Source organism: Maritimibacter alkaliphilus HTCC2654 (genome assembly GCF_000152805.1).
Lineage (GTDB): Bacteria > Pseudomonadota > Alphaproteobacteria > Rhodobacterales > Rhodobacteraceae > Maritimibacter > Maritimibacter alkaliphilus.
Genome location: NZ_CH902578.1, coordinates 1,325,340 through 1,383,010 on the forward strand (window position 1 = coordinate 1,325,340; position 57,671 = coordinate 1,383,010).

Genomic DNA, 57,671 nt, shown 5'->3' on the forward strand with positions numbered 1-57,671 from the left:
GATGCAGATCGATCCCAGCGTGAACGTGGTCTACACGATCAACGAACCGGCCGCTGCCGGTGCCTATGAGGCGCTCAAATCCGCAGGTCTCGAAGATCAGGCCCTGATCGTTTCGGTCGACGGCGGCTGCCCCGGCGTGCGCGACGTGGCCGCTGGCGTGATCGGCGCGACTTCGATGCAGTTCCCGCTGCTCATGGCGTCCAAGGGTATCGAAGCGATCGCCGCCTTCGCCGCCGACGGCTCCAAGCCCGAGAACAGCGAAGGGCTGGATTTCTTCAACACGGGCGTCCAGCTCGTGACCGACCAGCCGGTGGACGGCATCGAGTCGATCACGTCCGAAGAGGCGCTGGAACTCTGCTGGGGCTAACCCACTGACACGGGGGGCGGCTGGATCGCCCCCCGACCTACATTCCCGAAATTACCACCTGTTTCACCGGTCCCCGTGTTACCATTCGGGACCGCAGGGAGGATACGCATGGCCGATGTTCAGAAGAGCACCCGGAACCGACAGGATTTCGAAAACACGTTGGACAGCAGCGACGCGAACGTCGCGTCCTTCGTGTACGAGCAAAAGGGCTTCGTCGCCAAGGCGCAGCATTTCCTGCACGGCAACCCCACGATGGTCCCCGTCATCGTGCTGGTCGCCAGCGTCATCATCTTCGGCCTGATCGCGGGCGAGCGGTTCTTTTCGCCCTTCAACCTGTCGCTGATCCTTCAGCAGGTGTCGATCATCGGCATCCTCGCCGCCGCGCAAAGCCTTGTCATCCTGACGGCGGGGATCGACCTGTCCGTGGCCGCGATCATGGTTCTGATGTCGGTCATCTCCGGCAAGTTGGCGGTCGAGCTTGGCGTGCCTGCGCCTCTCGCGCTGCTGATCGGTTTCGGCGGCGGGATCGGCGCCGGGTTGCTGAACGGGTTTCTCGTCACCAAGATCAAGCTACCGCCGTTCATCACGACGCTGGGGACGTGGAACATCTTCTACGCGCTGATGCTCTGGCTGTCCGGCGCCCAGTCGATCCGGGGCGAGGATATCGACAACACCGCGCCGCTTCTCAAAATTTTCGGTCAGGCTATTTCGGTCGGATCGGCCCGCATCACCTTCGGGTCGATCCTGATGGTGATCGTCTTCGCGGTGCTCTGGTATCTCTTGAACAAGACCGCCTGGGGCCGCCATGTCTATGCCATCGGTGACGACAAAGAGGCGGCGGAACTTGCCGGCATCCGCACCGACCGCACCCTGATTTCGGTTTACGCGCTGGCCGGACTTGTCGCCGCCATCGGGGCCTGGGCTTCCATCGGTCGGGTCGGATCGATCTCGCCCACATCGTTTTACGAGGGCAACCTGCAATCCATCACCGCCGTGGTGATCGGGGGCATCTCGCTCTTCGGTGGCCGGGGCTCGATCCTCGGGGCGCTGTTCGGCGCGCTGATCGTCGGCGTGTTCCAATCGGGCCTGCGCCTCGCACAGGTGGACGTGCTCTGGCAGGTCTTCGCCATCGGCTGGCTCATCATCATCGCGGTCGCCATCGACCAATGGATCAGAAAGGTTTCGAGCTGATGTCCGATACCACGCAAACCATCGAACCCATCGTCAAGGGACGCGGCATCGTCAAACGCTACGGGCGCGTGACCGCCATCGACCACTCCGATTTCGACCTGTACCCGGGCGAGATTCTGGCGGTCATCGGGGACAACGGCGCGGGCAAGTCGTCCATCGTCAAGGCGATCTGCGGGGCTGTGCAACCCGATGACGGCGAGATCGTCATCGACGGCGAAAAGGTCCACTTCTCGTCGCCCATCGAGGCGCGCGACAAGGGGATCGAGATCGTCTACCAGAACCTCGCCCTGTCGCCCGCCCTGTCCATCGCGGACAACATGTTCGTCGGGCGCGAGATCCGCAAACCAGGCATCATGGGCAGCTGGTTCAAGATGCTCGACAAGCCGGAGATGCAGCGCATCGCCCGTGAGAAGCTGACCGAATTGGGTCTTATGACGGTGCAGTCGATCAATCAGGCGGTCGAAACGCTTTCGGGCGGCCAGCGTCAGGGCGTCGCCGTGGCCCGCGCGGCGGCGTTTGCAAAGAAGTTCATCATCATGGACGAACCCACCGCCGCGCTGGGGGTCAAGGAAAGCCGCCGGGTGCTGGAACTGATCAAGGACGTACGCTCGCGCGGGATTCCCATCGTGCTCATCAGCCACAACATGCCGCATGTGTTCGAGGTGGCGGACCGTATCCACATCCACCGGCTCGGCAAACGGCACGCGGTGATCGACCCCGAGAACTACTCGATGTCCGACGCCGTGGCGATCATGACCGGAGCGATGGAGCCGCCGCCCATCGAGCAGCAGCAGTTGTCGCCAAAGTGATCCGCTGATCGGTGCGGTTGCCGAGCGACGTCGCTTCTTATGTGGTGCGGTAGGCTGGGTTGGACGGAAGGAACTGTCGGTAGAGCGGCATGGGCAGGGTCCGGCGAAGTGGAGCACGCGGAGCGCCAAGCCACGCAAGTAGCTTAGGGAATTCACCGCCACCGCTGGGGGGCGAGGCGCGGGCGCGTGGCAAGGCATTCGCCTTCGCTGATCAATAAGGCATCCGTAACTGCTGGCTTGTTCTAATGGAAGGTTCCCACAGATTGTGAGTTTCTTTCCAGTTTTAGCGACGCCATATCCAGAACCGGACTCATCACCCATTGCCACCTTACTGTTATGCAATCCAGCACAGCGAGGCGTCAGACTCAGCCTGCGTTTCGGGTATTCACCACAAGGACGAAACCCTGCACAGGACGGCGGCACATTCCCGGCGTCGCCACCCTACCCACCGCTACCCGCCCACCGTCCCTAAGCCGTTTTCCCCGTCAGCCCCGAAATTGCCTGAATCAGGCTGTCCTCGGTCACTTCCTCGGCGGTGAATTCGCGCATCACGCGGCCTGAGAACATCGCGACGATCCGGTCGGAGACGTGCAGCACCTCGGGCATTTCCGAGCTGATGACGATGACCGCGTAGCCCTGTGCGGCCAGTTCTCGGATCAGGTTGTGAATCTCGGATTTGGAGCCCACGTCGATGCCGCGTGTCGGCTCGTCCACGATCAGCACTTCGGGCCGCATGGAGAGCCATTTTCCGATCACGATCTTCTGCTGGTTTCCGCCGGACAGGTTGCCGACGAGCTGCCGCCAGCCCGGGGTGCGGATGTCGAGCTTGTCGCGGTATTGATCGAAGATCGCGACCTCGGCCCCGTCGCTGACGAAGGGGCCCGCGGTCAGGTCCGAGACCTGCGGCAAGGTCATGTTGTCGCGACAGTTCATCCCGAGGATCAGCCCCTGGCCCTTCCGATCCTCCGGCACCAACGAGATGCCCCGCTTGATCGCGTCCGCAGGCGAATGAATGCTGACCTCTTCCCCGGCGAGGTGGATCGTCCCGGCGGACGGTTCACGCAGTCCGAAAAGCGTCTCGGCGATTTCCGTGCGTCCGGCGCCGACGAGGCCGTAGAACCCGACGACCTCGCCCCGGCGGACCGAAAAGCTCACGTCCTCGAACAGGCCCCCGCAACTCAGCCCGCGCACTTCCAGCGCCACCTCGCCCAGTTCGTGCGTGCTTTCGTTGCGCGACAAGTCGAGCGTGCGCCCGATCATCAACTGCGTCACCTCTTCTTCATTCGTCTCGGCGGTGTTGAGCGTGCCGCGATACTGGCCGTCGCGCAGGACGCTGATCCGGTCGGTGATCTTGAAGATCTCCTCCATCCGGTGAGAGATGTAGATCACCCCCACGCCGCGCGATTGAAGGTCGGCGATCACCTCGAACAGCACGACCTTTTCGGCATCGGTGAGCGACGCGGTCGGTTCGTCGAAAATCACGGCACGGGGCTCGACGGTCAGGGCGCGCGCGATCTCGACCATCTGCTGGTTCGCGATGGAGAGGTCGCCAACACGGGTGCGGGCCGCGAACCCCACGTTCAAGGTTTTCAGGATCGCGTCCGTCTCGTCATAAAGCCGCTGCCAGTCCACACGCCCGAAGCTTTTCTTCGGGAGTTCGCCAAGGAAAATGTTCTCGGCCACCGTCAGTTCATCGGCGAGGCTGAGTTCCTGATGGATGAAGACCACGCCCTTGGCCTTGGCGTTCATCGGCGAGGACATGACCGTGGGCTGCTCTTCGATGAAGATCTGGCCCTCGTTCGGCGCGAGGATTCCGCCCAGCACCTTCATCAGCGTGGATTTGCCCGCGCCGTTCTCGCCCATCAATGCGTGGACCTCTCCGGGCATGACCGTCAAGGACACACCGTCAAGCGCGCGCACGCCGGGAAAGGTTTTGACGATACCCTCGAGGCGCAGGGCCGGCGTCTGGTCGGTCATGTTCTAAGCTCCTCTTTGCCCTTGCGATTGAGCTGGCGATCCAGAAACAGCACCGCGATCAGGATCAGACCGATGACGAGGTTCACCGTTTCGGTATCCGCCCCGATGTGGCCCAGACCCTTGCGCAGAAGCTGGATCGCTATGACGCCGCCGAGGGTCGAGATGATCGAGCCGTAGCCGCCCGACAGCTTGGTGCCGCCCAGCACGACGGCGGTGATCGCCCAGAGTTCGTAGAGCATCCCGTCGTTCGGGTTCACCGAGCCGCTTTCGGAGTAGAAGACGACGGCGGAAAGCGCGGCGAGGAAGCCGATCAGCATGAAATTCCACAGGAAATGCGGGCCCACGCGGATACCCGCGTTGACGGCTGCATCCCGGTTATTGCCGATGGCATAGGCGTTACGGCCATGCACCGTCCGCGTCATCAGGAGCCACAGCAGGATCGCCGCACCGAGCAGGAACCATGTCGCGGTGTGCAGGCCCAAGAACTGCGCCTCGGCGAAATCCACGAGCGTCCAGTTGAGATGGCTGGTCGGCTGCTCGCCGTTGTACATGAAGACGAGGCCACGGTAGCCCAGCATCGAACCGAGCGTAACGATGAAGGCGTCCACCCCGGTCTTCCACACGATCAGCCCGCTGATCGCACCAAGGACGACCCCGGTGGCGAGGGCGAAGAGCCAGGCGAGCGGGATGGCCCAGTTGCCCAGCGTCTGCATGAACGGCCATGTCATGCTGTCGAGCAACACGATGGCCGCGAGCGCGAAGGTCGCGCCGACGCTCAGGTCGATGTTGCCGTTGATCATGATGATCGTCATGCCGAGTGCGATGATCCCGATCGGCGCCGACTGCTTGAGCAGCAGGAGCATGTTGTCGAAATCCATGAAGGCCGTCTCGGTCACCGACAGGAACTCTCCCGCGATGGAGAAGAAGGCCAGCTCGACCAGGATGAAGGCCCAGATCGCGCCTTGCTTGATAAGGTTCGCTCGGGTTTCGTTTTTCATCGTCCCCTCCTCACGCGATCCGCGACCACAACCCGCCGCGCTTGGCTGCGATATCGAGCCAGACCGCGAGGATGATGATGATCCAGGTCACGATATATTGCGCGTAGAAGGCGAGGCCCAACAGCAACAGACCGTTCTGGATGAAGCCGAGGATGAGCACGCCGATCACCGTCTTGAAGATCGTGCCGGACCCGCCGAGGAGCGAGGCCCCGCCGAGGATCACGGCGGCGAGAACCTCAAGCTCCATGCCCTGCCCCACGGTGTTCTGGCTTCCCAGCGACCGGCTCGCCTGAATCAACCCGGCCGTCGCCACGCAGAAGGACGACATTAGATAGGTCATGAACACGACCCGCGCGCGCGGGATGCCCGAGAACGTGGCGGCGACCCCGTTGCCGCCCACCGCGTAGACCTTTCGCCCGAACGGCGTGCGCGACAGGATGATACTGAGCACGATCGCCAGCCCCGCGAAGATCAGGATCGGCATCGGCAACCCCGCCACACTCCCCTGTCCGAACACGCTGAACCACGTCCCCGACTTGTCGGCGATGTCCATGTTCTTGCCGCCGGAATAGGTCAGCGTAAGGCCGTGGATCGCGGACAGCATACCCAAGGTGACGATCAGGGAGTTGAGCTTGAGGTAGCCCACGAGAATGCCGATGAAAGCGCCGAGCGCCAGCGTCATCGCGAACATCGACGGAATCGCGAGCGTCGGCCCGATCTTGTCATGCAGGTCGAGCACCACGATGGTCGAGAACGACATCATCGACCCCACGGACAGGTCTAGGTTTCCGCCGATCACCACGAAGGTGACGCCCAGCGCCATGACGCCCAGAATGGCCGACGAACGGATCACCCCGAAGACGTTGTCGATGTCGATGAAACGCGGATTGGCGACCGCGAAGGCGATCATGAAGACCGCGAAGGCGACAAGAATGCCTTGCCGCGCCAGGAACCCCTGCAATCCCTTCCTCGTCAATTCAGCCATGTTGTCCTCCCTATGGCCGGCACGTCACACCAGTGTCATGCCACCGTCGATCATTACGATCTGTCCTGTCATGTAGTCGCTGTCGCGGGCTGCGAGGAACGAGGTCGTCCCGGTCACGTCCGCGGGCGTCGCGACACGCCCCTTGAGTATTTCGGCGGAAAATTCCTCCATCGCCTGACCGGGCCGCTCCGCCGCGCCGATGCTCATCAGATCCTGATCGACCTGCTCCCACATCTCGGTGGCGACGACGCCCGGCGCGAAGCCGGTCACCGTGATCCCGTGCTTGGCAAGGTCGCGGGCACCCGACTGGGTCAGCGACACCACCGCCCATTTGCTTGCACAGTAGGGCGCCACATTGTCGAAGCCCTGCCTGCTGGCGACGGAGGCGGTGTTGATGATCTTGCCGGCCATGCCGTCGTCGTCCCGTCCCTGTGCGATCATCTGGCGCGCGGCCTCCTGCATTCCGATCATGCAACCCAACCCGTTGACGCCCATGACGAAATTCCAGTTGTCCTCGGTCACGTCAAGAAAGTTCATCGGCTTGTTGACGCCCGCGTTGTTGAACTTCACGTCGAGGCGTCCGAACAGCGACACCGTGTGATCGATCATGGCCCGGACCTGTTCCCGGTCCGTCACGTCGACCGCGGCGTGGGTCACCCGGGCCCCGGTCTGCGCGGCCCGTTCGGCGTTCGCCTCGGCCACGGCCCCGACCTTGTCCCCATTGATATCGGCGAAACAAACATTGGCCCCTTCGTCCAGAAGCGCCTCCCCGATGGCTCTCCCGATTCCCTGGGCTGCGCCCGTCACGATACAGGACCGTCCAGCGACACGTGCCATGTGCGCCCCTTTCGAATTCACTACGTGGAAAAAACAAAACTGGATGCGCGAGGCGCCGGGGCACCCCGCGCATCCGGGGAGGAGATCAGAAGACGGGCTTGGTGAACTCGTCCATGTTGTCCTGCGTGATCTTCGGCGTGTCGAAGTAGTTCAGGAACGGCACGTCCTTACCGTCGAGCACGTCGATCGCGGTCTGAAGCGCGGCTTCCGCGTCGTCCACCGGCGACTGGTAGATCGAGCCCCAGTATTCGCCCGCGGCCATCGCTTCGTAGCCGACCGCGAAGTTCGTGGCGCCGACGAAGGTGATGTCGCCCGCGCGTCCGGCGGCCTTGGCGGCGTTCAGTGCGCCGACACCCATGTTGTCGTCACCGGCATAGACGCCGTCGATGTCGTCGTATTTGACGAGAAAGGCTTCCATGACCTGTTGCGACTTTTCGCGGTTCCAGTCGCCCGGCTGCGTTTCCACCAGCGTCACGTCCGGGCAGACTTCCGGAAGGCGATCCTCGAAGCCCTTGGCGCGTTCGATGGCCGTGGTGTAACCGGGCTGGCCCGAGATCTGCACGATCTGTGCTTCACCTTCGATGCCCTGCGCCTTGAACCGGTCGCACATGATTTCCGCCGAACGGGCGCCTTGCGTGATGTTGTCCGGGCCCGAGAACGAGGCGACGAAGTCGAAGCCTTGCTCGGCGATGTTGGAGTTGGTGACGATCACTGGAATGTCCGCCTGGCTCGCCTTGCGCACCGCCGGGATCACCGCCTCGCCGTTCGTCGGCCAGATGATGATCGCGTCCACTTCCTGCTGGATGAGATCTTCCATCTGCGCGATCTGCCGCGCCACGTCGCCACCGGCGTCGAGCACGACGACCTCGACGGCGTCGTTTTCCTCGGCCGCCGCGATGAAGGCCTGTTCGTATGTGGTCTGGTAGCTGTCCACGCCCACGTTGTTCTGCGTGATGCCGATAGTGTAGCTCGAGTGCGCCTCGCCAAAGGCGGCGGTGCCCAGCATCGCGGTCGAACAAACGAGCGCAAACTTGGTCGAGATCTTCATGTGATTGGTCCTCCCAAACTTATGTTGTCACGATTGCGGCTGTCCTCCCAGCCCGGGACATGACGCCCCTTGCAACCTGTTTTCCATCGAGCGCGATTTTGTCGCGGGTTGGACGCCCCCTTTTTGTTCAATCTGAAAAGCATGGTATCCATTTTGGATAAAATGGCGATACGCGAACCCTCCCATTTTGGACAACTTCGGAAGGACGGACATGACACACAAACGTCGACCGACCCGCAACACGCAAAAGACGGACCCAATGCATCACGACCCCGTGAAACTTGTTCATTCTGGACAGAATGGCCCGGTCAGCGCCAAAGCCGTTGCGGCGATGGTCGACAGTCCGGATGTTTTGCGGGTCGTCACGCTGCTTCAGGGCATTTCGACCGAGATCGACAACGGGATCGAGCCGAGCACGGCGAATCCGCATCTCAACATGCTCTTGCACCTCCTCCATAGCCATTTCGAGGGCCGCGTCGTGTCGCCCTCAGCGATGGTCTCGGCCTCGGGCGTGCCCTATGCCACCGGCACCCGGAAGCTGAGCGAGCTGATGGACGCGGGTTTCATCGAACAGCGCCCGCGCACCAAATCGGGCAAGAGCGTTTCGCTTCACCCCAGCGCACACCTGTTCGAGGTCTTCAGCCAGGTCGCGGACCGGATCGACCGAATCGCGCAAGACGCCTATGGCGGCGCGCGGCGAACCGATGGCGCCCGAGACTACTATTTCGGCGGCTCCTACCAGCCGGGGCAGACGATGATCGCGCCGCCCCGCGCCCTGCCTCAGTCGCTCAAGCTCGCGGGCGGCCTGCGGATTCTCGTCCACGGTGACCCGACCTTCATGGTCATGGAGAACCTGAAGCGCCAGTTCGAGCAGATCGTCGGCACCGACATCCACCAACGCGCGTTTTCCATCGACAGGCTGCGCGAGGAGGCGTTGCGCAATGCCACCCGAAGCCGAAGCCGCTATGACCTTATCGCGGTCGATCTGCCGTGGCTCGGCGAGTTCGTGAAAAAGGGTGTGATCCGCCCCCTGCCCGACGTGATGGACGTGGCGCGGCTGGAGCCCAGCGATTTCCACACCGCCGGCTGGCGCGCGACCCATTGGGACGAAGTGCCCTATGGCGTGCCGAGCCAGACGACGCCCGAGCTCATGTTCTATCGCAAGGACTGGTTCGCCGAGGCCGGGCTGGAGCCACCGCATACCATCGAACGTGTCATCGAAGCGGCGCGGCATTTCAACAATCCCCGTCGGGGGCGCTATGGCGTGGCATGGAACGCGGCCCGCGGCACGGCGCTCGGCCATACCTTCATGATGACCTGCGCCGCTTTCGGTCAGCCGATCATCGACCTGCCCGAGATCGCGGGCGGCTACGACGCCGATCACCTCGAACGCGAAGATTTCCGGCCGATGCTCGATTCGCCGCGCGCCCGTGAAGCCGCGGAATATCTGATGGAGCTCATGCAGTTCTCGCCGCCCGATATCCTGTCGATGTCGTGGTATGAGCGCGTGCGCCCCTATGCCGCCGGATCGGTCGCGATGGCCTATGGCTACACCCTGCTCGCGCCCTATTTCGAACTCGACAAATCCTGCGCGGCGCATGGCAACACCGGCTACCTGCCGCATCCGCACGGCCCCGAAGGCGCGCCCATCGCGCCCGTGGGCGGCTATGCGCTCTGCATCCCCGCCAATCTCGCCGAGGAGCGCATCCCGGACGCGGTGGAGGCGCTGATCGCCTTCACCTCGCCCGCCGCGCAGAAGCTCTACGCACAGGAAGGCAGCCGCACCGCGCCCCGGTACTCGGTCGGCGCGGACCCGGAGGTGCGGCGGCTGTCACCGATCTTCGAACTCGTCGACCAGATGTCCTGGCGCGACGAGCTTCAGTTCTGGCCGCGCCCGCCCGTGCCCCAGATCTCCGACATCATCACCGTCTGCGGCAACGAGCTGCACGACATGCTGCGCGGGCTGGTCAGCCCGGCGGACGCGCTCGCCAGCGCGCAGGCCAAGGCCGAGGCCATTTTACGAACACCGGTCACCTAGGGAGGACACCATGGACCCACATCGCCTGAAGGGAAAAAACATCCTTATCACCGGCGCCGCCCGCGGCATGGGCGCGGCCAATGCCGAGGCCTTCGCGGCCCAGGGCGCGAACGTCTGCATCGGCGATCTGGACGGCGACGAGGCCAAGGTCGTCGCGGACAGGATCAACGCAGCCGGAGGCGGCAAGGCGATCTCGGTCAAAATGGACGTGACCAAGCGCGAAGACAACGCAGCCGCCGTCGCAGCCGTGGTCGACGCCTTCGGGTCGATCAACGTGGGTCTGTTCAACGCGGGCCTGAACAAGCCCCGGTTCTTCATGGATATCGATGAAGACAACTGGGACATGATCATGAACGTGAACACCAAGGCGATGTGGCTGGGGATGCAGGAAACCGCGCGCCAGATGATCGCGCAGGGTCCGATGGAGGATCATCCCTACAAGCTCATCAACGTGGGCAGCATCGCGTCCCGCAAGCCGCTGGTCGACGTGACCGTCTATTGCACATCGAAATACGGCTGCCTCGCACTCACGCATTGCGGTGCCATCGGGCTTGCCGAGCACAACATCACCGTCAACGGCTACGCCCCCGGTGTCGTGGTCACGCCGCTGTGGGAACAGCTCGACAAAGACCTCGTCGATATCGGGTTCAAGAAACGCGAGGGGCAGGCCTACGAGGACATCGTGCGCGACGCGCTTCAGATCAAGCGCGTGTCTTACCCGGAGGACATCACCGGAACCGCCTCGTTCCTCGCCAGTAACGACAGCGACTACATGACCGGCCAGATGATCCACATCGATGGCGGCTGGTGCATCCAGTAACGCACTGATTTCAAATTCAAAAAGACAAATGAGGGTCGCAGCGCGACCCCGGAGGAGACCCCAATGTCACGCGCCTTGCTGCCAAACATGCTCACCCCACAAGACCTCGAACCGAACTGGGAGTGGCGCGACCGCCTCCCCGCGTCCGGCCACATGTCGGTGGATTTCGAACGCAGGATCGACCACGACCGCCTGCGCCGCTACCGGCTCGCCCGGACCCGTCAGGCGCTTCAGGCCTCGAATGCGGGGACGCTCCTGCTCTTCGACGTGAACAACATCCGCTACGTCTCGGCCACCAAGATCGGCGAGTGGGAACGCGACAAGATGTGCCGTTTCTGCCTCCTGACCGGGGACGACAGCCCCTATGTCTGGGACTTCGGCTCGGCCGCGATGCACCACAAGCGCTATTCCGACTGGCTGGAGCCTGACCACTGCCTTGCCGGTGTCGTCGGGATGCGCGGGACGATCCCGCCCGAGTTCGGGCTCATGCGCAAATACGCGAAAGAGATCGCGCGCCTCATCAAGGAAGCCGGTATGGCGGACATGCCGGTGGGCGTCGATTACGCCGAAACCGCCATGTTCCACGCGTTACAGGAAGAGGGGCTGCATGTCGTCGACGGCCAGCAGATCATGCTCGCGGCGCGCGAGATCAAGAACTGGGACGAAATCCAACTTCTGACGCAGGCGGCCAGCATGGTCGATGGCGTCTACCACATGATCTACGAAGAGCTGAAACCGGGGGTGCGCGAGAACGACATCGTCGCGCTGTCCAACAAGATGCTCTACGAGATGGGGTCGGACGACGTCGAGGCGATCAACGCAATCTCCGGCGAACGCTGCAATCCGCATCCGCACAACTTCACCGACCGGCTGTTCCGCCCCGGCGACCAGGCGTTTTTCGACATTCTGCAAAGCTATCAGGGCTATCGCACCTGCTATTACCGGACGTTCAACATCGGACGCTCGACGCCCGCGCAGGTCGATGCCTACGTCAAGGCGCGCGAATGGATCGACGCCTCGATTCAGGCGATCAAGCCGGGGGTGACGACCGATCAGGTGGCGAAGCTCTGGCCCAAGGCCGAGGAATTCGGGTTCCCGAACGAAGACGCCGCCTTCGGGTTGCAATTCGGCCACGGCCTTGGCCTCGCGTTGCACGAACGGCCGATCATCAGCCGCGCGGTCAGCCTTGAGCACCCGATGGAGATCCAGACCGGCATGGTGTTCGCGCTGGAGACCTATTGCCCCGCCGCCGACGGATACTCTGCCGCACGGATCGAAGAGGAAGTCGTGGTGACCGAGACCGGGGTCGAAGTCATCAGCCTCTTCCCCGCCGAAGAACTGCCCATCGCGAACCGTTATTGATCGGTGGGTTCGCACCCACCCTACGGCCAAATCGTAGGGTGGGTGAACCCCACCTTCGGGAGGACACCATGGCGAAATCCAAGACCAATACCGAGGACTACCTGCGCATGTATCGCCAGATGGTGCGCATACGTACCTTCGAGGACAATGCGAACCAGCTTTACCTCTCCGCCAAGATGCCCGGCCTCACCCATATGTATTCGGGGGAAGAGGCCGTGGCGGTCGGTATCTGCGAGGCGCTGACGGACGACGACCGCATCACTTCGACCCACCGGGGTCACGGCCACTGTGTCGCCAAGGGTGCGGAATTCAAGGAAATGTTCTGCGAACTTCTCGGCAAGGAAGAGGGCTATTGCCGCGGCAAGGGCGGATCGATGCACATCGCCGACCAGAGCCACGGGAACCTCGGCGCAAACGCCATCGTCGGCGGATCGATGGGGATCGCCACCGGCTCGGCCCTGCGGGCGAAACTTCAGGGGTCGGACGACGTCACCGTCTGTTTCTTCGGGGACGGCGCGACCGCACAGGGGTTGATGTACGAGGTCATGAACATGGCCGCGCTCTGGAAGCTTCCCGTCATCTACGCCTGCGAGAACAACGGCTATTCCGAATATACCCGGACGGACGAGATCGCGGCAGGCTCCATCACGGCACGGGCCGAGGCTTTCGGGATCGAGGCGCACAAGGTCGACGGGCAGGATGTGCTCGCGGTGAACGAGCTGACCCAAAAGCTCGTCGCGCGCTGCCGCAAGGGTGAGGGTCCGTTCTTCGTGGAGCTGGAAACCTACCGCTACCACGGCCACCACGTCGGCGACATCAATCGCGAATACTACCGCTCCAAGGACGAAGAGAAGGACTGGCGCGAGAACCGCGATCCGATCATCCGGTTCCGCGCCTACCTCGTCGATCAGGGTATCGCGAGCGAGGAAGAGATCGAGGCGATGAACGCCGAGATCGAGAAAGATGCCACCGACGCCGTAGCCTATGCCGAGGCCGCGCCCTACCCGGACGCGTCCGAGGTCGACATGCACGTCTACGCGGACTGAGGAGAATGACCATGCGAGAAATCACCCTGTCCCAGGCCGTGAACGAAGCCCTGGCCGAGGAAATGCGGCGCGACGAGACCGTCTTCATTCTGGGTGAGGACGTGGCGGAGGCCGGCACGCCGTTCAAGGTGCTGTCCGGGCTTGTCGAGGAATTCGGCACCGACCGCGTCATCGACACGCCGATCTCGGAACCCGGTTTCGTGGGCCTCGCCGTGGGTGCCGCGATGACCGGCGCGCGGCCGGTCGTGGACCTGATGTTCGGCGATTTCCTTTACCTCGTGATGGATCAGCTTTGCAATCAGGCGGCCAAGCAGCACTACATGTCCGGCGGCAAGCTGTCTGTGCCGATGGTCCTGCGCACCAACCTCGGCGCGACCCGCCGCTCGGCGGCGCAGCACAGTCAGTCGCTTCAGGCGCTGGTCGCGCATATTCCGGGGCTGAAGGTCGCCCTGCCCTCATCGGCCTACGAGGCCAAGGGGCTGATGAAGACCGCGATCCGCGACAACAACCCGGTCGTCATCTTCGAAGACAAGCTGATGTATCAGGACAAGGCCCCGGTGCCGGAGGAGGAATACCTGATCCCCTTCGGCGAAGCGAACGTGAAACGCGAAGGCAAGGACATCACCCTGATCGCCACATCCTCGATGGTGCAGGTGGCCGAAAAGGCCGCCGAGATGCTCGCGAAGGAAGGGATCGAAGCCGAGGTCATCGACCCGCGCACCATCGTGCCGCTGGACGAGAAAACGCTGCTCGACAGCGTGAAGAAGACCAGCCGGGCGATCGTGATCGACGAGGGCCACCAGAGCTACGGCGTGACGGCCGAGATCGCGTCGCGTCTGAACGAAAAGGCGTTCTACCATCTCGACGCGCCAGTGTTGCGCATGGGCGCGATGGACGTGCCGGTGCCCTTCAGCCCCGCGCTCGAGGACATCACCGTGCCGACGCCGGAGCGTGTGGTGGAAAACGCGCGCAAGCTTTGCGCCGGGGAGCTTATCCATGCCGCATGACGTGACGATGCCACAACTGGGCATGGCACAGGACGCGGGCAAGATCGTGTCTTGGCTGAAGTCGCCCGGCGAGGCCGTGTCGAAGGGCGACGCGCTGTTCGAGGTCGAAACCGACAAGGCCACGATGGAAGTCGAGGCACAGGCGGACGGGTTCCTTACGGGTGTGACGGCGGGCGAAGGCGAGGATGTGCCGGTGGGCGCCGTCATCGCCCGCATCTCGGAGAGTGCCGAGGACGACACCCCCGCCCCGTCGCAGGCGTCGGCCGAAACTGGACCGGAGCAGGCCGCAGATGACCTGCCCGAAGGTCACGCCGTCACCATGCCGCAGCTTGGCATGGCGCAGGATTCCGGCCTGCTCGTGAGTTGGCACAAGTCACCGGGCGACGCGGTGTCCGCCGATGATGTGTTGTTCGAGGTGGAAACCGACAAAAGCACGATGGAGGTCGAGGCCGGGCGCGACGGCTACCTTGCGGCGACACTGGCCGAGGCCGGTGAAGAGGTGCCCGTGGGCACCGCCGTCGCCATCATCAGCGCCGAAAAGCCCGACAACGCCGTGGCCCGCAGCGCCAAGGCGACGCCTCCGCTCAAGGCGGAGCAGACGCCCGCCGCCGAGGCGACGCCGCCTGAAACGACAGAAAAACGCCCTGCGCCGAAACCCGCCGCCGCCACAGGCGACCGCATCCTTGCCTCGCCCAAGGCGCGCCGCCTCGCGATGGAACAGGGGCTGGACCTTGAACGTCTGGCCAAGGCGGGCCATCCGCAGCCCTACCATGTGGCCGACCTCGACACGCTGCGTGCCATGCCCGATGCGGCCCCTGCATCCGCTGCACCGACCGCATCGCGCCGGCTCGTGGCCGAGATCGCGCACGATGGCCTTCCAGCCTTCACCGACTGGATCGCCGCGGCGCATGGCCCGATCGATCCCGACGCGGTGATCGCCGGGCTCGCCGCAGCCTCTCTGCCCGCCGCCGCCCCGGTGGCTGTCGAACGGTTCGGCCAGTCGACCACCTATGCCCTGCCCGCCAGCCGGGCCCTGTCCGGCGTGAGCGAAACCGAAGACGCCCCGGCGCTGACCATCCGCGACCTGCGTGGCACATCGCTGACGGGGATAGATCTGGGTGGCGAGGATACGCCTGTTCTCACGCTCACCACGCAGGGTGCGGGGCTGACCCTCACGCTGGAATGCAAGGCCGCCGACATGGATGCGCGCGCGGCGATCCAGCTACTTTCCGACTTCGCAGGCCGGGTGGAGCAGCCGCTCCGCCACCTGCTCTGATCTGACCGGAGACCGAAATGGACTACACCGATCTCTACATCAACGGCGAATGGCGCAAGACCGACGACCGCTTCGACGTGATAAACCCCGCGACCGAAGAGGTGCTGGCCTCGGTGGCCTCGGCCGATATCGCCGATGCCGATGCCGCGCTGGACGCCGCCGAAAAGGCGATGGCCGACTGGGCCGCGCGCACGCCGCGCGAACGCTCCGACGTGCTGCGCAAGGCGTGGGAACTGATGACCGCGAAACTCGACCATTTCGCGCATCTTATCACGCTGGAAAACGGCAAGGCCGGGACGGACGCCAAGGGTGAGGCGACCTATGCCGCCGAATTTTTCCGCTGGTTTGCCGAGGAAGCGGTGCGCGCGGACGGGTTGATTACCCACGCTCCGTCCAGCGGTGCCCGCATCGTCGTGCAGCACAAGCCCGCGGGCCTCGCCGTGCTGGTCACGCCGTGGAACTACCCGGCTGCGATGGGCACCCGCAAGATCGCCCCGGCGTTGGCCGCGGGCTGTGGCGTCATCATCAAACCCGCCTCGGAAACGCCGCTGACCATGCTCGCGCTGATGCCGATCCTCGAAGAGGCCGGCGTGCCGCCGGGGCTGGTCAACGTGCTGCCGTCGCGCCGGACGGGCGCGCTGGTCGATCACATGCTGCATGACCCCCGCGTGCGCGTGGTCAGTTTCACCGGCTCCACCGGAGTTGGTCGAAAGCTGCTGAAAGGTGCCGCCGATCAGGTGCTAAAACCGGCGATGGAACTGGGTGGCAACGCGCCCGTAGTGATATTCGATGACGCCGACATGGACACCGCCATCGAAGGCACGATGCTCGCGAAGATGCGCAACTTGGGCGAAGCCTGCACCGCCGCCAACCGCATCTACGTGCACGCGGACATTGCAGAGGCGTTCACCAAGCGCCTTGCCGAGCGCATGAGCGCACTCAAGGTGGGGGACGGCACCGATCCGTCGGTGGACGTGGGACCATTGGTCAACGCCGATACCCGCGACAAGGTGGCCGCGTTCGTGGCCGATGCCGTCGCCAAGGGGGCCAAGGTGGAATGCGGCGGCGACATCCCACAGGGTAAGGGCTACTTCTACCCGCCCACGGTTCTGTCGAATGTCTCGGAAGACGCCGATTGCGTTCATGACGAGATTTTCGGCCCCGTCGCCGCGATCCAGACCTTCACCGACCAAGCGGACGTGATCCGCCGGGCGAACGACACCGAATATGGCCTTGTCGCCTATGTCTTCTCCGAAAACTTCAAACGGGCCTTACAGGTCTGCGAACGGCTGGATTACGGCATGGTCGGCCTGAACCGGGGTCTGGTCAGCGACCCGGCTGCGCCCTTTGGCGGGACCAAGCAATCCGGGCTGGGGCGTGAAGGCGGCCACGAAGGGATGCTCGAGTTCATGGAAACCCAATACATCTCCGCCGACTGGTAGGGGGCGAATATGTCTGACACGATTGCCAGCCCCTCCACCCGCCGTCTCGCCCGCGAACAGGGAGTCGACATCGACGCCCTCGCCCGAAAGCTCGGCCGAACGACCATCAGTGCCGAGGATATCTCCGGGAGTGCTCGTCCTGCGGCGAGTGCTGGGGATACCTCGTATTGGGATGTCGATCACAGCCAGTATGGGCCGGTCACCAAGGAACCCATGAGCCGCTTCGCGCAGGTGGCCTCGAAAAACCTCGCGGCGGCGCAGGCGCTCATACCGGCGGTGACCCATCACGAGCGCGCCGATGTCTCGGCCATCGAGGCGCTGCGAAAAAGCTGGAAGGCCGAGGCGCAGGCGCGCGGGGTCAAACTGACCGCGCTGGCCTTCCACGTGGCCGCCCTGTCCCGTGCGTTGCGGGCCTTCCCGCGTTTCAACGCCTCGCTGACGCCGGATGGGGAAGACCTCGTGCTGAAGGACTACGTTCATATCGGGATCGCCGTGGACACACCGCATGGCCTGATGGTTCCGGTGATCCGGGACGCGGACCGCAAGGGACTTTGGCAGATCGGAGCCGAGATCGCCGATCTTGCCGGTCGCGCCCAGGCCCGCAAGGTCCGGCAGGACGAAATGGGCGGCGCGTCGATGACCATCACCAATCTGGGCGGCATCGGCGGCACGGCATTCACCCCCATCGTCAACCCGCCCGAGGTGGCGATCCTCGGCATCACACGGACCGAGACGGTGACCCATTGGGATGGCGACACGCCGCGCCCGGTCCCGATGGTGCCGCTGGACCTGTCCTACGACCACCGCGTCATCAACGGTGCCGATGCGGCCCGGTTCATGACCCACTACGCGGGCCTGATCGCAGATCCCCGCAACATGCTGGTCTGAGGGGTGCCATGACTGACACCACCGATCTTCTCGTCATCGGCGCAGGTCCGGGCGGCTATGCCTGTGCCTTCCGCGCGGCCGATCTGGGGCTTTCCGTCACGCTCGTCGATGCGCGCGACCGGCTGGGCGGGGTCTGCCTGAACGAAGGCTGCATTCCGTCCAAGGCCCTTCTGCATGCCGCCGAAATCATCCGCGAAGCGCAACACATGGCCGATTGGGGCATCACCTTCGGCAAGCCGAAGCTCGACCTCGATGCCCTACGAGCGAAGAAGGACGAGATCGTGGGGCACCTAACCGGCGGGCTTACCGGGCTGGCGGGCCGCCGCAAGGTCACGACCCTGCAAGGCAAGGCCACTCTGACCGGACCCAACAGCGCCGAGATCGAGGGCACCCAAATCCGCTTCGACAAAGCGGTGATCGCCGTCGGCTCGGCCCCCGTGCAACTGCCCGGCTGGCCCGAGGACGACCGCATCTGGGACAGCACCTCGGCGCTGGAGCTAAGGGACGTGCCAAAGACCCTCGCCATCGTCGGCGGCGGCATCATCGGGCTGGAAATGGCCACGGTCTATTGCGCGCTTGGCGCAGAGGTCACCGTCGTCGAACTCGCGGACCAGATCGCACCCGGGGCCGACCCGCAGGCCGTTGCCATCCTGCGTGACGCACAGGAGGCCGAGGGCATCACCATACATACCGGCACGCAGGTGACCGAGGTCACCACGACCAAGGCCACCGTCACCCTGACCTGCACCGGCGCATTCGAGGGCCAGATCAAGGCCAAGGCTGTGATCCAGTCCGTCGGCCGCCGCGCCAATGGCGACAAGGTCGGGGCCGAGGCGGCCGGGCTGAGTGTTTCGGATCGTGGCGTGATCGAAGCCGATGCCACAGGTGCCACGGATGTGCCCAGCATCTTCGCCATCGGCGATGTCACGGGCAACCCGATGCTGGCCCACCGCGCCACGCATCAGGGCCACATCGCCGCCGAGGTCATCGCCGGCCACCGTGCCGCGCTCGAGACCACGCTCATCCCATCGGTCGCCTATACCAGCCCGGAACTCGCCTGGGTCGGCCTGACCGAGGCGCAGGCGAAGGCCGAGGGGCGCAATGTCAAGGCCACATCCTTTCCTTGGGCGGCCAGCGGGCGCAACCTCGCGTCGGGCGGCCGGGACGGGCTGACCAAACTGGTCTACGATCCGGCCACCAACCGCCTGCTCGGGGCCAGCATCGTGGGCCGTAACGCGGGGGAACTCCTCGCCGAGGTCACGCTGGCCATCGAAATGGGCGCACGTCTGGATGACATCGGCCTGACCATCCATGCCCACCCCACCCTGTCGGAAACCATCGCCTTCGCCGCCGAACGCGCACTGGGGACGTTGACTGACCTTTGACCGGGCTGGGCTGGTAGTCGGCGCCGGGTGGTGAGTTCGAACACGTCTTGGTCAACCGAAGCCCGTGAAGGTGCCTACAGAGGCACAACGCAGAAATCGCGCCAGCTCACGGCATTTCGACCGCCTCTCTGTCAGATGGCATAGCCCAAGTGCCCGGGAAAACGGCAGAAAACAGGGAAAGAAAGATTGCGCTGACAGAGATAGGACTTAATGGCGGAGGAGGTGGGATTCGAACCCACGGTACGCTTTCACGCACGCCGGTTTTCAAGACCGGTGCATTCGACCACTCTGCCACTCCTCCGACAGGGGCATCGGATAGACCGGGCGGGGCGATTCTGGAAGGTGTGCCGTGTCATTCTGCCGGGAGCGCGGTTGTGCGTTTCGTTTGCACGCGCTTCCTGACCGGCGCAAAGCCACGGGCGAGGAGCTGGCGCAGGGCGTCGATCGTGGCCCATGCGACGGCGGATCGGGCCTCCGCCCCGCGGCGAAGGTAATGCGCGGTGTCGATGGAACCGTCTGCGGAGTGGCGGACGATCTGTTGGGGGGCGATGTGCATGGCGTTTCCTTTCGTGATGTCCGACACGAGGATCGCAAGGGGCCGCGACCGGCGCTTGAAGATGACCTTGAGAAACCCTTGAGATCCGCTTGAGACACGCCAAGAGCGTTGCCCGAGCACCTTGTCTGGTGGTTTGGTGTGTCATGGCCCTCTGTTTCGGCACTTGCGAGATCGACACCGACGCACACGAATTCCGTCGCGACGGGTCGGTGATCGCGCTCGAGCCTCAAGTGTTCGACCTGCTGGTTCTGTTCGCCTCGAACCCCGGCCTCCTGATCGGTCGTGACCGGCTCATCGACGAGATTTGGAACGGCAGGATCGTGTCGGATGCGGCGATTTCATCCCGGATCAACGCGGTGCGCCGTGCGGTCGGTGATGACGGCGCGCGCCAGATGGTGCTTCAGACGGTGCCGAGGCGTGGGTTCCGGTTCGTCGCGCAGGTCGAAAACGCGCAACTCAAGGCGCGGGAAACCCAACCCGGCGAACGGCAGGCGATCCGCATCGCGACATCGCAGGACGGAACGCGGATCGCTTTCGCAACCAGCGGCGCGGGTCCGGTCCTCCTGCGCGCGGGGCATTTCCTGACGCATCTCGAACGGGACTGGGGCAGTCCGGTCTGGCGCCCGATGCTGGATCGGCTGGCGACCGGGCGGCGGCTGGTTCGCTACGACCAGCGGGGCACCGGCCTGTCGGACCAGCGTCCACCCACTCTCACGCTCGACGCGATGGTCGCGGACCTTACCGCCGTGGCGGATGCGGCGGGGGCGGATCGCGCCCCGATCTTCGCGGCCTCGCAGGGCGTTCCCGTCGCCATCGCGTTTGCCGCGGCCTGTCCCGACCGCGTCTCGCGGCTCGTGCTATACGGCGGCTTCTGCACCGGGCGGCGTGTCGGCGCGAACGAGGCGGAGCGGGCGCGTGCCGATGCCGTTCTGACACTTTTGCGCGAGGGCTGGGGGCAGCACGGCTCGGCCTTCGCGACGGCCTTCGCGACCCTCTACATGCCGGATGCGGATCAGGAGAAGATCGCCAGCATGACCGAGATGCAGCTCGCCTCGGCGAACCCCGACATGGCGGCGGCGCTTCGGATGGCGATCGACGGCTTCGATGTGCGTGAGTTGCTCTCACAGGTGCAGGCCCCGACGCTCGTGCTTCACATGCAAGACGATGCGGTCCAGCCCTGCGAACAGGCCCGGCAGATCGCCTCGGGCATTCCGGGGGCCGAGCTTCGGATCTTCGAAGGGCGCAATCACGTTCCCCTGCCCGGCCGTCCCGAGTGGGACGCGATCATGGACGCGACCGACGAATTTCTGGATCGAACGCTCTGACGCGCCGGAACTCGCGCATCGTGTCCGTCGGGCTTTTCTTGGCCCCGTCGAAAGGTTACACTCCCGCAAAACGCGCACCATAGGCGCGAGGCGGGCAGCGCGGCGGTCTGAAAGCATGACCCCGCAACAAGGGGCAAGACACGTGATGCATATGCGGACGACAGGGCGGCTGGTCATCGGACTGTGCGCCGCGCTCGTGCTGGCAGGATGTGAAGACGGGGCCGACCTCCCCGGCTTCCTGCAATCCAAACCCGACGGTGAAACGACGACCACCAGCCGGTCGACCCGGACGGTCGAGCGCGATGTCGAAGCCCCCGAGGTCTTTCAGGTCGCCGACAAGGGCCTGTGGGACGGTCGCCCGAGCCTGGGCGGCGTCTGGGTGGCGCATGAAGATGCCAAAGACCCGGAGCGCGTCATCATCCGCAACACCGCCAACTCCAAATTCGTGGTCGGCGTGCTCTACAGGCCCGAGCGTCAGCAACCGGGGCCGAAGATTCAGGTCTCGTCCGATGCGGCGGATGCCTTGGGCATGCTCGCGGGACAACCCGCCGACCTGAACGTGACAGCGCTGCGGCGCGAAGAAGTGCCCGAAAACCAACCCGAAGACGCGGGCGAAACCGACACGATCGAGACCGAGGTCGCCGAAGCGCCGACCGTCGAGACTAAGCCTCTCGACCCGCTCGCCGCAGCCGCCCGCGCGCTGGACGAGGCCGAGGGCAAGCCCGTCGCGCAGCCCACGACCACCTCGTCCACCGTCGCGGCCGCAACCACGGCCCCGCAACGCACCGCGCCTGCCTCGAATCTGTCGAAACCCTATATCCAGATCGGCATCTTCTCGGTCGAGCAGAACGCCAATAACACCTCCGAGAGCCTGCGCCGCGCGGGGATGGTGCCGACGATCAAGCCGGGTAAGATGAGCGGCAAGGATTTCTGGCGAGTCATCGTCGGTCCGGCCGGCACCAGCGCCGAACGCGCCCAGCTTCTGAAGAAGATCAAGGATCTGGGCTTCACCGACGCCTACTACGTCACCAACTGACCATCGCCCGGATCGCCGGGCCAGCCGAGGACAAAGAGATGCGACGCTGCCACGTCACGGCCCGCCTGCTCACCACGCTTTTGGCGGGCGTCATCGCCCTTCCCGCATTCGCATTCGAGACCAGCGCGCGCTCGGCCTATGTGGTCGATCTGACGACGAACACGGTGCTTTTGGAGAAAAACGCCCAAGTGCCGTTGCCGCCCGCGTCGATGTCGAAGCTGATGACGCTGAACATGCTGTTCGAAGCGCTCGAGGACGGTCGCGTGTCGCTCGACACCCAGTTCAACGTCAGCCAGCGCGCGATGGACATGGGCGGATCGACCATGTTCCTGACGACGCAGGATCGCCCCACGGTCGAAGAGCTTATCAAGGGGATCATCGTTCTGTCCGGCAACGACGCCTGTGTGGTGGTCGCCGAAGGGCTGGGCGGGACCGAAGATGCCTTCGCCTCGATGATGACCCAGCGGGCGCGCGCGTTGGGGATGGAGAATTCGACCTTCGGAAACGCCTCCGGCTGGCCGCATCCGGCGCAGCGCATGAGCACCGAAGACCTTGCCATTCTGGCCGAACGCCTGATCGAGGAATTCCCCCAGTATTACCATTACTTCGGGATCGAAGAATTCCCCTATGACGGGCGCGCACCGGACAACCGGTTTAACCGCAATCCGTTGTTCGACCTCGGCCTCGGGGCCGATGGGCTCAAGACCGGGCATACGCAGGAGGCCGGGTATGGCCTCGTCGGTTCGGCCATGCAGGGCAACCGGCGGGTGGTGCTGGTGGTCTCCGGTCTCGACAGCGAAGCCGCGCGCCGGTCGGAATCCGCGGCGATCATCAACTTCGCCTTCCGTCAGTTCGTGATGCGCACGGCGGTGGAAAGCGGTCAGGTGATCGCGGAAATCCCCGTGTGGCTCGGCGAGGCCCAGACCGTCGCACTGGCCGCGCCCGAAGACGTCGAACTTCTGATCCCGGTGACCGCGCATGAAGGCATCAAGGGCGAAGTGACATGGAGCGGGCCTGTCGAGGCTCCGATCTCCAAGGGTGACGAGATCGCGACCTTCACCATCGTGCGCGAGGGGATGAGCGATACGGTCATCCCGCTCGTCGCCGCTGATGACGTCGCCGCCGCCGGCTTCCTGCCGCGCTTCACCACGGCGGCAGGACAGGTGTTTTCGATGGCCCGCGATCTGGCGGGTATCGGCGCCGGGGCCGAAGACGCCGCCACCGAAGAACCAGCGGTGAACTGACCCCGATGACGGGCCATTTCATTACGTTCGAGGGGATCGACGGGTCCGGAAAGTCGACACAGGCGCGGCTGTTGGCCGAAGCGTTGAAGGCCGAGGGCCGTGACGTCGTCGCCACCCGCGAACCCGGCGGCTCGCCCGGGGCCGAGGAAATCCGGCGTCTCGTGCTCGAAGGCGACCCGGACCGTTGGTCCGCCGAAACCGAGATCCTGCTGTTTACCGCCGCACGGCGCGACCATCTGGAACGGCTGATCGACCCGTCGCTCGCGGCGGGCAAGATCGTGATATGCGACCGGTTCGCGGATTCCACCCGCATGTATCAGGGCCTGCGCGGCCCGGGTCTGCGCAAGGTCGTCGATGATCTGCACAGGCTGATGATCGGGCGCGAGCCCGACCTCACCTTCATCATCGACATGGACCCGACGACGGGACATGCCCGCGCCAAGGGCCGCAACGGAACCGAAGAACGGTTCGAGGATTTCGGGGCCGACCTACAGGTTCAGATGCGTGAGGGCTTCCTTGCACTCGCCAAGGCCGAGCCGGGGCGCTGCGTGGTCATCGACGGCGACGGGACGCCCGAGGCCGTGGCCGCCCGCGTGGCCGACGTCGCCCGCGACCGCCTCCCCGCCTGATCTCAGAACCTGTCGCGCGGCAGGTCGAACAGCGCCTGCCAGTGCTCGCGCGTCCGGTTCGCCTCCAACGCCCTTGCAAGGTCGTCGAAATGCGCCTGCGGTTTCAGCCCGTAGCGCAAGCTGACCCAGATCGTGCGGGTCATGACCGACCAGAGCCGCGCGGGCCGCGCCTTGTAGAGCACGTAAGCCTCGGCTTCGGGCGTCTTGGGCGCGATGTAATCCCGCGCGCCGACGTTGTTGGGCATCGGCACATAGGGGAAGCGGCGCGGCGCGCGGAACGGGCGCAGGAGCGGGTTCACTGTGCACAGAACGAAATCCCGCACCGACATCCAGACCATCGACGGGATCGAGGTATCGAGCGGTTCCAGCGTGCCTTCCTCGGTATCGGGCAGCGCGTCGGGCGCAAGCTCAGGGTAAGGCGCAAGCTGGTTCAACTGCGCCATCAGCGCCATGTGGCGGCTTTCGCTGTCCGCGCCCAGTGCCGTATCCAGCCCCGCCAGCACGTCCTGAATGGCCAGAATGTTCATGTCCGCCGCGCGGTAGCGATTCTGGAACATGAACACGACGACGAAGCCCAGCAGGTAGTAAGACGCCGGGCGCCAGACAAGCTGCGGATAAAGGCTCGCCACGAACAGGCGATTGCGCATGTCGTAATATGTCAGCCAGTCGCTCGTCTTGTGGTGGAAGCTTTCGTGCCAGACCGCGACACCGGGCAGGCAGATCGTCTCGACCCCGTTCGCGGCCATCCGACAGCCGTATTCGATGTCGTCGCCACGAATGAAGATCGGGGTGGGCAGACCCAGACGCTTGATGGTCGCGGTCGGGATCACGCAGAACCACCACGCGTTGTAGTCGATGCGCGGCGTGTCGTGGAACTGCGCCAGCCCTTCGGGCGTGGTCAGGTCGGAGTTTTCCCCGATCGACTGAACGAACCGCTCCGGGTCGAGCTTCGCGCCCAGCTCGCGCAGGATCGTCGGATCGTCGAGGTCGATCATCTGCCCGCCGACCGCCAGCTCGCCCTCGACATAGGCGAGGAATCCGAGCGCCCGGTTGACCACGCGCGGGTCGAGGATGATGTCGTCATCCATGAGCAGGTGGTGTGTCGCGGGCGTGGCGACCGATGTCGCCTCGACCATCGTGCGGGTGAAGCCGCCGCAGCCGCCAAGGTTCGTCTGTTCGAGGATCGAAACGGTGTCCCGCTTGTCGATTTCGCCGATTGTCGGATTCGTGAAAGTCTTGCCCTGATTTGCCACCCAGATATGCAGGATCGCCGGATTTTGTTCTTGCAATTGTGCAAGTGCCGCCAGCGTGACCGCGAATTGCTTTTCGCGGTTGAAGGTGCACAGACCCACCGAAAGCGTGGGCGCGTGCAGGGGCGGAACGTCCGTGACCCATCCCAGATCGGTCAGTCGGGTGTCCGCCTCAGCCTCCACCCGGAAACTCACCCGCCCGGTCTTGGGCAGATCGTCCAGCCAGACGACCCCCGACCCGTCGAGCGCGGTATCGGCCAATGTCGCGGAATGCGTGCCATGGGCCGTGACGACGACCCGGATCGGTCCTGTCGCCGCAACCTCAAGCCCGACGCGCCCGATCTTGGTGTGACGGTGCCAGACATCCGGAAAGAAGGCGTTGAAATAGCTGTCGAAATCGAAGATGTCGCCCGCCGCCATCGCCCAGGGCATCGGGCCATCGACCGCCTCGCCCGTCGCGCGGTAAAGCACGGCGGGGCGGCCGAAATCGGGGCCGATCACGTTTTGCAGTCTGTAAGCGGTCATCCCCTGCCCCCGGTCTCGTTCGCGACCGCAGGGCCGCCTGTCCTCAGAACGTGTTGGATAGGGATTTCATCAGATCCTGCAAGGGCCCTTCCCGGAGCCGCGAGAGGATTTCAGCCGTCGTGGTCAGCGAGTGACGAATCTGGTCCTCGGAATGCTCCGAGGTGATGAAGAACCTGAGCCGCGCCTGATTCATCGGCACGCCCGGAAAGGCGATGGGAAGGGCATTTATCCCCTCTTCCAACAGCACCTTGGATGCGGCGGCGGCCAGCGGCGAAGACCCCACCATGATCGGCGTGATCGAAGACCCGACCGATGCCCCCGTGTCCAGACCAAGCGATTTGGCGACGTCGAGGAAGAACGACCCCCGCGCATGAAGCCGCGCTACCCGTTCCGGCTCGGCATGCATGATCTGGATCGCTTCGTTCGCGGCGGCCGCCAGCACGGGCGCGAGCGCGACCGAATAGACCGATCCCGGCGCCTCGTATTTCATCGCGTCGATCATCGCCGCGCTGCCGGCCAGATATCCGCCGGTCGACCCGAGCGACTTGGACAGGGTTCCCATCCAGATGTCGACCTCGTCGCCGGACAGCCCATAGTATTCGCGCATTCCGCCGCCGGTCTTGCCGATGCAGCCAAGGCCATGCGCCTCGTCGACCAGCAGCCAGAACCCGAAGCGTTTCTTCAGGTCGAGCACGCGCGGAAGGTCGGGAATATCCCCGTCCATCGAATAATGCCCCTCGACCAGCACGAGCGTATAGCGATACCGCCCTGCCGTTTCGGCGAGGATGGTTTCGAGCGCGTCCATGTCGTTGTGCGGGAAACTGCGGCGGGTCGCACCCGACAGCGTGGCCCCGACCGAGGCGGAGTTGTGGATGTAGCTGTCGTAAATGACCAGATCGTCCTTGCCGACGACCGTCGCCACGGCGGACACGTTGGTCGCGTGGCCCGACACGAAGGTCAACGCATCTTCGACGCCGTAATGCGCCGCCAACCTGCCTTCGAGTTCGCGGTGGATCGGGCGTTCGCCCGCCGTCAGACGGCTGGCCGAAGCCGAAACGCCATAAGTATCGATGGCTGCTTTCGCGACTTCCGCAGGCCGCGGATCGGCGTTGAGGCCGATGTAGTCATAGGAGCCGAAGTTGATGACGTCGCGGCCCTCGATGCTCGAAATCGCGCCCGGATGCCCGTCATGCTGACGGAAGCTCGGGTCGCCCAGATCGTGCAGTTTGGAAATCTGGCGCAACGCCAGCCGTTCCTTGTAGCCCGCAAGCTGGTCGAACGAGGGGTTCGGCTTGTGGTCGATGATCGGGCCGCTCTTGTTCGACGGCTTTTTCTGTGCGGCGCGCGCGGCACTCAGCGCCCGCGCGCGCGCGTCACCCGACAGGGCATTCGAGCCAGAGGTCATTCCGCCGCCTCGCTCCGCGTGGAACCCATATGCTGCGTGGCGAGGGTCTTGACCGCCGATGCGGCTTCGTTCCCGCCCCCGTCCGCCGAAGCGCCGGATTGGATATGCGTCACGAAAATGCCCGCGATCTTGGTGATCGACAGATCGTCGCCCAGCGACGGCACCGGAAGATCGTCACCCAGCACCTTTTGCGCCGCCAGCGTCAGTTCCACGCCCATCAGGCTGTCCATACCGTATTCCGCCAGCGGACGGGTCGGCGACAGCGTGTTTTCCGGCACCCGCAGGATCGAAGCGATCTCGGTCTTGAGGTAAGCGGTCGCGCGTTTCACGGCCTTGTCGAACGGCAGCGCCTCGAGGTCCGCGCGCAGCGTGCCGAGGCTTTGCGACGATCCGCCCGCCTCGCCCATCCGGCGCAAGAGGCCGAAGGTCGGGCGGCGCAGGTTGCCGAGCGTGCCGATCGACGGGCCCCAGCCCATCGGCGTCACGGTCAGGACATTGCCGCGCACCTTCTGCGTCAGCGCGAATTCCTGTGCCCGCAGCGCCTGGTCGGCCGAGAATTTCACGTTGCCCGACATCTGGAGCAGCATGTTGCGCTTGGCCGTATCGCGACGCAGATAGCCCACATCGGTGATCGCGCCCCAGCCCATCGCGCGGGCATGGCGCCCGGTCGCGGCCCGCGCCTCGATCAGCGATTCCTGATAGGCGTTCGCGGCAACATAAGCCGCCTGACCGTGGTTGCCGATCAGGTTGGCAAGCGACGTGTAGGCCACGAAAACCTGAAGATCGTCGTCCCGCGTCGCCGCGTCGAGATTGGCGAGGCCCTTGGTCTTGACCGGCAGAACCTTGTCGAGCTGCGCCCGGTCGATGTCGCCCATCGCGCGGTCTTCCAGCACCATCGCCGTGTGGAACACCCCGTGGATCGGCGCGACCTTGCGCAGGTCGTCCAGAACCGCGTTCAGGCTGTCCAGATCGGTGATGTCGCAGGACACGACACGCAATTCATCTACGCTGCGCTCGATCTTGTCGACCAGCGCCTTGGTCTCGGCGTCCATCTCGGTCCGACGCCCGAGCAGCGCGACGTGGGTCAGATCCCCGCTCGCCAGCCATTTGGCGGTCTCGAGCCCCATACCGCCAAGCCCGCCGGCCAGAACGAACCAGCCACCCGGACGCGGGCGGAACAGCGGCTCCCAATCCGTCGCGACGTCGTTCGGGCGCACCACGACTTTGCCGATATGGCCGGACCGCTGCATGAACCGGAAGGCTTCGATCACGTCGCCGCCCGAGAATTCGGTGAACGGCAGCGGCGCATAGCGGCCTTCGCTGATCCCGGCCATCACACGGCGGAATTCACGGCTCGCGATATCCGGACGGTCGGCCAGCAGGCTGTCCACATCGATCCCGTGGTAAGCCACGTTGTTCTTCAGCGGACGCAGGCCAATGCCGGTATTCGTATAGTAATCCTGCTTCCCAAGCTCCAGGAACCGGCCATAGGGTCGCAAAAGTGCAAGGCTCTGCTCCATCGCCTGACCCGCGAGCGAGTTCAGGACGACGTCGACCCCCTGCCCGCCCGTGATCTCGCGGACGGCGGCGGCAAAGCCGGATTCACGCGACGAGACGACGTGTTCGACACCCATCGAGCGCAGAAGCTGCTGCTTCACCGGGCTGCCGGCGGTCGCGATGACGGTCGCACCGATGTCTTTGGCGATGGCGATGGCCGCAAGGCCGACACCGCCGGCCCCGCCGTGGATCAGGACGGTTTCGTCCGGCTGAAGATTGCCGAGCGTCACCATCGCGTAATAGGCGGTGAAATAGGCGACCGGAAGGGTCGCGGCCTGCGAGAACGACACGCCCTCGGGCAGTTTCGAAAGCCACTTGGACTGGCTAACGATATGCGATGCGAAACAGGACGGACCGAAGGCGACGACGGGGTCGCCGACCTTGAATTCGGTCACACCCGGCCCAACCCGCGACACGCGCCCGGCGCATTCCAGACCGAGCGTCGGTCCGGCAAACCCGGTTTCCAGCGCCTCTTCGGGCAGAAGGCCCATCGACCACATCACGTCGCGATAGTTCAGGCCGGTCGCCGCGATCTCGACCTCGACCTCGTCGTCGGCCAGATCCTTGCGCTCGAAACTTTCCCAAGACAGGGCGTCCAGTCGGCCCGTCACGGACTTGCGCAGACGCGTGCTGAGTTTTCCGTCGCCGGACAATTGCGTCACGGCACCATCCGCGAGCGGCAGGCCGGTTTCGACGCGAAGCCCCAGAACGCCGGTTTCGGCGAGCACGATCTCGCTTTCGCGCGGCGCGTGGGCTTCGATCCGCGACAGCAGCGCGGCCAGCGACGCCGGAACCGAGATATCGCTGCCGGACGCGTCGATCGCATGGATCGCGACGCCGGGATTTTCGTTCGCAGCCGTCCGCAACATCGCCCAGATGGCGTGCTGAACCGGGTCCGACACCGGGCCACCCGCGTATTGCGCGCCTTTCGGCAGCACGGCGAGCACCCCACGATTTTCGGCGACCGCTTCGGCCACGATATCGCGCGCGAACAGGACACGGTCCGCCAGTTCGCCCTCGTCCGCGCCCGTGGCCCCGAACAAGACAAGCGGAGCGGCGGCGGCTTCGGGTTCGAGAACCGTCATCACACCGTCCCGTTTGGTGACGGGGCCGTGCAGATGCGTGATTGCCTTCGTCCACAGGTCCAGATCGCTCTTGGCGACCTCGTCGGGGGCGACATGCGCCGCTTCCGTCGCTGCGGAGGCCAGCTTGGCCATGACCAGAGTGCCGCCAGCGGCGCCATCCGGAAGATCCTGTTGCAGAACGGTTTCGAGGCCAAGCTCGCTCAGTTGCGCCACAAGCCGGTCCACGTCGCCGCGCCGGACAAGGTTCGATTTCGACGGCATGACGGCACGGCGGAACGCCGACATCGCCGGAACCACCACCATGACCACGCCGGTCGGGGCAAGTACGCCTTTCAGACGTTCGTCCATCCCGTCTTCGAAAAGCTGGAGCGGGTCGTCCACCAGCACAACGTCGAGTTCGGCGGTTTCACCCCATTTGACGGCCCGCATCTGGACCGACACCATGCCCTCTTCGCCATCGGCGGACATGATCTGAACCCGTTCGAGACCGGGATGATCGCCCTTGATCGAATGCTGGAGCAGGTCGAAACCGGACATCGCGCCGATCTGTATCGACTCGGTGCGCGGCACCCGTGCCACGATGCTGTCGAGTGCGGCGGCGATCAGGCGATCGCGGCGCGCGACATGCGGCCCGGCGTCGAGCGCCTGCACCGCCTCACGGCCGAACAGCACTTCGGGTTCCGGGGCGGGATTGTCGTTCGCGATTTGCGTCAGGACGTCGTCCAAGGCCGCAGGCAGACGCAGGATAAGCGCGATCAGACCGATAAGGTCGGGGCGTTCTTCGAGCAGCGCCTGACCGATCAGGTCGGCATCCGGCAGGTCGCAGTCCTCGGCGATATGCCACTCGCCATGCGTCGCGCCCTGCCATGCAAGGTCGAGACGGGCGAGAACGTCGATCAGGCTGCCCTCGACGCCTTCCTCGGGGCGGCGCATCTTGTAAAGACCGTCCTTGCCCACGACTTTGCGGAACGCACTCCACACGGCCTGTTGCGCCGCGGCATCCAGCAGAAGCAGGGCGTCGTCGTCCGCTTCCTCGGGCGTGAGCGCCGTGTTCAGGGCCGTTTCGACGATGTCGGTCGCGATGACACCCGGCTCAGACAGGATCGGGCGCGCTTCGACATGGAATGCCTGCCGCGCGAAATTGATCTGCGGAATGATCTGCGTCGCGCGCAGGCGCAGGCCTTCGACCTCGACCACGACCTCACCCGCCGGACCGAAGCCGACCACGTCGGCATGGATCGACTGATCCCCCCAACGGCGCAGGTGGATGCGCCCCGACACGAGTTCGACGCCCGGCGCGTGAACCTGAATGCGTCCCATGCGCACCGGCAGAAGCGCCTGACGGGCATCCGCGAAGTCCGTGTTCGCCGAGATCGCGATGAGGCCATGCAGAAGACAATCGAGCTGGGCCGGATCGAAACCGTGGATGGCCGGGTCCGACGCGATGGTCAGCCCCTCGCGCAGGATCACGTCGATGTCGTCGCCATTCCGGCGGGCGTGCTTCAAGCCCTTGAAATTCGGCCCGTAATAAAGCCCGATGCGTTCGGCATCCTCATAGACCCAGTTCGAGATGTCCTCGTTCGGCGCAATCTCGCCCGGCGCGTCCAGCGCGGGTGCGACCGGGGGCTTGCTGTGCATGACGAAGCGCGCGCGCATGTTCTCGCGGAACGCGTCTTTCGACAGCCGGGCGCGCGACATGATGCGGATCGTGCCGGCGTTGGCATCGGCCTCGGTCTGGATTTCGACTCCGGTTGAGGTCGACAGAACGATCGGCGCGAACAGGTCCATGTCGTAGATTTCGACGGTTTGACCCTTGGCCTCGACGCTGGCGGCGGCATAGGCCATTTCGGCAAAGGCGGTGCCCGGCAGAAGCACGCTGTCGCCCACCTTGTGATCGGCCAGTGCGGGGAACAGGTTGTCGTCCAGATCGCGGCGCCAGACACCGGATTCACCGGCGAGCGGCGCACCCAGAAGAGGGTGATGTTCGCCATCGGTGCCAAGAAGCTTGCTCAGTTCCTGACTGTTGGTGGCGCGCAGCTCCTCGTTCTGGAAGGCATAGCGCGGCAGGCTGACCAGCGGCCCGGTCGTCGCCGCGAACGTCGCGTTCTGTTCCGTGCGAATGCCAGCAAGAACGGCGCGCAAGGCGGCGCGGGCCACGGGGTTCGCCGTTTCCGGGTCGTTCTTGGCCAGCGTATGCACGACAGCGCAGTGGCGTGCGTCGTCGTCGAGCGAGTCGGTGATGTAGTTCGGCAGAACCGGCTGTGCGCCGACTTCGAGGAAGGCCGAGTATCCGGCATCACGCGCGGCTTCCACCGCCGCCTTGAACTGCACCGGCTGGCGCACGTTGGCCCACCAGTAGTCGGTGGTCAGGTCGGTGCCGTCGACCAGCGCGCCGGTCGTGGTCGAGAACATCGGCACGCGGCTTTCCGACGGCACGATATCGGACAGGCCCTCTTTCAGCTCGGCTTCCGAGGACTGGAGGATGGCGCTGTGGAACGGATAGTTGATATCGAGCATCACGCAGGCTTGGCGATGCGTGCGCTTGGCCCATTTGGCGAACGCCTTGAGCGGTTCGGTGGGGCCTGCGAGCGTGACGCTGCGCGGCGAGTTGATCGCCGCGAGCTCGATATCGGCATCGCCGAATTCGTCGAGCAGCGCACGGGTCTGTTCGGCGCTGGTTTGCAGCGCCGCCATCGTGCCGGTGCCAGCGAACTGCAACTGCGTGCGGCTGCGGCTCACCGCCAGATGCGCGGCCTGCTCCAGCGACAGAGCGCCCGCGGCCCAGGCGGCAGCGACTTCGCCGCCGGAATGACCGATGACCGCAGCCGGAACGATACCGCGCTTGGCGAGTGCGACGGTCTGAGCGATCTGGTCGGCGATGACGAGGCCCTGAATGACGCGACAGTCGCCCCATTCCTGCGACAGCGTCTCGGAGTTCATCTTGTCGATGACAGACCAGCCCATCATCTCGGTGAAGAGCGCGTCGAATTCCTCATAGGCCGCGCGGTAGTCCGCATCCTTGCGGAACGGCAGGCGGCCCATACCGAGGTATTGCGAGCCATTGCCGGAATAGACGAAGACCGGCGCTTCGTCCCGCTGGCGGCCTTCGTAGGCGACGAACCGCGGGTCTTTCTGTCCCGCCGCATAGGCGCGAAGCGCCTCGGCGGCTTGCGCGCCGTCCTCGGCCAGAACGCCAAGACGTTTGGGATGCAGGCCGCGCTGGTGCCACGCCTGTTCGGGAAGCGCGCCGGGGTTCAGCGCCGCAGGCGCCTCCATCCGGTCGGCATAGGCGGTCGCGAGGTCTTTAAGCGCCCCGTCGCTGAAGGCCGACGTGACGAAGATGCGGTCCGGGCTGGTGGGGGCCGCCGGGGCCGTGGCCTTGGGCGGTGTCACGCCTTCGAGGATCACGTGACCGTTCACGCCCCCGAAACCGAAGGAGCTGACGCCGCAGAACAGCGGACCGTCCCCCAGATCGACGCTGTCGCGCGCGAGCACGAGTTTCTGTTCGTCGAAGTCGATATGCGGGTTCAGGTTCTCGGCGTGGAGCGAGCGCGGCAGACGCCGATCCTCCATCGCGATGAGCGCCTTGAGCATCCCGACCATGCCGGACGCGGGTTCGAGGTGGCCGACGTTGGATTTGGCCGACCCGATGGGCAGCGGCGATTTGCGGTGCTTGGACACGGCGCGGCCAAGGGCGTGGGCCTCGATCGGGTCACCGACGAGCGTTCCGGTGCCGTGCGCCTCGACGAAGGACAGATCGTCGGGCGTGATCGTCTGACGGTCGTAAAGCCGGGCGAGCAGTTCGTACTGCCCCTCTTCCGCCGGAAGCGCCACGTTCATCGTATAGCCGTCGGCGTTCGTCTCGGAATCCACGACGCGCGCCTTGGCGGTCACCGGAATGTCCGACGAATTTTGTAGCACCATGGCAACACAACCCTCGGCCCGAACATAGCCATCGGCCTTGTCCGAGAAGGATTGGCACAGCCCAGTGGGCGACAACATGCGTGCGGCCGAGAAGCCCGCGAAGCTCGACGGAGACAGCAGAAGGTTCACACCGGCGACGATCGCGGTGTCGATATCGCCCCGTGAAAGCGCCTGCCGCGCCTGATCCATCGCGACCAGCGACGAGGAACAGGCGGTATCCACCACGAAGGACGGGCCGCGCAGATCGAAGCCATGCGAAATCCGGTTGGCGACCAGGGATAGGGTGTTGCCCGTCATCAGGTAGCTGTCGACCAGCGACGGGTCGCGCCCGAGGACCGAGCCGTGATCCATGCTGGAGGCGCCGACATAGACGCCCACGCGCTTGCCCGCGAGTTTGGAGGAATCGAGGCGCGCGTCCTCCATCGCTTCCCAAACCACCTGCAAAAGAAGGCGTTGCTGCGGGTCCATCTGAACCGCTTCGCGCGGCGAAAATTTGAAAACGGAAAGGTCAAATCCCCAGATGTCGTCAAGGACACCTGCGCGGAACGTGTAGGACTTGCCCGCCACGCCCTGCTTGGGGTTCATGAAAAGACTGTGCGCAAAGCGGTCCTGCGGCACTTCGCTGACAGCGCACCGACCCTCCTGCAAGAGGGTCCGAAAGGCTGCGACGTTCGGGCTTCCCGGCAGTCGACAGGCCTGTCCAATTATGTAAGTGGCATCCATCGGCCGAATTCCCAGGCCCCTATCTTAGTCCGATTCGTGTTCGGATTCGTCTGCTACGATTTTGAACGGCATCTGTTATCGTGCCTTAATGGAGATATCTACCCAATCTTCCAAGTCCAACATCGTGTTTTGACGAACTCTTTCCGGCTGTCTATCAAACTCACCGTGTTTCGCCCAGCTATGTCAACCGCATATGGTGCACGGGCGCATCACTCGGCGGCAAACCCGCCATGTCATTGGGAAGAGCATGAAAACACTAACGACCCATATCCGAGTGATCCTGGCACTCGTATTACGCGAGTCCCGCGTGCGCCACGGCCGGTCCAAGGCGGGCTACACGTGGGCCATCGTCGAGCCGGTGCTCCAGATCACGATCCTGACGATCCTGTTTCGCGAGTTCAGGGGCGGAAGCGACGGAAGCGGGGCCGAGTTTGCGCTGTTCTTCGCCACCGGCGTCCTGTCCTTCAATATGTTCAGGAACACCGCCGCCTATATCATGAACGCGTTCGAGGCGAACCGGGCGCTGTTCAACTACCCGATGGTCAAGCCGATCGACGCCGTTCTGGCCCGGCTGGTTCTGGACCTCGCGACCAACATTCTGGTCATGGCGATCGTGCTGGGCTTCCAGATCACATTCATGGACGTGCCGCCGCCCGAGCATGTGCCGCTCATGGCTCTGCCCCTCGCGCTGCTCGCGCTCATGGCGCTTGGCGCAGGGCTTTCGCTGGCCGTCATCAAGCGGTTCCTGCCGTCCGCGCAGAACCTGTATCACATCATCATGGGGCCAGCGTTCTTCGTCTCATGCATCTTCTTTTCGCTGTCGAGCATCCCAACGCAATACCGGATGATTCTGTGGTGGAATCCGCTGGTTCACGGTGTTGAGGGGTTTCGTGTCGGGTACTTTGCGGACTATTCAGCGCCGGACATCAACCTGCTCTATCTCTTCACCTGGGTGTGTTGTCTCAACTTTTTCGGGTTCGTGGGCGAATGGCTGACAAGATTCAAGACAACATGATCGAGCTTCAGAACGTCTCGAAGTCCTACACGATCAAGGGGGGGCGTCGGAACATTCTGAACGGTGTCTCGATGGCGCTGCCGTGGGACAATATCGCGATCCTCGGGCGCAACGGGGCCGGCAAGTCGACCTTCCTGCGCATGATCGCCGGGATCGAAGAGCCGGACGGGGGCGACATCCGGCGCAACAAGACGATCTCGTGGCCGCTCGGCTTTCGCGGGAGCTTCCACCGCGAGCTTTCGGGGGTCGAGAACGTGCGCTTCGTCGCGCGGATCTACGGTCAGGACACCGAAGAGATGGTCGAGAAGGTCAGGGATTTCGCCGAACTCGGTCAGTTCTACCACGAGCCGGTGAAGACCTATTCCTCAGGCATGGGCGCGCGTCTGGCCTTCGGTGTGTCGATGGCCGTCAATTTCGAGGTCTACCTCGTGGACGAGATCATGGCGGTCGGCGACGCCCGGTTCAAAGCCAAGTCGAAGAAGGCTTTTCAGGACCGCCTCCCCTACTCCCGCCTCGTCATGGTGTCCCATTCGATGAACAACCTGCGCGAGTATTGCCAGACCGGCCTCGTTCTCGACAGTGGCAAGATGACGTATTACGAGGACATCGAAGACGCGATCAAAAGGTATGAGCAGCTCAACGAAGCGTGAGACGCCATATCTCGTGAGGCTTGCGAGGCCACGGGATTATGCCTAGATAGAAACGGTTTACACATGGACAATGCCAATGTCGCCTGACGCGCAGACCCAAAAGCGCAACGAAGACACCAAGCCTGCGCCGGACAAAAAGCCCGCGCCGCAGAAAGTGCATGTCCTGAACGCGAACGAGGCCCAGAAGCGGTCGATGCGGGCACAGGCCCGCCGCCGGTGGCTGACGCGCCTCAGCTTTCTGTTCCTCGTCGTCATCCCGACGGCGCTGACCGCCCTCTACTTCTTCCACTTCGCGGCGGACCGTTATGCCGTCGAAGCCAAGTTCGCGGTGCGCTCGCCGTCCAGCACGGTGCCTTCGGGCGACCTCTTGAGCATGATGACGACGATGACCAGCGCCGGGTCCACGATGAGCGACAGCTATATGCTGGTCGATTTCATCGAGAGTCGCGATCTGGTCGACCAGTTGGAAGACAAGGTTGATCTGGTCGAGATCTACCACACCGAACAGGCGGACTTCCTGACCAAGCTCAAGGCCGATCCGACCGCCGAAGAACTGCGCAAGTATCTGAATCGGTGGGTGGATATCTATTTCGACACCGCCTCGCAGATCCTGACGCTTCGGGTGCAGACCTTCGATCCGCAAAGCGCGCAGGCGCTGTCGGCGGCAATCCTAGAGGTCGCTTCGGACCTCGTGAACGAAGTGTCCGAACAGGCCCGGTTCGACTCCATGGCCAGCGCCGAACGCGAAGTCGCCCGGATCGAACAGCAGCTCGACGAACATCGTCAGGCGATGGTCGCTTTTCGCGACGAACGGCAGGATGTCGACCCCGAAGCCTCCGCCGGGGCGCAGATCGAACTCCTGACACAGCTTGAGGGCCAGCTTTCCTCGTCCCGCGCCCGGCTGAACTCGCTCCTCACCTATCTGAGCGAAGATGCGCCGACCGTCCGGGTTCTGAAAACCGAGATCGAGTCGATGGAGCGGCAACTGGAAGAACAGCGCCAGCGGCTGGGCACCGGCACCGCCAACACTTCACAAGGTGGCGATCTTGCAGAGGGCAACGCGGAGTTGAGCATGTCCGAACGGCTCGGGATCTACGAAGGTCTGGCCGTCGATATGGAATTCCTGCGGCAGGCCTATGTGACCGCACTCGCCGCCCGCGAGGGTGCGCGGCTCGAAGCCGACAAGCAGCAGCGGTATCTCGCCTCCTTCGTGAAACCGTCGCTGCCCGAGCAGTCGCTCTATCCCAAACGGCTTCAGACGACGCTGGTCTTCTTCTGCTTCGCCGTGATGATCTGGGGTATCTCGCTGATGATCATCTACGTGGTGCGCGAACACGCGAACTGACCTGCCTCGCGCGGTCTATCCGCCGGAAACGACAGCGGAAATCGCGCTCGCCGTCATCAGGTCGAGGTGTGCGCCGCCCCCGTTCTTGTAGACCGTGATCTCGTCCTCAGAAGCCCGGCCCGACGCGCCGCCCGAGATCAGGTCGTAAAGGTCCGCCCGCAGATCGTCTTCGGTGATGATCCCGGCCTCCAAGGGAATCTTGTACTCGCCGATATGGTGCAGCGTGGTGGCGCGGGCATCGGCGAACAGCGTGCCGCGTGTCAGCACCACATCGTCGGCTTCGCGCATGTCCGCCTTGAAGGCACCGATCAGATCGACATGCGTGCCGGGGGTGAGCCATTCACCGCAGATCACCGGCGACCGCGCCATCGTAGCCGACGACACGATATCCGCCTGCGCGACGGCCTGCGACAGATCCTCCGCCGCGCGAACGGCGGGGCCGAGATGCGCAAGGTCTGCGGCAAGCGCCTCGCCCTGTTCCCTGCGCCGCGCCCAGATCGTGATGGTTTCGAGGGCCGGGAAAATCGCGGCATAGGCCTCGGCGAGGTTTGCCGCCACGGTGCCCGCGCCGACGGTGACGAGGTGTCGGCTGTCGGGCCGCGCAAGCAACCGCGCCCCAAGCGCGGAATCGGCCGCCGTCTTCCATTTCGTCACCAGCGCGCTGTCGATGATCGCGGTCGGCGTCCCGGTATCGGGGTCGAACACCAGCATCGCACCCTGCACGGTCGGCAACCCCCGCGCCGCGTTCCCATCGGTCACGGTGAAGGTTTTGACGCCGTAGCCCAGCCCCTCGATATAGGCGCCGCGGCTCATCAATGTGCCCGTGGGCGGCCCGAGGAACAGGTCGCCAACGTCGGCGCGCGGCAGCGTGTGACCATGTGCCAGCGCGTCGACCACGGCGGGCCATGTGAGGAGGTCGTCAGCGGTTTCGGCGGTGATGAAAGGCAACGTCATGCCCCTGCATCGCCCGCCGTCCCTGCCCCGTCAAGCGCGAGGGCCGGCCCCGTGTCAGCCCATCCGCTCGGATTTGTAGCTGTCCGGGCTGGCCGGGAAGACCACCGTCTTGTCGTCGTTCAGGAACGAGCGGCGGTTGATATGCGCATGAACCGCGCGGGCCAGAACCTGACTTTCCACGTCGCGCCCGAGGGACACGTAATCGCCGGGGCTTTGCGCATGGGTCACGCGCACCGTGTCCTGCTCGATGATCGGGCCTTCGTCGAGGTCGGCGGTCACGTAGTGGGCGGTGGCCCCGATCAGCTTCACGCCCCGCTGGAACGCCTGCTTATAGGGGTTGGCCCCCTTGAACGACGGCAGGAACGAATGGTGGATGTTGATGATCCGCCCCGACATTTCCTTGCAAAGACGGTCCGACAGGATCTGCATGTAGCGCGCCAGCACGACGAGGTCGGCACCGGACTCGGTCACCACGTCCATCAGCCGGGCTTCGGCTTCGGGCTTGTTCTCTTTCGTCACCTTGATGTGGTGGAACGGCAGATCGTGGTTCACCACGAGTTTCTGATAGGTCATGTGGTTCGACACCACGCCCACGATGTCGACCGGCAGCGCGCCGATGCGCCAGCGGTAGAGCAGATCGTTCAGGCAATGGCCGAAGTTCGACACCATGATGATGACCTTCATCCGCTCGGAGGTGTCGTGCATCCCCCACTCCATGCCGAATTCCTCGGCGATCGGGGCGAAGCCTTCTTTCAGGTCTTCCAGCTCGGTCCCCGTTTCGGGGGCGCAGGTGATACGGGCGAAGAAGCGGCCCGTTTCGGCATCGTCGAACTGCGCGGAATCCGTGATGTTGCAGCCTTTTTCAAAGAGATAACCCGAAATCGCCGCGACGATCCCGCGGCGGGAGGCACAACGAACGGTCAGGACAAAGGCGGTCATTTTGGTCTCTCTTCTGTTTTTCGCGTCTCGCCGTAGAGACAATTCCCGTTACCGCAGGTCAACGCCCTTCCACGTGCGAAAAGGGACATTCTGCGCACCGGAGCGACACGGGAGAATGCAAAGATGCGCGGATCGGGAATTCCGTTCCGATAGGCGCACGGCGTTTCCTCTCCCCTACCCCCTCACGTTTGCGGATTGACAATCGTTGCATTTGCAACGATAAGCGTGAAACACGGACGGAGGACACGCCATGAAGATCGAGAAAATCCACCACGTCGCCTATCGCTGCCGCGATGCGAAAGAGACTGTCGAGTGGTATGGCAAGATGCTGAACATGGATTTCATCCTCGCCATCGCCGAGGATCATGTGCCCTCGACCCATGAACCGGACCCCTACATGCATGTCTTTCTCGATGCAGGCGACGGCAACGTGCTGGCGTTTTTCGAACTGCCGACGAAACAGGACATGGGCCGCGACCCGAACACGCCGGAATGGGTTCAGCACATCGCGTTCAAACTGGCCGACCGCCCGGCCCTGATCGACGCCAAGACGCATCTGGAGGCGAACGGGGTCGAGGTGCTCGGGGTCACCGATCACTCGATCTTCCACTCGATCTATTTCTTCGACCCGAACGGTCACCGCATCGAACTCGCCTGCCCCGACCCGGCGGAAGATGAGATGCTCGCCCGGCTGAACGACGTGAAATGGGAAATGCTCGAAGAATGGTCGCGCACCAAGAAGGCGCCGCGTCACGCGGACTGGATGCACGCCAAGGAACTCAGCGAGGTCTGAGGGCGCTCAGGCCCCTTCCTGCCCCTCGTCGTCGATCACGACCGGCTGCGGCGGGTCTTCGAAGATCGCCCAGCCATAGGCGCGCTCGGTTTCGGGAATGTCCTCGGGCTTCATGTTCATCGCCATATAGGTCTTGGCGATGAAATTCGCGGTGATCGGTGCCGTCAGGAACAGGAAGATGGTGATGAGCAACTCGTGAAAGCTGAGTTGCCCCTTGATGAGACCGAAATACAGCATCGACGCGATCAGCACGCTGCCCACCCCCAGCGTGGTCGCCTTGGTCGGGGCGTGAAGGCGCTGCATCGTGTCGCGCAGTTTGACCAAGCCGAACGACCCGGCGAGGCCGAAGATGCCAGCGAGGACCAGAAAGACCGTGATCAGGATTTCGTAGAACATCTCCATCTCAGCCCCTCACTCGATGATGTCGCCGCGCAGCAGGAAGCGGCAATAGGCGACCGTCGACACGAACCCGACCATCGCGACCAGCATCGACGCCTCATAGTAGGTCGCAGTGCCGCCCTGAATGCCGTAGAGCACGATCAGGGCGATCACGTTGATGACCATGGTGTCGAGCGCGAGGATGCGATCGGCGGCCTGCGGGCCGACGGCGATGCGGTAGAGGTTGAACAACAGGCCGACCCCGAAGCAGCCCATCGCGAAATACAGCGCCATGTCGATCATGGGAAAATCTCCTTCAATCGCCGCTCATAGCGGTGCTTGATGTCGTGACGCACCGCGTCCGGGTCGTTCGTGTGCAGGCAATGGACCAGAATGTTTCCGCCATCCGCCGACAGCATGGCCGACACGGTGCCGGGGGTCATGGTGATTGTCCCGGCGAGCACCGTGATCGCCTCGGCCGAGGTCAGTTCGAGCGGCACGTTGACCCAGTGGCTTTCGATCTTCTTGTTCGGCTTGAACAGGATGATGAGCGCGACTTCGACATTCGCGACGATGATGTCCCAAAGCACGACCAGCACGTATTCCAGAACCTTGAACGGCTTTTGCACCTTGGGCCGGTCCGGCCAATAGGGCGCGGTGAAAACCGGCACGGCGAGGCCGAGGAACGCGCCCAGCACGATGTTGCCGACCGTGACCTTGTTCACGAGCAGGATCCAGACGATCAGAAGCAGGATACTGACGATCGGGTGGGGGATCAGGCGTCTCAGCATGGATCAGTGTCCCCCGTCTTTCGCAGACCCGTCGTCATCGTGCTCCGCGGCGTCTTCGTCGTAGGCCGCATCTTCCTCGCCGTGATGATCGTCGGGATAGGGCTTCAGCCCATCGGGGTTTTCAAGGACCGCCGACACATAGGCGTTGCGGTCGAACAACTGATCAGCCGTCAGTTCGAAATACCGCGCGGCGGGGCCGGCAAAGATCGACAGCGCCGCCAACATGCCGATGGCCGCCATGGTCGGGGCGACTTCCCACGCCTTGGCCGGGTCGCGGGTGATCGGAACCTCTTCCTTTTCCTCGTCTTCGGAAATCACGTTCTCCGGCAGGACGAAGGCGGTCGATTTCCAGAACAGCGCCGATCCGGCCCGCGCGAAGCCGACGATCGTGAAGAGCGAGCCGACAAGGATCGCGGTCCAGGCCCAGCCGATCTCGGCCGGGTCGCGTAGGTTGTCGAGGACGAAGAGCTTGCCGAGGAACCCCGACAACGGCGGCATCCCCGCCATGCCGATGGCCGCTCCGAAGAAGAGCGCGGCGAACAGGCCGTTCTGAACCGTGGCGGGCAGCGTGGTCAGCGTGTCGCCGGGGCGGCGCGTCACCACGAGATCGGCGATGAGGAACAGCGCGGCGGCGGCGAATGTCGAATGAACGAGGTAATAAAGCGCCGCCGTCGTCGCGCCGGGGGTGAAGGCGGATATGGCGAGCATCAGCGTGCCCATCGACCCCAGAACCGAAAACGCGATCAGCGGCATCAACCGGCGTGCACCGAGCACGCCGAAGGCCCCGATCCCCACGGTCACGATGGCCGCCGCGAACAGCCACAGCCCGGCCATGTCGCCCGTCGCCGGAATGTCGGGACCGAAGACGATCGTGTGGACGCGGATGATGGCATAGGCCCCCACCTTGGTCATGATCGCGAACAGCGCCGCCACGGGCGCAGGCGCGTTGGCATAGGTTCCCGGCAGCCAGAACTGCACCGGAAACAGCGCCGCCTTGACCGCGAACACGATCATCAGGAGCATCGCGGCGACGCGCACGATGGCCGCATCCTCGACCGGAATTTCGCGCAGGCGCACGGCGAGATCGGCAATGTTCAGCGTGCCGGTGGACGCGTAAAGCGTGCCCAGCGCGAACAGGAACAGCGTGGACCCGGCAAGGTTCATGATGACGTATTGCAGGCCGGCCCGCATCCTCTCACGCCCGCCCGAATGGATCATCAGACCGTAGGAGGCGATCAGAAGCACCTCGAAGAACACGAACAGGTTGAAGACGTCCCCTGTCAGGAAGGCGCCCGAGATGCCCATGAGTTGAAACTGGAACAGCGCATGGAAATGCAGCCCCTTCTGATCCCAGTTGGTCGCGACGGCGTGGACGAGCACGATGAGCGCGAGGACCGAGGTGAGCATCACCATAAGCGCCGACAGCCGGTCGAGCACGAGCACGATCCCGAAGGGCGCGGGCCAGTTGCCCAGCCGGTAGACGAAGGTTTCGCCCGGCGCGGCGCTTGCGAACAGTCCGGCGGCGATGGCGACAAGGCCGATGGTCCCCACGATCGACGCGATCCGCGCGATCAGGATGTCGTAACGCATGACATAGCCGATGATCGGCGCCAGCAGCGCAGGCAGGATGACGGGGGCGATGATCCAGTGGGTCATTTCACCGGCTCCTCCTCATCCTCGTCTCCGCGCTCGATATCGACCTTGTCCGTTCCGGTCTCTAGAAATGCGCCGATGGCGATCATCACGAGAACGGCGGTCATGCCGAAGGAAATCACGATGGCGGTCAGCACCAGCGCCTGCGGCAGCGGATCGGTATAGGAGGCGTCGCCGTATTTCAGGATCGGCGGCAGGTTCACCGAAAGCCGCCCCGAGGCGAAGATGAACACGTTCACGGCGTAGGACAGCAGCGCCAGCCCGAGGATCACGGGAAAGGCGCGCAGGCGCAGGATCAGGTAGACCCCGGCAGCGGTCATGGCACCCACAGAGGTCGCGACGATCAGTTCCATGTCACTCTTTCCCCCCTTCGAGCGGTTTCACCCTGTCGGCAGGATCGTAGTCCATCGGTTCGAGGTTCACGGACTGCCCGGCATAGCGCGCGATCCGGCTGAGGCTGAAGAGCATCAGCATCACCGCACCCAGCACGGTCAGGAACACGCCGAGGTCGAAAAGCGCGGCGGTCGCGAGCTCGAATTCCTCGATGGGCGGGAACTCGAAATACCCGAAAGCCGAGGTCAGGAACGGTTTACCGGCGAGCCACGACCCGGCCCCGGTCAACCCCGCGATGACCACGCCGAAGCCGATCATCGCATGATACTGAATACGCTGGCGCGACTGTGTCCAGGCAAAGCCCGAGGCCATGTATTGCATGAGCAGCGCAATCGCGATGACCAGACCGGCGACGAACCCGCCGCCCGGATAGTTGTGGCCGCGCAGGAAGATGTAGATGCCGACCATGACCGCGATGGGCATCATGACGCGGGTCGCGACAACCATCATCAGCGGGTGGCGGTCCCGCGACAGATCGCGCGTGAAATCGGTGTTGCGCAGTTTGCGCCCGGCGGGGCCACCCAAGAGCGCCTGCATCAGCGCGTAGATGATGAGACCGGCGATCCCCAGCACGATGATCTCGCCGTAGGTATCGTAACCGCGGAAATCGACGAGGATCACGTTGACTACATTGTTGCCGCCACCGCCCGCATAGGAATTGTCGAGGTGGAAGCCCGAGATCGTATCGACGTCGCGGCGCATGAAGGCATAGGCCAGCGCACCCACACCCGTGCCCGCGACAAGCGCAACGACCCCGTCGGCGATCTTCTTGCCGACGCGCGTTTCCCTTGGCGTCTCTTTCGGAATGAAATGCAGCGCCAGCAACAGCAGCATGATGGTCACAGTCTCGACGGAAATCTGCGTGAGCGCGAGGTCGGGGGCCGAGAGATAGACGAAGCCGGCCGACACCATCAGCCCGATGATCGACAGAACCACGAGGGCGCGGAAGCGGTTGCGATGGAACAGCACGACCGAGGCGGCGCCGACGATCAGCAGAACGAACCCAAGACCGACGAGCGGCGGAACCGGCAACATCTCGCGGCTGGGCGCGGACATGCCGCCCCCGGTCCACGCGGCGTAGCCCAGTGCGACCGATGCGACGGTGAAGATCGCGAGGTAACGGGTGATCGACCGATTGTGCGTCACCTCGGTGATCCAGCGCGTCGCGCCGACCAGAAGCGCCAGCAGCTTGTCGAAGATCGCCTTGGCCTCGGGGCGCGGTGCCGCGATCCACACCCGGTCGAGCGGGCGGTGGATGAGCAGCAGAACGATCCCGCCACCAATGGCGGCGAACGACATGAACAGTGCCGGGGTCACGCCATGCCAGATTTTCAGATGCGGATGCAGCGCCTCTCCCGCCACCGCCGAGGCCGCGACCGCGACGAGGTTGTCGGCGAGGAACGGCATCACGCCGATGGCGACCACGAGCACGACAAGCAGCGCGGGGGCCGCATACATGCCGAAGGGCGGATCATGCGGCTTATGCGGATAGTCGTCGCGCACCGGGCCGCCGAAGGTGTGGAAGATGAAGCGCAGCGAATAGGCGACCGAGAACAGCGCGCCGAGCGTGGCGAGCGCGGGCACGATCCACGGATTTTCAAACCAGTACGTATGCGACGCTTCTTCCAGCATCATCTCTTTCGACAGGAACCCGTTGAAGAGCGGAATCCCCGCCATCGACAGTGCCGCGATTGTTCCAATCGTCGCGGTGATGGGCATGAGTTTCGCCAACCCACCGAGCCGCTTGATGTCCCGCGTATGCGCCTCGTGATCGACGATCCCGGCGGTCATGAAGAGCGCGGCCTTGAAGGTCAGGTGGTTGATAATGTGAAAGACCGCGGCGACGGCGGCGGCGGTCGTGCCGAAGCCCAGAAGCATGGTCAACAGGCCGAGGTGCGAGACCGTCGAGAACGCCAGAAGCGCCTTCAGATCGTCCTTGAACAGCGCGATGACCGCGCCCAGAACCATGGTGATCAGACCCACGGTCGCGACGATGTAGAACCAAGCCTCGGTGCCCGCGAGCGCCGGCCACATGCGGGCCATGAGAAACACGCCCGCCTTCACCATCGTGGCCGAGTGAAGATAGGCCGACACCGGCGTCGGTGCGGCCATCGCATGCGGAAGCCAGAAATGGAACGGGAACTGCGCCGATTTGGTGAAGGCGCCGAGCAGGATCAGGATCAGCGCGGGCAGATACCACTCCGACGACTTGATGAGGTCACCGGAGGCGAGGATGTCGGTCAGGTCGTAGCTGCCCACGATATTGCCGAGGATCAGCATGCCGCCGATCATGGCAAGCCCGCCCGACCCGGTGACCGCCAGCGCCATCCGCGCGCCCTGACGCCCCTCGGGAAGGTGCTTCCAATAGCCGATCAGCAGGAAGGACGACAGCGACGTCAGCTCCCAGAAGACCAGCAAAAGCAGGATGTTGTCCGACAGGACGATGCCCAGCATCGCGCCCTGAAAGAGCAGCAGATAGGTGTAGAACTGCCCCATCGGGTCGTCGCCGGACAGGTAAAACCGCGCATACAGGATGATGAGCAGCCCGACACCGAGGATCATGCCCGCAAAGAGCAGACCCAGACCGTCGAGGAAGAAAGACGCCGACAGGCCAAGCTGCGGCAGCCATTCGAACCGCGCCTGTATGACCTCGCCCCGCATCACGTCCGGCGCCAGAATGCCCAGCATGACCAGCGCAAGCACCGTCGGCACTGCTGTAAATGTTGCGCAGGCGTTTCTGCCTGCCCGGATCATCCAGCCTGGAACCAGCGCGCCGATAAATGGCAATAGCGCAATGATTACAAGCAGATTGCTCCCGTCTCCCATCCGTCGTCCCCGTTGGCGGTATATATTCTTTTTCGTTTCCTCAAGAAATAGGGGGTCATGGCCCGGAAACCAAACGGATTTCCATGACATTTTCGCCAGCCGGGCCGAGTTGCGGGTTGCAAACCGGCCCGGTTCACCCGTCTGGTTTGTCAAAACTCGCTCTTGCACCCGCAGCATTCGTATTTTTACGTAGGGTCAGGAACTTGAACCCGATGTGCCCCCCCGGTAGTGTCCCGCCGAGTTTGGCGGACGGTCGCCGGGGGAGGAGAGACCATCGGGCCAGCCGCAGGGTCCATCGTTTTCACGAAAGAGAAAGAACGGATATGCAAAAAGTGTACCCCAACGCAAAGGCCGCGCTCGATGGCCTGTTGCGTGACGACATGCTGATCGCCGCCGGGGGCTTCGGCCTTTGCGGCATCCCCGAGCTTCTGATCGACGCCGTGGTCGAAAGCGGCGTGAAGAACCTGACGGTCGCCTCGAACAACGCGGGCGTCGACGGGTTCGGGCTGGGCAAGCTGCTCGACACCCGCCAGATCAAGAAGATGATGTCGTCCTATGTCGGCGAGAACGCGGAATTCATGCGACAGTATCTGGCGGGGGAACTGGAACTCGAGTTCAACCCGCAGGGCACGCTGGCCGAACGGATGCGCGCCGGCGGTTCGGGCATTCCGGGGTTCTACACCAAGACCGGATACGGCACCCAGATCGGTGAGGGCAAAGAGGTCAAGGTGTTCAACGGCGAGCACTACATTCTCGAAGAAGGCATCTTCGCGGACCTGTCGATCGTGAAAGCGTGGAAGGCCGACGACACCGGAAACCTCGTCTTCCGCAAGACCGCCCGCAACTTCAACCCGCCGGCGGCCATGTGCGGCAAGGTCTGCGTGGTCGAGGTGGAAGAGATCGTGGAGCGCGGCGCGCTCGACCCCGACCACATCCACCTGCCCGGCATCTACGTGCACCGCATCATTCAGGGCGAACACGAGAAACGGATCGAAAAAGTCACCACGCGCAGCCGGGAGGACGCATAATGCCTTGGGATCGTAACCAGATGGCCGAACGGGCCGCGCAGGAACTCGAAGACGGGATGTACGTGAACCTCGGGATCGGCATCCCGACGCTGGTCGCCAACTACGTGGGCGACAAGGACATCACGCTTCAGTCGGAAAACGGCATGCTCGGCATGGGCCCCTTCCCCTACGAGGGCGAGGAAGACCCGGACCTCATCAACGCGGGCAAGCAGACGATCACCGAACTCAACCGCACGTCCTATTTCGACAGCGCCATGTCCTTCGGCATGATCCGGGGCGGCAAGATCGCCGCCGCGATCCTCGGCGCGATGGAAGTGGCCGAGAACGGCGACCTCGCGAACTGGATGATCCCCGGCAAGCTGGTCAAGGGCATGGGCGGGGCGATGGACCTTGTCGCCGGTGTCGAAAAGGTCGTTGTCGTGATGGATCACACCAACAAGGCTGGCGAGACGAAGCTGCTCAAGTCATGCACCCTGCCCCTCACCGGCACGGGCGTCGTCGACCGGATCATCACCGATCTGGGCGTGCTGGACGTGGTCGAGGGCGGTCTGAAGATCGTGGAACTCGCCCCGGACGTGACCGAGGACGAACTGCGCTCCAAGACCGAAGCGACGATCGTCTGAGCGCATCCCCACCGACCGAAAGAAAAAGGGCCCCGCGGGGCCCTTTTTTGTGGCGTGACGCCAAGGATCACCAGAGCAGATCGCCCGACGACACGATGCCGCTGACGTCGATCAGTTGCACCTGCGCGCCGTTCGACAGTGTGACCAAAGTATCGTCCACCGTGCTGTCGCCGTCGGCATCGACGTCGGCCACGCTCGCGATGGTCAATCCGCCAAGCAGGTTGAGACCGTCGACCCCAAGCTCGAAGTCGCGGATGGTGTCCACGTCGGTCTCGGTCCCAAGCTCCGCATCGAAGACGAATTGGTCGGCACCCAGGCCCCCGGTGGCAATGTCGTTGCCGACACCACCAAAGATGATGTCGTCCCCGTCGAAGCCCATCAGGATGTCGTCGCCAGCAGCACCGCCAAGGGTGTCGCCCTCGTCGGACCCGAAGATCAGGTCGGCTTCGGAGGTTCCGGCCTGATTGACGCTCTCGGCCTTGACGCCGAGCGTCTTGATCGTGGTGAGCACGATCTCGTCGCCCGTCGTCGTCGGGTCGAGGTCCACGGTTACCGACGTGGTGAACGTGTTCGACCTGCCCAGTAGCTCGGCGATGCCGGAAATCTCGGCAAGACTGATCGCCAGCCCTTCGGCGGTCGTCGAGAAGTCCGGCAGTCCGGCCAGTTGCCCGTGATCCGTCGCATCCGCGACCAACGACACCGTCGCGTCCGAAACCTCGAGCTGGAACAGAGCGGAATTGCCGACGCTGTCGAGCAAATCGGAGAAGGACGAGACGGCAAGGATGGTCCCGTCCGTGTCCAACTGCTCCACGTTGCCCGTCTGGAAGTTGCCGACCGCCACGACCTCGGTCGTGACGCCGTAGGCCCGCAAGGCCGTGTCCGCCTGATCGATCCGTGTCTCCTGCGCGGCCAGGGGATACGGCACACCGTCGGTGATGAGGTAGATGAAGTTGTTATCCGAGCTGGCCGTCTGGTCGTAGAACATGCTTGCCGCAGCCAGCATGGCATCGCCCGTGGCGGTTGTGCTGCTGATCCACGAAAGCGTATCCACAAGCGCCGTCATGGTCGAAACCGGGAAGGTATCGGTGAACTCGATCTCGCGCCGGACGGTATTCGAGAAGTTGATGACCGCGAAATCCAAATTCACGCCCGTACCGGTGAATTGCGTGTCCAACTCGGTCATCAGACCCGAGACGGCGTCTTTCGTCAGTTCCCATCCGCTGCTGCCGACGCTGCCGGAACTGTCCATCACGAACATGACGTTCACGTTGGGCGACCCGGAAAGCGACGACAGGTCGACCGAAATCTGCCCGGTATCGAACACTTCGACCTCGGCGGTCTGCCCGCCCGTCGTGGTATAGGGCCCAACGTCCACCGTTATCGTCGCGGTGTCGGAGGCCGTTCCGTCAGACACGAGCGCCTGGAATGAATCCGACCCCGAGAAACCGCTGTTCGGGGTGTAGACGTAGCTGCCATCGGGATTGACCACGATGGTGCCGTTGTCCGGCCCTTCGCCCGGCACGAGCGCATAGGTCAGGCTGTCACCGTCGATGTCGAAGCCGCTGAGGGTCGCGTTCAGCGCGACTTCGTAATCGGTCGTCTCCGACTGATCGGCCATCTCCGGCGCATCGTTGACGCCCGCGATCTCGAACGAAACGGTCGCGCTGTCGCTTCCCCCGTTGCCGTCGCTCACGGTGTAGGTGAAGGTTTCGACAAGGATATCGCCCGCGGCGAGACCCTGCATCGCGGCGGCGGGGCTGTAATCCACCGACCCGTCCGGGTTCAGCGCGAGCGTGCCGCCTGCGGTGCCCGTTGGCGACACCGCGACGATCTCAAGCGTGTCGCCGTCGATGTCGCTGTCGTTGCCCAAAAGGTCTGCCGCCGCGAAGGTGATAGGCGTGTCTTCGTCCGCGCCGGTGTCCAGCGCCGTGAAGCTGTCGTTCACCGCATCCGGGTCGTCGTTCGCCCCCACGATCTGCACGGATACGGTGGCCGTGTCGGTCGCCCCGTTCTCATCCTCGATGGTGTAGGTAAAGCTATCGGTCGCGGTCTCGCCCACCCCGAGGTAATCGAAGGCCGCCAGCGGGTTGTAGAACACGTCGCCCGTGGTCGCGTCGACGACCGTGACCTCTGCCCCCGAGGCGAGCGTGATCGACGGTGCCGCCGAGCCGTTCAGTTCCGTCAACGTGAAGCTGTCGGTGATGTCGGGGTCGTAGTCCTGCACCGGACTGATCTGGCCGAGCCGGAACAGGTCCGCGGTGTAGGCGCCGTTCTCCGGTGTGACGAACGCATCGTCCACGGCGACGGGCCCGTCGTTCTGCCCCGCGATCGAGATCGAGATCGTCGCGGTATCGGTCGCGCCCTGTCCGTCCGACACGGTGTAGGTCAGGATCGGCGAGGTGTAGCTTTCGCCGACGCCCAGCCCGTCGAAGAACCCGTTGGAGCTGAACGCGAACGTGCCGTCCGCATTCACCTGCACCGTCTGACCGGACAGCAGGATAAGCTCTTGCCCCACCTGCGTGTCGACCCCGTTCACGGCGACGACCGTCAGCACGTCGTTGGCGTCGACATCGCTGTCGGCCCCGGACCCGTTGTCATCGAACACGTTGCCCGTCGCACCGATCTGATCGCCGTTGAACAGGTCATCCTCGGCCACCGGGCCGTCATTCGCCCCCACGATGGTCACGGTCGCGGTCGCGATATCAGTTCCGCCGTCGCCATCGGTGATCGTGTAGTCGAAGGTGATCGTCCCGGTCTCGCCCACACCCAGTTGTTCGGCCCCGATGAACCCTGCGGTGTCGAGGTCGAGCGTGCCGTCGGCCCGGATGGTCAGGTTGCCAAAGCCCGAGAGCAACGTCGTTTCACCGGAGAATGCGCCACCGGCGACTGAGATCACGGAAATGCCCGCACTGTCGATGTCGTAATCCTGCGGCGGGGCGGACGAGAACGGAGTGAACAGCGTCGCACCGACCAGCGCCGCGCCCTCGGCGACCGTGAAGGCGTCGTCGAAGGCCACCGGAGCGTCGTTCACCGGCGCCACATCGACCGAGATGAGCCGGGTGGTCGTCGCCTGATCGCCGTTCGCCGTTTCGGTCGCAATCGCATCCACTTGGAACTGGATGAGGCCGAAGGCATCCGGCGGCGGCGTGAAGGTGAGGCCGGGCAAGGAAGCAAGATCCGCGCCCTCGATCACCCATTCCGGGCCGTCCGCATATCCGATGTTGAATACCGAACCCGCCGGCATACCACTGAAGCGCAGCTGAAGCGTCTCGGACCCGTCGGTGTCGAACAGATCCGCAACGAGGCCGAGGAGCCCCGCGGTGTCCTCGGTCCCGATGGCGAGCGGTTGCGGCACCACCACCGGGGCATCCGCGACGGGAACGATGTCGATATCGACCGTAGCCGTGTTGGACACCGCAATTCCGTCGGAGATTTCATAGGTGAAGCTGTCGGGCCCCGAGTAATTCAGGTCCGAGGTGTAACTGAAGAACGTCCCGTTGAAGGACACGACGCCATGCGTCGTGTTGATCGTCGTCGGACCCGTCAGCACCGTTCCGTTGATCGAATAGACGAAAGGCACATCCCCGTCCGCGTCGCTGTCGTTCGACAGCAGGCTGAGGGGGATGCCGACCGGGGAATCCTCGTCCGTCGAATAGGCGTCGTCACTCGCGACCGGGGCCTGATTATCATCGGCCCCGTTGATGTCGATGGTCAGCGTGGCGGTATCCGTGCCGCCGTTCCCATCCGATATCGTATAAGTGAAAGTTTCCTGCGCGATTTCGCCGGAAACCAAGGCTTCGGTATCGGAATCCGTATTGTCGAGCGTATAGGTCCAATCACCGTCCGGCCCGATGGCGAGAAGGCCGTAGCGCCCCAGAACGAGTTGCACGAAGGTCGTGACGGGCATGTCCGACCCCGGCTCGCCGGTTCCGGACGACACCTGCACGACGGCGAGCACGTCATTCGTATCCACGTCGCTGTCGTTGGCAAGGACATTGCCCGCGGCACTGTCCTGTCCGATCGGATCGGCGTAGCCGGCCTCGACCACCGCGACGCCGGTGTTGTTGTCGCTCACGGCCGATGGTCCGTCGTTCTGACCCATCACCGTGACCGAAACCGTGGCGCTATCCTGCCCGCCATTTCCGTCGGTCACCGTGTAAGTGAAGGTGTCTACCGCGCTTTCGCCCGCACCCAAGGCCTCGAACTGTCCCGACGGATCATAGGTGAAGGTATCGCCATCGCCGGTCGAAATGACGATGCCCGACGTGCCGGTGGTGTCGATGGACAGAACCTCGATATCGTCGCTGAGATCGACGTCGGTGTCGTTTCCGGTCAGGTTGATCGCCGTGGCGACGAGGTCGTCTTCGTTGACGGTCGCGGTGTCGTCATTCGCCGTCGGGCCGTCATTCTCGCCAAGGACCGTGATCGTGACCAGCGCGTTGTCGCTGGCACCGTGGTTGTCCTCCATCACATAGCCGATCAGCACGTCGACGCTTTCGCCCGCGCCGAGGTATTCGAAGTCGCCCAAGGTATCGAAGGTGATCTGATCGCCCACGATATCGCCGGTGCCGCCCGGCGTGTACTTGACCCCGCCGATGACCGACAGGGTATCGCCCAGATCGACGTCGGTATCGTTGTCGAGCGCCGCGACCGAGATCGAGCCGGATTCTCCCAACGTGCGGTTGTCGTCATTGGCGACCGGCCCATCGTTCTCGCCTTCGACCGTGACGGTCGCGGTGGCCGTATCGGTCCCCCCGTTTCCATCCGTCACCGTGTAGTCGAAACTGTCGATGTAGGTCGCGCCGACCGCGAGGAAGTCGAAGTTGCCCGCGATCCCGACGGTGACATCCGTCCCATTGGCATCCACGCTCACGTCGCCCAGCGTTCCCGCGTCGTCGATGCCGAGGATCGAAAGCGGATCGCCATCCGGGTCGCTGTCATTGGCGACCAGGCTGAACGACACATCCACGGTGTCTTCGAGGATCGGCGTTGGCGAGGCCGCGTCGTCCACCGCGACGGGGCCGTCGTTGGTGCCCAAGACGGTAATCGTGACGGTCGCGGTCGAGGTTTCGCCCGCCTGATCCGCGATGGTGTAGGACAGCTCCACCGTGGCCGTTTCACCGACCGCAAGGTCGTTGTAGTCACCCCCCGGCGTCCATTCGACCTGATCGCCCACGATGCCGGCCGTTCCCCCGCCCGAGGTGACCGACACGGCGATCACGCTCAGGGTGTCGCCCGCATCCGGGTCACTGTCGTTGTCGAGCACCGACACCAGAACGGCGTCGTCTTCATCGGTGCTGGCCGTGTCGGCAAATGCCGTCGGCGCCTCGTTCGTGCCGATCACGGTGACGGTGACGGTCGCGCTGGTGCTGGCGCCGTGGGTATCCACCAAGATCACCTCGACATCGACCTCGGCCTCTTCCCCGTTGGCGAGCGCGTTGAAGTCGCTGCCCGGATCGAAGGTCAGCGTCGAACCGAGAAGCGAAACGCTGCCCGGTCCGGCGAAGGCGCCCAGCTGGTAGGTCAGCGTCGTCGCGTCGTCGTCGCTGTCCACGTCATCCGCCAGCGCGGCAAGGTCCACATCGACCGGCCCGCCCCCTTCGAAGGCTTCGGCAGTGCCCGCATCCAGCGTGGGCGCGTCGTTTTCACCGACGAGCGTGATCGTCACGGTATCGGTCGCGGTCGCGCCCTGCCCGTCGTCCAGCGTCACCGCGTAGGTCTGCACCAGCGTCTCGCCCATTGCGAGCCCGTCGAGCGCGGCATCGGCGACGTCGAAGCTCCACCCGACCGAACCGGCCCCGGACCCCGTGGAATCCGTAAGGAGGATCGCGAAGGCCCCCAGATAGCCCGACGCGCCCGGCACGACCGAAACAGCGTGGGTGTCGTTGAGATCGACATCGGTGAAGTCGATGGACCCGGCGGCGTTCAGCGTCGCGGTCCCCTCGCCCGGCGCACCGTCGGCGATCTCCGTCACGGTGGCGGCTTGCGGACCGGAGGTGATCGAAATGCCGTCGTTCAGCCCTTCGATGGTGAGGTCCGAGGTGATCGTCGTCGTCCCCCCGCTCCCATCGTCGATGACCAGCGTGATCTGCTCCACGACGCTTTCCCCGGCGGACAGGTAGTCGAAGGCCGTGCCCGGATCGAAGGTCAGGTCATAGCTTTGGGCGTCCATACCGCCCGAGGTCGGGATGGGGGTTGCGGCCCCGACCGTGACGGTGCCGGTTCCCGGCTGGCCGTCCGTGTCGGACAGGCTCGCCGACAGGATCGTCGCGCCGGTTCCGCCAATGTCGTAGACCGAGACCGAAAGCGTGGTCGTCCCGTTTTCGGGCGCGCTCGCGTCATCGAACACCACGAGCGGCGGGTTCTCCCCCCCGATCTCGAACGTGTAATCGTCGAATTCCAGAATCTCGAACCCGACGAGCGTATCGCAGCCGTCCGGCCCGCGCACGGTGATGACATTGCACCACCAGTTCGAGCTTATCGTGTAGTCGAGGATCGAGCCTGAGAAGACGGCGGTATCGGTGCCCGAGCCGCCATTCATGAAGTCGTTGCCGCCGCCGCCTTCGATCCGGTCGTCGCCGCGGTTGCCGTTTATGATGTCCCGGATATCCGACCCGGTCAGGTCGTCGTCACCCTGACGTCCCACGATGACCTGCCCGCGCGAAGCGTCCGATTTGTCGATGACGTCATCATGGCGCGTGCCGATCTCGATCTCCGGTCCGCGTCTGTCGTGGTCGGCCCCGCGCCCCCGTGCGTCGTGGTCGTCGTGGCCGTTTCGGGACTGGTGGTGGTCGTCGTCGCGCCGGTTGGATTTGTCGCTTTTCTTGGAATTACTATTGGACTTGCCCATGCGATTTCCCCCCTGAAACGGCATGTTGAAATAAAGTAGCGTTCTAAAAGGTCCGGGACCTGACCCAAGGGTAACCCCAAAAAGTGATTCCCTCAAAATTTACTCGAGATATGCGATTGTTTAGAACGGGATAGCAGGATGTAGCGCGCAGGGCACAATGTAGCGGACCGCGCAAAGTCGGCCACCACATATGGCCCAGTCCGGGCGTCTGCCGCTCAGTTCCCTGCTAGTTTGCGTGCCGCCGCCGCCGTTCCACCCCCCACGATCGCGTCGAGTGCGCCATCGTAGAGGCCGCGCGCCTGAAGGATCTTCTGGAATTCAAGCGCGGTGTCGCGATCCCAAGTGCCGGGCGCGCCGTTGCGCAGGTCACCGAAGTCCAGCTTGCCGCTTTCCATCGCCCGCACATAAAGCCCGGCGGCAATCGCCGGGTCATAGGCGACGCCGCGCCCGGTTTCATAGAACACGCCCATCATCGCGATTGCGGGCGGATGGCCGGTCTGGGACACCATTCGGGTCAGGCGCACCTGCTCCTCCGGGTCGTCGGGCAACCCGGAGTTGGGATCGGCATAGAGCGACGAGAGTTCGAGCGCCGCCGAAAGGTTCCCGGCATCCGCCGCCATCGTGTAGTACCTGACCGCCCGCGACGTGTCCGGAATGCCCAGCGCCGCGTCGGCCCGCCCCGGAATGCCGTCACCGTTCAGGTATGTCTGGGCAAGCCTGTATTGCGCGAAGTGATAGCCTTTGTCGGCGGCCATGGTCATCAGTTCGACCATGCGCGCCGGGTCGCGCGGAACCCCGCGCGCCACCTGATACAGAAGGGCCAGCGTCGTCATGCCAGCGGCGTCGCCCCGCTCGGTGGCGGCCTGATAATGCCCGACCGCCTTTGCGATGTCCTGACCTTCGGGGCCGACACCGAACAGGAAATAGTCGCCCAGCCGGGTTTCGGCGGCGCCAAGCCCGGCCTCGGCGGACCGGGTGAGCAGGTCGAAGGTCGCCCCCGCCTGCCCGCGCGCCTGTGCGATGGATGCGGCGTGGAACAGAACTTCTGGATCGGCATCTTCCGCTTCGGCCGCCATCAGGCAGGCCTCTGCCGCCCGTGCCAGCGTTTCCTTTTGCGATGCGGCATCGACCGCAGCGGCAGGAACACCTGCATTCGCAGGGCCTGCGATGTCGATGCACTCCTGCGCGGCGATGTCGTAGGGGTCCGGTTCGGGCGCCGCTTCGGGCGCCTCCGCGACCTCTTCGGCGCTCTCTGTCGCCGGGTCTTCAGGTGCTTCCGCGCTCTCGGTCGCCGCGTTTTCGGGTTCCTCCGCGACCTCCTCGGCAGCTTCGGTCTCCGGATCTTCGGGGGCCTCCGCGACTTCTTCCGCGCTCTCGGTCGCCGGGTTCTCGGGAGCCTCGTCCTCGACGATCGCCTCGGCTTCGGTGTCCGGTTGTTCCGGGGCCTCGGCCTGCGGCGCGGCGTCAGGCGTGATCTCCGTGGCGGCCTCCACGTCGGTTTCGGCATCTTCGGCGGATTGCGCGACCGCCTCCTCGCCACCCGTCACCGTGACATCGGCATCGCCCGCTTCGGTCTCGCCGTCCACATCGGGTGAGGCCACGACATCGGCACCCTCCTTGTCGGCCCGACGCGGCTCGACCCCGTTCAAGATGCCCGACGGACGGTCCGGTGCCGCGTCCGTTTTCTGAACCTGCGGCCCGCCCAGCGTCGGCGCCGCCGGACCTTCGCCATCGCGATCCTTGGCCGTGTTCGCCCCTCTCGCAGAGGGCGCGTCATCCCCCCCGGCGGCCACACCGCCTGTCATCTCCGACGTCGTGTCGCCGACCTGAACCGACGGGGTCTTTTCGTCCGACCCGTTCGGCGTGTCCTGCGAATAACCGACCCCCGGAAGGGTCAGCGTTGCGGCGACGATGACTGCGAAACCTTTCAAGACGACAATCCCCTATGAAATGACACTAAATTGCTAACCGGACCGTGACACCAAGTCTACACCACGCCCCCGGTCAGGGTGTCCGCTCGTTATGAGATTGTCACCTCAAAACGGCTTGGCCACAGTCGAATGAGCGATTCAAGACAAGCCACGGCACCATGCAGAAAGAACTCCGCCCGTCGACCGAACCGTTCATCGTGGACCTCGACCGCGACCTGTTGCGGGGCAATCTGGGGGCCGAGGTGTTCTGGTGGAACGTCTCGCGCGACATTCGCAGCCTGCATCTGCGCAAGCACCGCCGTTACCCCAACCCCAAGCGCCTGCCCTACGACCCCGACGTGATCGCGGGCTGCAAGGCCGCGCGCGCCGAGGGGCGCGAGGTCGTTCTGGCCGACGCCGGGATGCCGGAACTCGCCGGCCCCGTTGCGTCGCATCTGAAGGCCTTCGACCGGACCCAGACCGGCCACGCGCCCGCAAGCGACGTGCCCCGTGAACGCCCCACCATGCTGCTGCGCGAAGTCCTTCGCCAAATGCGGATGCATCAGTGGGTCAAAAACATCCTCGTTTTTCTGCCGCTCATGGCCGCCCATGCCTTTGCGCCGGACACGCTGCTGAGCGCGCTTCTCGCCTTCTTCGCCTTCGGTTTCGTCGCGTCGGCGGTCTATGTGCTGAACGACCTTGCCGACCTCGAGGCGGACCGGAAGCACCGGACCAAGTGCAATCGCCCTTTCGCCTCCGGGCGGCTTCCCGTCCGGTTCGGCGCGCCG

Annotated in this window: 41 protein-coding genes, 1 tRNA gene and 1 pseudogene (1 of these 43 only partly in view); 23 read left to right on the top strand and 20 right to left on the bottom strand. The window is 64.2% G+C overall.

The features are described from left to right. From RB2654_RS07500 to RB2654_RS07510, 3 genes and pseudogenes are all read left to right on the top strand, one after another. Positions 1 to 367: pseudogene (locus RB2654_RS07500) on the top strand (sugar ABC transporter substrate-binding protein); the annotation flags it as partial. Positions 368 to 475: 108 nt separating this feature from the next. Then, on the top strand, positions 476 to 1,558 hold the full coding sequence (locus tag RB2654_RS07505) for an ABC transporter permease (RefSeq protein ID WP_008330123.1): 1,083 nt from the start codon (positions 476 to 478) through the stop codon (positions 1,556 to 1,558). Next, complete coding sequence (locus RB2654_RS07510; RefSeq protein WP_008330125.1) at positions 1,534 to 2,367, top strand: ATP-binding cassette domain-containing protein; 834 nt, start codon at positions 1,534 to 1,536, stop codon at positions 2,365 to 2,367. The genes RB2654_RS07505 and RB2654_RS07510 overlap by 25 nt, the downstream gene beginning before the upstream one ends. 468 nt (positions 2,368 to 2,835) lie before the next feature. Here the strand turns inward: RB2654_RS07510 and RB2654_RS07515 are convergent, their stop codons facing one another. The 5 genes from RB2654_RS07515 to RB2654_RS07535 all read right to left on the bottom strand — a co-directional run bounded on the left by RB2654_RS07515 (position 2,836) and on the right by RB2654_RS07535 (position 8,212). Next, on the bottom strand, positions 2,836 to 4,344 hold the full coding sequence (locus tag RB2654_RS07515; protein ID WP_008330127.1) for a sugar ABC transporter ATP-binding protein: 1,509 nt from the start codon (positions 4,342 to 4,344) through the stop codon (positions 2,836 to 2,838). Beyond that, positions 4,341 to 5,342 (bottom strand): ABC transporter permease, encoded by a 1,002-nt coding sequence (locus RB2654_RS07520; RefSeq protein ID WP_008330128.1) that lies wholly within the window; start codon positions 5,340 to 5,342, stop codon positions 4,341 to 4,343. Before RB2654_RS07520 ends, RB2654_RS07515 begins: the two co-directional genes overlap by 4 nt. A 10-nt stretch (positions 5,343 to 5,352) precedes the next feature. Then, on the bottom strand, positions 5,353 to 6,327 hold the full coding sequence (locus tag RB2654_RS07525; RefSeq protein ID WP_040884557.1) for an ABC transporter permease: 975 nt from the start codon (positions 6,325 to 6,327) through the stop codon (positions 5,353 to 5,355). Positions 6,328 to 6,351: 24 nt separating this feature from the next. After that, positions 6,352 to 7,164: an SDR family NAD(P)-dependent oxidoreductase gene (locus tag RB2654_RS07530; protein WP_008330130.1), complete on the bottom strand. Its 813-nt coding sequence runs from the start codon at positions 7,162 to 7,164 to the stop codon at positions 6,352 to 6,354. Positions 7,165 to 7,249: 85 nt separating this feature from the next. Then, positions 7,250 to 8,212, bottom strand: coding sequence for a sugar ABC transporter substrate-binding protein (locus RB2654_RS07535; RefSeq protein WP_008330131.1), 963 nt, complete (start codon positions 8,210 to 8,212; stop codon positions 7,250 to 7,252). 211 nt (positions 8,213 to 8,423) lie between these two features. Here RB2654_RS07535 and RB2654_RS07540 point away from each other — a divergent pair, with 211 nt between their 5' ends. The 9 genes from RB2654_RS07540 (at position 8,424) to lpdA (ending at position 19,476) form a co-directional block, all read left to right on the top strand. After that, positions 8,424 to 10,250, top strand: a complete 1,827-nt coding sequence (locus RB2654_RS07540) for an ABC transporter substrate-binding protein (RefSeq protein WP_008330132.1) — start codon at positions 8,424 to 8,426, stop codon at positions 10,248 to 10,250. A gap of 10 nt (positions 10,251 to 10,260) precedes the next feature. Then, on the top strand, positions 10,261 to 11,070 hold the full coding sequence (locus tag RB2654_RS07545) for an SDR family NAD(P)-dependent oxidoreductase (RefSeq protein WP_008330133.1): 810 nt from the start codon (positions 10,261 to 10,263) through the stop codon (positions 11,068 to 11,070). A 63-nt stretch (positions 11,071 to 11,133) separates the two neighbouring features. Further along, the gene (locus RB2654_RS07550; RefSeq protein ID WP_008330134.1) at positions 11,134 to 12,432 is read left to right on the top strand and encodes a M24 family metallopeptidase; all 1,299 of its coding nucleotides are present in this window, start codon (positions 11,134 to 11,136) and stop codon (positions 12,430 to 12,432) included. 68 nt (positions 12,433 to 12,500) lie between these two features. Then, positions 12,501 to 13,478: a thiamine pyrophosphate-dependent dehydrogenase E1 component subunit alpha gene (locus tag RB2654_RS07555; RefSeq protein WP_040884561.1), complete on the top strand. Its 978-nt coding sequence runs from the start codon at positions 12,501 to 12,503 to the stop codon at positions 13,476 to 13,478. An 11-nt stretch (positions 13,479 to 13,489) separates the two neighbouring features. Continuing rightward, entirely contained in the window at positions 13,490 to 14,485 is a 996-nt protein-coding gene (locus RB2654_RS07560) for an alpha-ketoacid dehydrogenase subunit beta (protein ID WP_040884563.1), read from the top strand. After that, positions 14,475 to 15,761 (top strand): biotin/lipoyl-containing protein, encoded by a 1,287-nt coding sequence (locus tag RB2654_RS07565; RefSeq protein WP_008330137.1) that lies wholly within the window; start codon positions 14,475 to 14,477, stop codon positions 15,759 to 15,761. The genes RB2654_RS07560 and RB2654_RS07565 overlap by 11 nt, the downstream gene beginning before the upstream one ends. A gap of 17 nt (positions 15,762 to 15,778) precedes the next feature. Then, on the top strand, positions 15,779 to 17,203 hold the full coding sequence (locus RB2654_RS07570; protein ID WP_008330138.1) for an NAD-dependent succinate-semialdehyde dehydrogenase: 1,425 nt from the start codon (positions 15,779 to 15,781) through the stop codon (positions 17,201 to 17,203). Positions 17,204 to 17,212: 9 nt separating this feature from the next. After that, on the top strand, positions 17,213 to 18,091 hold the full coding sequence (locus RB2654_RS07575; RefSeq protein WP_083783353.1) for a 2-oxo acid dehydrogenase subunit E2: 879 nt from the start codon (positions 17,213 to 17,215) through the stop codon (positions 18,089 to 18,091). Between the two features lie 8 nt (positions 18,092 to 18,099). Then, on the top strand, positions 18,100 to 19,476 hold the full coding sequence (gene lpdA / locus RB2654_RS07580; RefSeq protein WP_008330145.1) for a dihydrolipoyl dehydrogenase: 1,377 nt from the start codon (positions 18,100 to 18,102) through the stop codon (positions 19,474 to 19,476). A gap of 211 nt (positions 19,477 to 19,687) precedes the next feature. On the opposite strand, the gene RB2654_RS07585 is transcribed toward lpdA, so the two are convergent. Further along, positions 19,688 to 19,777 (bottom strand) — tRNA-Ser (locus RB2654_RS07585). Between the two features lie 51 nt (positions 19,778 to 19,828). Continuing rightward, entirely contained in the window at positions 19,829 to 20,032 is a 204-nt protein-coding gene (locus RB2654_RS07590; protein ID WP_040884565.1) for a hypothetical protein, read from the bottom strand. A 143-nt stretch (positions 20,033 to 20,175) separates the two neighbouring features. On the opposite strand from RB2654_RS07590, the gene RB2654_RS07595 reads away from it, so the two are divergent. The 4 genes from RB2654_RS07595 (at position 20,176) to tmk (ending at position 24,266) form a co-directional block, all read left to right on the top strand. Further along, positions 20,176 to 21,357, top strand: coding sequence for an alpha/beta hydrolase (locus tag RB2654_RS07595; protein WP_008330147.1), 1,182 nt, complete (start codon positions 20,176 to 20,178; stop codon positions 21,355 to 21,357). A gap of 145 nt (positions 21,358 to 21,502) precedes the next feature. Next, the gene (locus tag RB2654_RS07600) at positions 21,503 to 22,393 is read left to right on the top strand and encodes an SPOR domain-containing protein (protein ID WP_008330148.1); all 891 of its coding nucleotides are present in this window, start codon (positions 21,503 to 21,505) and stop codon (positions 22,391 to 22,393) included. 38 nt (positions 22,394 to 22,431) lie between these two features. Beyond that, complete coding sequence (locus tag RB2654_RS07605; RefSeq protein WP_008330149.1) at positions 22,432 to 23,637, top strand: D-alanyl-D-alanine carboxypeptidase family protein; 1,206 nt, start codon at positions 22,432 to 22,434, stop codon at positions 23,635 to 23,637. Between the two features lie 5 nt (positions 23,638 to 23,642). Continuing rightward, entirely contained in the window at positions 23,643 to 24,266 is a 624-nt protein-coding gene (gene tmk, locus RB2654_RS07610; protein WP_008330151.1) for a dTMP kinase, read from the top strand. Between the two features lie 2 nt (positions 24,267 to 24,268). Here the strand turns inward: tmk and RB2654_RS07615 are convergent, their stop codons facing one another. From RB2654_RS07615 to RB2654_RS07625, 3 genes are read right to left on the bottom strand one after another with little or no spacing between them, the layout of a single operon-like run. Beyond that, a complete protein-coding gene (locus RB2654_RS07615) occupies positions 24,269 to 26,041 on the bottom strand; it encodes a glycosyltransferase (protein WP_008330159.1) in 1,773 nt (590 codons plus the stop codon). 43 nt (positions 26,042 to 26,084) lie between these two features. Then, positions 26,085 to 27,446, bottom strand: coding sequence for an aminotransferase class I/II-fold pyridoxal phosphate-dependent enzyme (locus RB2654_RS07620; RefSeq protein ID WP_008330160.1), 1,362 nt, complete (start codon positions 27,444 to 27,446; stop codon positions 26,085 to 26,087). Then, positions 27,443 to 34,735, bottom strand: coding sequence for a type I polyketide synthase (locus RB2654_RS07625; RefSeq protein WP_083783354.1), 7,293 nt, complete (start codon positions 34,733 to 34,735; stop codon positions 27,443 to 27,445). Before RB2654_RS07625 ends, RB2654_RS07620 begins: the two co-directional genes overlap by 4 nt. A gap of 247 nt (positions 34,736 to 34,982) precedes the next feature. On the opposite strand from RB2654_RS07625, the gene RB2654_RS07630 reads away from it, so the two are divergent. From RB2654_RS07630 to RB2654_RS07640, 3 genes are all read left to right on the top strand, one after another. Continuing rightward, positions 34,983 to 35,750 carry an ABC transporter permease gene (locus tag RB2654_RS07630; RefSeq protein ID WP_161600684.1) on the top strand — a complete coding sequence of 256 codons (768 nt, stop codon included), beginning with the start codon at positions 34,983 to 34,985 and terminating at the stop codon, positions 35,748 to 35,750. Further along, the gene (locus RB2654_RS07635) at positions 35,723 to 36,400 is read left to right on the top strand and encodes an ABC transporter ATP-binding protein (RefSeq protein ID WP_235889080.1); all 678 of its coding nucleotides are present in this window, start codon (positions 35,723 to 35,725) and stop codon (positions 36,398 to 36,400) included. Before RB2654_RS07630 ends, RB2654_RS07635 begins: the two co-directional genes overlap by 28 nt. Positions 36,401 to 36,476: 76 nt before the next feature. Further along, complete coding sequence (locus RB2654_RS07640; RefSeq protein WP_008330164.1) at positions 36,477 to 37,745, top strand: KpsE/RkpR family capsule polysaccharide export protein; 1,269 nt, start codon at positions 36,477 to 36,479, stop codon at positions 37,743 to 37,745. A 15-nt stretch (positions 37,746 to 37,760) separates the two neighbouring features. Here RB2654_RS07640 and RB2654_RS07645 read toward each other — a convergent pair whose 3' ends face one another. Together RB2654_RS07645 and purU are read right to left on the bottom strand one after the other, a co-directional pair. Further along, entirely contained in the window at positions 37,761 to 38,699 is a 939-nt protein-coding gene (locus RB2654_RS07645) for an ornithine cyclodeaminase family protein (protein ID WP_008330165.1), read from the bottom strand. Positions 38,700 to 38,753: 54 nt separating this feature from the next. After that, complete coding sequence (gene purU / locus RB2654_RS07650; RefSeq protein ID WP_008330167.1) at positions 38,754 to 39,638, bottom strand: formyltetrahydrofolate deformylase; 885 nt, start codon at positions 39,636 to 39,638, stop codon at positions 38,754 to 38,756. A gap of 250 nt (positions 39,639 to 39,888) precedes the next feature. On the opposite strand from purU, the gene RB2654_RS07655 reads away from it, so the two are divergent. Then, complete coding sequence (locus RB2654_RS07655) at positions 39,889 to 40,431, top strand: VOC family protein (RefSeq protein WP_008330169.1); 543 nt, start codon at positions 39,889 to 39,891, stop codon at positions 40,429 to 40,431. Between the two features lie 6 nt (positions 40,432 to 40,437). Here the strand turns inward: RB2654_RS07655 and RB2654_RS07660 are convergent, their stop codons facing one another. From RB2654_RS07660 to RB2654_RS07685, 6 genes are read right to left on the bottom strand one after another with little or no spacing between them, the layout of a single operon-like run. Next, positions 40,438 to 40,833, bottom strand: coding sequence for a Na+/H+ antiporter subunit G (locus RB2654_RS07660; protein WP_008330170.1), 396 nt, complete (start codon positions 40,831 to 40,833; stop codon positions 40,438 to 40,440). 9 nt (positions 40,834 to 40,842) lie between these two features. Beyond that, on the bottom strand, positions 40,843 to 41,112 hold the full coding sequence (locus RB2654_RS07665; RefSeq protein WP_008330172.1) for a K+/H+ antiporter subunit F: 270 nt from the start codon (positions 41,110 to 41,112) through the stop codon (positions 40,843 to 40,845). Continuing rightward, positions 41,109 to 41,600, bottom strand: a complete 492-nt coding sequence (locus RB2654_RS07670; RefSeq protein WP_008330174.1) for a Na+/H+ antiporter subunit E — start codon at positions 41,598 to 41,600, stop codon at positions 41,109 to 41,111. Before RB2654_RS07670 ends, RB2654_RS07665 begins: the two co-directional genes overlap by 4 nt. Before the next feature lie 3 nt (positions 41,601 to 41,603). Beyond that, entirely contained in the window at positions 41,604 to 43,256 is a 1,653-nt protein-coding gene (locus tag RB2654_RS07675; protein WP_008330175.1) for a monovalent cation/H+ antiporter subunit D, read from the bottom strand. Further along, a complete protein-coding gene (locus RB2654_RS07680) occupies positions 43,253 to 43,606 on the bottom strand; it encodes a Na+/H+ antiporter subunit C (protein WP_008330177.1) in 354 nt (117 codons plus the stop codon). Before RB2654_RS07680 ends, RB2654_RS07675 begins: the two co-directional genes overlap by 4 nt. A 1-nt stretch (position 43,607) precedes the next feature. Then, positions 43,608 to 46,472, bottom strand: coding sequence for a monovalent cation/H+ antiporter subunit A (locus RB2654_RS07685; RefSeq protein WP_040884568.1), 2,865 nt, complete (start codon positions 46,470 to 46,472; stop codon positions 43,608 to 43,610). Positions 46,473 to 46,795: 323 nt separating this feature from the next. On the opposite strand from RB2654_RS07685, the gene RB2654_RS07690 reads away from it, so the two are divergent. Both RB2654_RS07690 and RB2654_RS07695 read left to right on the top strand, forming a co-directional pair. Beyond that, complete coding sequence (locus RB2654_RS07690) at positions 46,796 to 47,500, top strand: CoA transferase subunit A (RefSeq protein WP_008330182.1); 705 nt, start codon at positions 46,796 to 46,798, stop codon at positions 47,498 to 47,500. Continuing rightward, positions 47,500 to 48,123 (top strand): 3-oxoacid CoA-transferase subunit B, encoded by a 624-nt coding sequence (locus RB2654_RS07695; RefSeq protein WP_040884570.1) that lies wholly within the window; start codon positions 47,500 to 47,502, stop codon positions 48,121 to 48,123. Before RB2654_RS07690 ends, RB2654_RS07695 begins: the two co-directional genes overlap by 1 nt. A gap of 67 nt (positions 48,124 to 48,190) precedes the next feature. Here RB2654_RS07695 and RB2654_RS07700 read toward each other — a convergent pair whose 3' ends face one another. Both RB2654_RS07700 and RB2654_RS07705 read right to left on the bottom strand, forming a co-directional pair. Beyond that, positions 48,191 to 54,973: a cadherin-like domain-containing protein gene (locus RB2654_RS07700; RefSeq protein WP_008330186.1), complete on the bottom strand. Its 6,783-nt coding sequence runs from the start codon at positions 54,971 to 54,973 to the stop codon at positions 48,191 to 48,193. Between the two features lie 215 nt (positions 54,974 to 55,188). Continuing rightward, positions 55,189 to 56,904, bottom strand: coding sequence for a tetratricopeptide repeat protein (locus RB2654_RS07705; RefSeq protein ID WP_008330188.1), 1,716 nt, complete (start codon positions 56,902 to 56,904; stop codon positions 55,189 to 55,191). Positions 56,905 to 57,062: 158 nt separating this feature from the next. Between RB2654_RS07705 and RB2654_RS07710 the strand changes: the two genes are divergently transcribed. Further along, positions 57,063 to 57,671: the start of a UbiA family prenyltransferase gene (locus RB2654_RS07710; protein WP_008330190.1), read on the top strand. It continues 618 nt past the right edge of the window; only the first 609 of its 1,227 coding nucleotides appear in the window; its start codon is at positions 57,063 to 57,065; its stop codon lies beyond the right edge, outside the window.

Coding starts and splice junctions, on each gene's coding strand:
- RB2654_RS07535 (WP_008330131.1), bottom strand. CDS start 8,212: ATGAAGATCTCGACCAAGTTTGCGCTCGTTTGTTCGACCGCGATGCTG.
- RB2654_RS07615 (WP_008330159.1), bottom strand. CDS start 26,041: ATGACCGCTTACAGACTGCAAAACGTGATCGGCCCCGATTTCGGCCGC.
- RB2654_RS07555 (WP_040884561.1), top strand. CDS start 12,501: ATGGCGAAATCCAAGACCAATACCGAGGACTACCTGCGCATGTATCGC.
- RB2654_RS07620 (WP_008330160.1), bottom strand. CDS start 27,446: ATGACCTCTGGCTCGAATGCCCTGTCGGGTGACGCGCGCGCGCGGGCG.
- RB2654_RS07645 (WP_008330165.1), bottom strand. CDS start 38,699: ATGACGTTGCCTTTCATCACCGCCGAAACCGCTGACGACCTCCTCACA.
- RB2654_RS07595 (WP_008330147.1), top strand. CDS start 20,176: ATGGCCCTCTGTTTCGGCACTTGCGAGATCGACACCGACGCACACGAA.
- RB2654_RS07680 (WP_008330177.1), bottom strand. CDS start 43,606: ATGGAACTGATCGTCGCGACCTCTGTGGGTGCCATGACCGCTGCCGGG.
- RB2654_RS07520 (WP_008330128.1), bottom strand. CDS start 5,342: ATGAAAAACGAAACCCGAGCGAACCTTATCAAGCAAGGCGCGATCTGG.
- RB2654_RS07665 (WP_008330172.1), bottom strand. CDS start 41,112: ATGATCGACATGGCGCTGTATTTCGCGATGGGCTGCTTCGGGGTCGGC.
- RB2654_RS07530 (WP_008330130.1), bottom strand. CDS start 7,164: ATGGCACGTGTCGCTGGACGGTCCTGTATCGTGACGGGCGCAGCCCAG.
- RB2654_RS07525 (WP_040884557.1), bottom strand. CDS start 6,327: ATGGCTGAATTGACGAGGAAGGGATTGCAGGGGTTCCTGGCGCGGCAA.
- RB2654_RS07695 (WP_040884570.1), top strand. CDS start 47,500: ATGCCTTGGGATCGTAACCAGATGGCCGAACGGGCCGCGCAGGAACTC.
- RB2654_RS07630 (WP_161600684.1), top strand. CDS start 34,983: ATGAAAACACTAACGACCCATATCCGAGTGATCCTGGCACTCGTATTA.
- RB2654_RS07550 (WP_008330134.1), top strand. CDS start 11,134: ATGTCACGCGCCTTGCTGCCAAACATGCTCACCCCACAAGACCTCGAA.
- RB2654_RS07605 (WP_008330149.1), top strand. CDS start 22,432: ATGCGACGCTGCCACGTCACGGCCCGCCTGCTCACCACGCTTTTGGCG.
- RB2654_RS07570 (WP_008330138.1), top strand. CDS start 15,779: ATGGACTACACCGATCTCTACATCAACGGCGAATGGCGCAAGACCGAC.
- RB2654_RS07635 (WP_235889080.1), top strand. CDS start 35,723: ATGGCTGACAAGATTCAAGACAACATGATCGAGCTTCAGAACGTCTCG.
- tmk (WP_008330151.1), top strand. CDS start 23,643: ATGACGGGCCATTTCATTACGTTCGAGGGGATCGACGGGTCCGGAAAG.
- RB2654_RS07670 (WP_008330174.1), bottom strand. CDS start 41,600: ATGCTGAGACGCCTGATCCCCCACCCGATCGTCAGTATCCTGCTTCTG.
- RB2654_RS07590 (WP_040884565.1), bottom strand. CDS start 20,032: ATGCACATCGCCCCCCAACAGATCGTCCGCCACTCCGCAGACGGTTCC.
- RB2654_RS07655 (WP_008330169.1), top strand. CDS start 39,889: ATGAAGATCGAGAAAATCCACCACGTCGCCTATCGCTGCCGCGATGCG.
- RB2654_RS07675 (WP_008330175.1), bottom strand. CDS start 43,256: ATGACCCACTGGATCATCGCCCCCGTCATCCTGCCTGCGCTGCTGGCG.
- RB2654_RS07690 (WP_008330182.1), top strand. CDS start 46,796: ATGCAAAAAGTGTACCCCAACGCAAAGGCCGCGCTCGATGGCCTGTTG.
- purU (WP_008330167.1), bottom strand. CDS start 39,638: ATGACCGCCTTTGTCCTGACCGTTCGTTGTGCCTCCCGCCGCGGGATC.
- RB2654_RS07575 (WP_083783353.1), top strand. CDS start 17,213: ATGTCTGACACGATTGCCAGCCCCTCCACCCGCCGTCTCGCCCGCGAA.
- RB2654_RS07700 (WP_008330186.1), bottom strand. CDS start 54,973: ATGGGCAAGTCCAATAGTAATTCCAAGAAAAGCGACAAATCCAACCGG.
- lpdA (WP_008330145.1), top strand. CDS start 18,100: ATGACTGACACCACCGATCTTCTCGTCATCGGCGCAGGTCCGGGCGGC.
- RB2654_RS07565 (WP_008330137.1), top strand. CDS start 14,475: ATGCCGCATGACGTGACGATGCCACAACTGGGCATGGCACAGGACGCG.
- RB2654_RS07660 (WP_008330170.1), bottom strand. CDS start 40,833: ATGGAGATGTTCTACGAAATCCTGATCACGGTCTTTCTGGTCCTCGCT.
- RB2654_RS07505 (WP_008330123.1), top strand. CDS start 476: ATGGCCGATGTTCAGAAGAGCACCCGGAACCGACAGGATTTCGAAAAC.
- RB2654_RS07540 (WP_008330132.1), top strand. CDS start 8,424: ATGACACACAAACGTCGACCGACCCGCAACACGCAAAAGACGGACCCA.
- RB2654_RS07625 (WP_083783354.1), bottom strand. CDS start 34,735: ATGGATGCCACTTACATAATTGGACAGGCCTGTCGACTGCCGGGAAGC.
- RB2654_RS07515 (WP_008330127.1), bottom strand. CDS start 4,344: ATGACCGACCAGACGCCGGCCCTGCGCCTCGAGGGTATCGTCAAAACC.
- RB2654_RS07560 (WP_040884563.1), top strand. CDS start 13,490: ATGCGAGAAATCACCCTGTCCCAGGCCGTGAACGAAGCCCTGGCCGAG.
- RB2654_RS07510 (WP_008330125.1), top strand. CDS start 1,534: ATGGATCAGAAAGGTTTCGAGCTGATGTCCGATACCACGCAAACCATC.
- RB2654_RS07640 (WP_008330164.1), top strand. CDS start 36,477: ATGTCGCCTGACGCGCAGACCCAAAAGCGCAACGAAGACACCAAGCCT.
- RB2654_RS07685 (WP_040884568.1), bottom strand. CDS start 46,472: ATGGGAGACGGGAGCAATCTGCTTGTAATCATTGCGCTATTGCCATTT.
- RB2654_RS07600 (WP_008330148.1), top strand. CDS start 21,503: ATGCATATGCGGACGACAGGGCGGCTGGTCATCGGACTGTGCGCCGCG.
- RB2654_RS07545 (WP_008330133.1), top strand. CDS start 10,261: ATGGACCCACATCGCCTGAAGGGAAAAAACATCCTTATCACCGGCGCC.